Origin of the sequence: Desulfobotulus mexicanus (assembly GCF_006175995.1) — a bacterium.
GTDB lineage: Bacteria > Desulfobacterota > Desulfobacteria > Desulfobacterales > ASO4-4 > Desulfobotulus > Desulfobotulus mexicanus.
The window spans coordinates 1-57,671 of the sequence record NZ_VDMB01000009.1 but is presented as its reverse complement, the minus strand read 5'-3'; the positions used below and the strand labels follow the sequence as shown (position 1 = coordinate 57,671).

General features: G+C 51.0%; 51 protein-coding genes. 17 read left to right on the top strand and 34 right to left on the bottom strand.

Annotation, left to right across the window (positions count from 1 at the left end; translation table 11 throughout):
- Positions 1 to 212: 212 nt before the first annotated feature.
- From guaA to guaB, 20 genes are all read right to left on the bottom strand, one after another.
- Positions 213 to 1,481, bottom strand: coding sequence for a glutamine-hydrolyzing GMP synthase (gene guaA / locus FIM25_RS08670; protein WP_139448314.1), 1,269 nt, complete (start codon positions 1,479 to 1,481; stop codon positions 213 to 215).
- 113 nt (positions 1,482 to 1,594) lie between these two features.
- A complete protein-coding gene (gene rlmB, locus FIM25_RS08665) occupies positions 1,595 to 2,374 on the bottom strand; it encodes a 23S rRNA (guanosine(2251)-2'-O)-methyltransferase RlmB (RefSeq protein WP_246052096.1) in 780 nt (259 codons plus the stop codon).
- The gene (gene gmk / locus FIM25_RS08660) at positions 2,371 to 2,997 is read right to left on the bottom strand and encodes a guanylate kinase (protein WP_246052094.1); all 627 of its coding nucleotides are present in this window, start codon (positions 2,995 to 2,997) and stop codon (positions 2,371 to 2,373) included. The genes rlmB and gmk overlap by 4 nt, the downstream gene beginning before the upstream one ends.
- Positions 2,984 to 3,283 (bottom strand): DUF370 domain-containing protein, encoded by a 300-nt coding sequence (locus tag FIM25_RS08655; protein WP_139448312.1) that lies wholly within the window; start codon positions 3,281 to 3,283, stop codon positions 2,984 to 2,986. Before FIM25_RS08655 ends, gmk begins: the two co-directional genes overlap by 14 nt.
- 20 nt (positions 3,284 to 3,303) lie before the next feature.
- Positions 3,304 to 4,191 carry a YicC/YloC family endoribonuclease gene (locus tag FIM25_RS08650; protein ID WP_139448310.1) on the bottom strand — a complete coding sequence of 296 codons (888 nt, stop codon included), beginning with the start codon at positions 4,189 to 4,191 and terminating at the stop codon, positions 3,304 to 3,306.
- Complete coding sequence (locus FIM25_RS08645) at positions 4,192 to 4,377, bottom strand: Trm112 family protein (protein ID WP_179953263.1); 186 nt, start codon at positions 4,375 to 4,377, stop codon at positions 4,192 to 4,194. It lies immediately after the preceding gene.
- A gap of 32 nt (positions 4,378 to 4,409) precedes the next feature.
- Positions 4,410 to 5,141, bottom strand: a complete 732-nt coding sequence (gene fabG, locus FIM25_RS08640) for a 3-oxoacyl-[acyl-carrier-protein] reductase (RefSeq protein WP_139448308.1) — start codon at positions 5,139 to 5,141, stop codon at positions 4,410 to 4,412.
- 218 nt (positions 5,142 to 5,359) lie between these two features.
- The gene (locus FIM25_RS08635) at positions 5,360 to 6,946 is read right to left on the bottom strand and encodes an AAA family ATPase (protein WP_139448306.1); all 1,587 of its coding nucleotides are present in this window, start codon (positions 6,944 to 6,946) and stop codon (positions 5,360 to 5,362) included.
- A gap of 149 nt (positions 6,947 to 7,095) precedes the next feature.
- Entirely contained in the window at positions 7,096 to 8,394 is a 1,299-nt protein-coding gene (gene bioA, locus FIM25_RS08630) for an adenosylmethionine--8-amino-7-oxononanoate transaminase (protein WP_139448304.1), read from the bottom strand.
- A 261-nt stretch (positions 8,395 to 8,655) separates the two neighbouring features.
- A complete protein-coding gene (locus tag FIM25_RS08625; protein ID WP_139448302.1) occupies positions 8,656 to 9,522 on the bottom strand; it encodes an SWIM zinc finger family protein in 867 nt (288 codons plus the stop codon).
- Between the two features lies 1 nt (position 9,523).
- Positions 9,524 to 12,616, bottom strand: coding sequence for a DEAD/DEAH box helicase (locus FIM25_RS08620; RefSeq protein ID WP_139448301.1), 3,093 nt, complete (start codon positions 12,614 to 12,616; stop codon positions 9,524 to 9,526).
- A 196-nt stretch (positions 12,617 to 12,812) separates the two neighbouring features.
- Complete coding sequence (locus FIM25_RS08615; RefSeq protein ID WP_139448299.1) at positions 12,813 to 13,787, bottom strand: hypothetical protein; 975 nt, start codon at positions 13,785 to 13,787, stop codon at positions 12,813 to 12,815.
- Positions 13,784 to 14,887: an AAA family ATPase gene (locus FIM25_RS08610; protein ID WP_139448297.1), complete on the bottom strand. Its 1,104-nt coding sequence runs from the start codon at positions 14,885 to 14,887 to the stop codon at positions 13,784 to 13,786. The genes FIM25_RS08615 and FIM25_RS08610 overlap by 4 nt, the downstream gene beginning before the upstream one ends.
- Positions 14,880 to 16,022, bottom strand: coding sequence for a DUF262 domain-containing protein (locus FIM25_RS08605; RefSeq protein ID WP_218961358.1), 1,143 nt, complete (start codon positions 16,020 to 16,022; stop codon positions 14,880 to 14,882). Before FIM25_RS08605 ends, FIM25_RS08610 begins: the two co-directional genes overlap by 8 nt.
- Before the next feature lie 108 nt (positions 16,023 to 16,130).
- A complete protein-coding gene (bioD, locus tag FIM25_RS08600; RefSeq protein ID WP_139448295.1) occupies positions 16,131 to 16,808 on the bottom strand; it encodes a dethiobiotin synthase in 678 nt (225 codons plus the stop codon).
- On the bottom strand, positions 16,778 to 17,932 hold the full coding sequence (locus tag FIM25_RS08595; RefSeq protein ID WP_139448293.1) for a methyltransferase domain-containing protein: 1,155 nt from the start codon (positions 17,930 to 17,932) through the stop codon (positions 16,778 to 16,780). The genes bioD and FIM25_RS08595 overlap by 31 nt, the downstream gene beginning before the upstream one ends.
- A complete protein-coding gene (locus FIM25_RS08590) occupies positions 17,929 to 18,606 on the bottom strand; it encodes an alpha/beta fold hydrolase (RefSeq protein ID WP_139448292.1) in 678 nt (225 codons plus the stop codon). Before FIM25_RS08590 ends, FIM25_RS08595 begins: the two co-directional genes overlap by 4 nt.
- A 14-nt stretch (positions 18,607 to 18,620) precedes the next feature.
- Positions 18,621 to 19,796: an aminotransferase class I/II-fold pyridoxal phosphate-dependent enzyme gene (locus FIM25_RS08585; protein WP_246052091.1), complete on the bottom strand. Its 1,176-nt coding sequence runs from the start codon at positions 19,794 to 19,796 to the stop codon at positions 18,621 to 18,623.
- Positions 19,774 to 23,328 carry a DNA polymerase III subunit alpha gene (gene dnaE / locus FIM25_RS08580; protein WP_139448290.1) on the bottom strand — a complete coding sequence of 1,185 codons (3,555 nt, stop codon included), beginning with the start codon at positions 23,326 to 23,328 and terminating at the stop codon, positions 19,774 to 19,776. Before dnaE ends, FIM25_RS08585 begins: the two co-directional genes overlap by 23 nt.
- 234 nt (positions 23,329 to 23,562) lie before the next feature.
- Positions 23,563 to 25,026 carry an IMP dehydrogenase gene (gene guaB / locus FIM25_RS08575; RefSeq protein WP_139448288.1) on the bottom strand — a complete coding sequence of 488 codons (1,464 nt, stop codon included), beginning with the start codon at positions 25,024 to 25,026 and terminating at the stop codon, positions 23,563 to 23,565.
- A 580-nt stretch (positions 25,027 to 25,606) separates the two neighbouring features.
- Between guaB and FIM25_RS08570 the strand changes: the two genes are divergently transcribed.
- Complete coding sequence (locus tag FIM25_RS08570; protein WP_139448287.1) at positions 25,607 to 26,215, top strand: L-threonylcarbamoyladenylate synthase; 609 nt, start codon at positions 25,607 to 25,609, stop codon at positions 26,213 to 26,215.
- Here FIM25_RS08570 and sppA read toward each other — a convergent pair.
- The 13 genes from sppA to FIM25_RS08515 form a co-directional block, all read right to left on the bottom strand.
- Positions 26,210 to 27,106: a signal peptide peptidase SppA gene (sppA, locus tag FIM25_RS08565; RefSeq protein WP_139448285.1), complete on the bottom strand. Its 897-nt coding sequence runs from the start codon at positions 27,104 to 27,106 to the stop codon at positions 26,210 to 26,212. The two genes, FIM25_RS08570 and sppA, sit on opposite strands and share 6 nt — an antisense overlap.
- Before the next feature lie 23 nt (positions 27,107 to 27,129).
- Entirely contained in the window at positions 27,130 to 27,255 is a 126-nt protein-coding gene (locus FIM25_RS17675) for a hypothetical protein (protein WP_281279315.1), read from the bottom strand.
- A gap of 5 nt (positions 27,256 to 27,260) precedes the next feature.
- On the bottom strand, positions 27,261 to 29,024 hold the full coding sequence (locus tag FIM25_RS08560) for a 30S ribosomal protein S1 (protein WP_139448283.1): 1,764 nt from the start codon (positions 29,022 to 29,024) through the stop codon (positions 27,261 to 27,263).
- A 105-nt stretch (positions 29,025 to 29,129) separates the two neighbouring features.
- A complete protein-coding gene (gene cmk, locus FIM25_RS08555; protein WP_139448281.1) occupies positions 29,130 to 29,813 on the bottom strand; it encodes a (d)CMP kinase in 684 nt (227 codons plus the stop codon).
- A gap of 113 nt (positions 29,814 to 29,926) precedes the next feature.
- Entirely contained in the window at positions 29,927 to 30,097 is a 171-nt protein-coding gene (locus tag FIM25_RS17070; protein ID WP_179953262.1) for a hypothetical protein, read from the bottom strand.
- 152 nt (positions 30,098 to 30,249) lie between these two features.
- On the bottom strand, positions 30,250 to 31,359 hold the full coding sequence (gene hisC, locus FIM25_RS08550) for a histidinol-phosphate transaminase (protein ID WP_139448279.1): 1,110 nt from the start codon (positions 31,357 to 31,359) through the stop codon (positions 30,250 to 30,252).
- A gap of 102 nt (positions 31,360 to 31,461) precedes the next feature.
- A complete protein-coding gene (locus FIM25_RS08545; RefSeq protein WP_179953261.1) occupies positions 31,462 to 31,932 on the bottom strand; it encodes a response regulator in 471 nt (156 codons plus the stop codon).
- Positions 31,925 to 32,431, bottom strand: a complete 507-nt coding sequence (locus tag FIM25_RS08540; RefSeq protein ID WP_179953260.1) for a chemotaxis protein CheW — start codon at positions 32,429 to 32,431, stop codon at positions 31,925 to 31,927. Before FIM25_RS08540 ends, FIM25_RS08545 begins: the two co-directional genes overlap by 8 nt.
- Positions 32,424 to 35,096 carry a methyl-accepting chemotaxis protein gene (locus FIM25_RS08535; protein ID WP_179953259.1) on the bottom strand — a complete coding sequence of 891 codons (2,673 nt, stop codon included), beginning with the start codon at positions 35,094 to 35,096 and terminating at the stop codon, positions 32,424 to 32,426. Before FIM25_RS08535 ends, FIM25_RS08540 begins: the two co-directional genes overlap by 8 nt.
- A gap of 4 nt (positions 35,097 to 35,100) precedes the next feature.
- Positions 35,101 to 37,197 carry a chemotaxis protein CheA gene (locus tag FIM25_RS08530; protein ID WP_139448272.1) on the bottom strand — a complete coding sequence of 699 codons (2,097 nt, stop codon included), beginning with the start codon at positions 37,195 to 37,197 and terminating at the stop codon, positions 35,101 to 35,103.
- A gap of 1 nt (position 37,198) precedes the next feature.
- Positions 37,199 to 37,579, bottom strand: a complete 381-nt coding sequence (locus FIM25_RS08525; protein WP_139448270.1) for a response regulator — start codon at positions 37,577 to 37,579, stop codon at positions 37,199 to 37,201.
- Positions 37,580 to 37,591: 12 nt separating this feature from the next.
- Positions 37,592 to 37,873, bottom strand: coding sequence for an STAS domain-containing protein (locus FIM25_RS08520; protein ID WP_139448268.1), 282 nt, complete (start codon positions 37,871 to 37,873; stop codon positions 37,592 to 37,594).
- 8 nt (positions 37,874 to 37,881) lie between these two features.
- The gene (locus tag FIM25_RS08515) at positions 37,882 to 38,292 is read right to left on the bottom strand and encodes a response regulator (RefSeq protein ID WP_139448266.1); all 411 of its coding nucleotides are present in this window, start codon (positions 38,290 to 38,292) and stop codon (positions 37,882 to 37,884) included.
- A gap of 138 nt (positions 38,293 to 38,430) precedes the next feature.
- Here FIM25_RS08515 and FIM25_RS08510 point away from each other — a divergent pair, with 138 nt between their 5' ends.
- The 9 genes from FIM25_RS08510 (at position 38,431) to nifE (ending at position 50,113) form a co-directional block, all read left to right on the top strand.
- A complete protein-coding gene (locus FIM25_RS08510) occupies positions 38,431 to 39,621 on the top strand; it encodes an exo-beta-N-acetylmuramidase NamZ family protein (protein WP_139448264.1) in 1,191 nt (396 codons plus the stop codon).
- Between the two features lie 30 nt (positions 39,622 to 39,651).
- Positions 39,652 to 40,602, top strand: a complete 951-nt coding sequence (locus FIM25_RS08505; RefSeq protein ID WP_139448262.1) for a YbgA family protein — start codon at positions 39,652 to 39,654, stop codon at positions 40,600 to 40,602.
- A 589-nt stretch (positions 40,603 to 41,191) separates the two neighbouring features.
- The gene (locus FIM25_RS08500; RefSeq protein ID WP_139448260.1) at positions 41,192 to 42,589 is read left to right on the top strand and encodes an ammonium transporter; all 1,398 of its coding nucleotides are present in this window, start codon (positions 41,192 to 41,194) and stop codon (positions 42,587 to 42,589) included.
- Positions 42,590 to 42,771: 182 nt separating this feature from the next.
- Complete coding sequence (gene nifH / locus FIM25_RS08495) at positions 42,772 to 43,596, top strand: nitrogenase iron protein (protein ID WP_139448258.1); 825 nt, start codon at positions 42,772 to 42,774, stop codon at positions 43,594 to 43,596.
- A gap of 393 nt (positions 43,597 to 43,989) precedes the next feature.
- Positions 43,990 to 44,346 carry a P-II family nitrogen regulator gene (locus FIM25_RS08490; RefSeq protein WP_139448256.1) on the top strand — a complete coding sequence of 119 codons (357 nt, stop codon included), beginning with the start codon at positions 43,990 to 43,992 and terminating at the stop codon, positions 44,344 to 44,346.
- Positions 44,343 to 44,723: a P-II family nitrogen regulator gene (locus tag FIM25_RS08485; protein WP_139448254.1), complete on the top strand. Its 381-nt coding sequence runs from the start codon at positions 44,343 to 44,345 to the stop codon at positions 44,721 to 44,723. Before FIM25_RS08490 ends, FIM25_RS08485 begins: the two co-directional genes overlap by 4 nt.
- A 181-nt stretch (positions 44,724 to 44,904) precedes the next feature.
- Complete coding sequence (gene nifD, locus FIM25_RS08480; protein WP_139448252.1) at positions 44,905 to 46,542, top strand: nitrogenase molybdenum-iron protein alpha chain; 1,638 nt, start codon at positions 44,905 to 44,907, stop codon at positions 46,540 to 46,542.
- Between the two features lie 166 nt (positions 46,543 to 46,708).
- The gene (nifK, locus tag FIM25_RS08475; protein WP_139448250.1) at positions 46,709 to 48,085 is read left to right on the top strand and encodes a nitrogenase molybdenum-iron protein subunit beta; all 1,377 of its coding nucleotides are present in this window, start codon (positions 46,709 to 46,711) and stop codon (positions 48,083 to 48,085) included.
- A 684-nt stretch (positions 48,086 to 48,769) separates the two neighbouring features.
- Positions 48,770 to 50,113 (top strand): nitrogenase iron-molybdenum cofactor biosynthesis protein NifE, encoded by a 1,344-nt coding sequence (gene nifE / locus FIM25_RS08465; protein ID WP_139448246.1) that lies wholly within the window; start codon positions 48,770 to 48,772, stop codon positions 50,111 to 50,113.
- Between the two features lie 67 nt (positions 50,114 to 50,180).
- Here nifE and FIM25_RS08460 read toward each other — a convergent pair whose 3' ends face one another.
- On the bottom strand, positions 50,181 to 50,372 hold the full coding sequence (locus tag FIM25_RS08460; RefSeq protein WP_139448244.1) for a bacterioferritin-associated ferredoxin: 192 nt from the start codon (positions 50,370 to 50,372) through the stop codon (positions 50,181 to 50,183).
- 101 nt (positions 50,373 to 50,473) lie between these two features.
- Here FIM25_RS08460 and FIM25_RS08455 point away from each other — a divergent pair, with 101 nt between their 5' ends.
- From FIM25_RS08455 to FIM25_RS08425, 7 genes are all read left to right on the top strand, one after another.
- Positions 50,474 to 51,850, top strand: coding sequence for a nitrogenase component 1 (locus FIM25_RS08455; protein WP_139448242.1), 1,377 nt, complete (start codon positions 50,474 to 50,476; stop codon positions 51,848 to 51,850).
- Between the two features lie 43 nt (positions 51,851 to 51,893).
- Positions 51,894 to 53,195 carry a nitrogenase cofactor biosynthesis protein NifB gene (gene nifB, locus FIM25_RS08450; RefSeq protein ID WP_139448240.1) on the top strand — a complete coding sequence of 434 codons (1,302 nt, stop codon included), beginning with the start codon at positions 51,894 to 51,896 and terminating at the stop codon, positions 53,193 to 53,195.
- Between the two features lie 241 nt (positions 53,196 to 53,436).
- Positions 53,437 to 53,751 carry a (2Fe-2S) ferredoxin domain-containing protein gene (locus tag FIM25_RS08445; protein WP_139448238.1) on the top strand — a complete coding sequence of 105 codons (315 nt, stop codon included), beginning with the start codon at positions 53,437 to 53,439 and terminating at the stop codon, positions 53,749 to 53,751.
- Positions 53,748 to 54,224: a GNAT family N-acetyltransferase gene (locus tag FIM25_RS08440; RefSeq protein ID WP_139448236.1), complete on the top strand. Its 477-nt coding sequence runs from the start codon at positions 53,748 to 53,750 to the stop codon at positions 54,222 to 54,224. Before FIM25_RS08445 ends, FIM25_RS08440 begins: the two co-directional genes overlap by 4 nt.
- Positions 54,225 to 54,281: 57 nt before the next feature.
- On the top strand, positions 54,282 to 55,325 hold the full coding sequence (locus FIM25_RS08435) for a homocitrate synthase/isopropylmalate synthase family protein (protein WP_139448234.1): 1,044 nt from the start codon (positions 54,282 to 54,284) through the stop codon (positions 55,323 to 55,325).
- Between the two features lie 184 nt (positions 55,326 to 55,509).
- On the top strand, positions 55,510 to 56,169 hold the full coding sequence (locus FIM25_RS08430) for a restriction endonuclease (RefSeq protein WP_139448232.1): 660 nt from the start codon (positions 55,510 to 55,512) through the stop codon (positions 56,167 to 56,169).
- A gap of 200 nt (positions 56,170 to 56,369) precedes the next feature.
- On the top strand, positions 56,370 to 57,413 hold the full coding sequence (locus FIM25_RS08425) for a transposase (RefSeq protein WP_139448230.1): 1,044 nt from the start codon (positions 56,370 to 56,372) through the stop codon (positions 57,411 to 57,413).
- Positions 57,414 to 57,671 lie beyond the last annotated feature (258 nt).

The window sequence follows — 57,671 nt, the reverse complement described above, 5'->3', positions numbered from 1 at the left end:
CCGTGGCAGGTCCGGGAACTGTTTAAGGGCACCCGTAAAGGGTGCCCCTGTAGCACAAGATCGTGAAAAGGTTTCGTAGGGGCGGCTTCGAGAGCCTCAGCCACCAGCCTTCGAGAGCCTCAGAAACCGACCTTCGAGAAGCTCAGTCACCAGCCTTCGAGAAGCTCAGACACCGACCGGAGGAAAGGTCGGTTATACTGAATAATCTGATTTTATTCCCACTCAATGGTTGCCGGTGGCTTGCTGGTGATATCGTAAACCACTCGGTTGACACCCTGAACCTGTACAGCGATTTTCGCAGCCACTTCCGTAAGGAAGGAAATGGGCAGATCCACAACCCCTGCCGTCATAAAATCTGTGGTCAGAACCGCGCGCAGGGCAATCACATAGCCGTAGGTCCGCTCATCATCGGTTACACCCACGGACTGCACATTGGTGAGTACGGCAAAGAACTGACTGGCCTGATCCCCATAGCCTTTTTCATCCATGGCAGCCCGGAAAATGGCATCTGCTTCCCTCAGAATTTGCAGTTTCTCACGGGTCAGTTCACCAAGGCAGCGCACGGCAAGGCCTGGACCGGGAAAGGGCTGACGCCTTGTAATCACAGGCGGAATGCCCATGGCCTCCCCTACCTTGCGGACTTCATCTTTGAAAAGGTATTTAACCGGCTCAAGGATTCCTTTAAAATCAATGCGCTCAGGAAGTCCACCAACATTATGATGGGCTTTGACGGACTTGCCGCCATCCCAGCCGCTTTCAATGATGTCCGGATAGATGGTGCCCTGAACAAAGTAGTCCAGCTCACCCAGCTTGCGGGCCTCCTCCTCAAAAACGCGGATGAATTCCTCGCCTATGATTTTTCTCTTTATCTCAGGATCTGTAATGCCCTTAAGCTTTTCAAGAAAGCGATCTTCCGCATTCACGGAAACAAGATTCATGCCGAACTGCCCGCTGAAGACTTCTTCGATCTGCCGGGGTTCATCCTTTCGCATGCATCCATGATCCACAAATACACAGGTCAGCTGACTGCCCACGGCACGGTGAAGCAGGGCTGCGCATACTGAAGAATCCACACCGCCGGACATGGCCAGAAGAACCTTTTTATCCTGAATAAGGTCTTTTAAATCTGCTACGGTTTCTTCAATAAAGGCTTCCGTGGTCCAGTCCTGACCCATTTTGCACTCTTTTACGAGAAATGCCTTCAGGTCTGCCTCTTCCCAGGGAGAGGTTTTCATATCCAGCACCGGAAGATTCAGTGCTGCGGTTTCAGGGGGAAGCTCCCGTCCAAGGGTGCGCTCTCCACAGGCCTCTCCCCGCTGGAGAATCAGGGCTTTAGGCTGAAGTGCCAGAATGCGGTCTGCCGTTGCGGTATAGGGCAGCACCTCGCAATAAATGTTGAGCTGACGCACAGCCTTGGCAAGCATCTGGGCATTGATGGCCCCGAAATCCAGTATCACAACGCAATCATGTTTATCTGCCATTTTAAAAAAAATCCTCCGGGATCTTATCCTTTTCGTCTCCTGTGCCTGCCCTGTCTTTTCATTTATGGCGTTGGAGCTGGTCGTGGGTGTTGTCGTTAAGGTCGTTAAAAACTTTAAAAATGATTCCGCCTGATTTCGTATATGGCCAGGGCAGCCGCAACAGATGCGTTGAGGGAACTCACCGGCCCGCTCTGGGGAATGGCCACCATGATATCACAATGTCTGCGGACCAGAGGACGCACGCCCCGGTCTTCACCACCCACCACTAAAACCATAGGTCCGTCAAGCCTTGCCTGATGCAAAGGAGTGCCATCGGCATCAAGACCCGCTACCCAAAAGCCCTTCTCCTTTGACTCTTCCAGAAATCTTGAAATATTAACCACCTGTAGCAGTGGAAGATGTTCTAAAGCTCCAGCCGAAGCCTTGATGGCAGCAGGAGTCGGCCCTGCGGAGCGATCCTTTGGAATCACAAGACCACTGGCCCCAAGACAAAGAGCCGTTCTAGCAATGGCTCCGAGATTGCCCGGATCCTCCACACCGTCCGCCACCACCACCAGTGGGGGATGGATGGTATCCGAAAAGCTGGCCATATCCCTGAACACAAAAGGAGAAGCCTTAAGCACAACACCCTGATGCACGCCACCGGGAACCATGGCTGTAAGCTGTGCCGGTGTGCAGCCCGTGGGGCTCAGGCCACAAAGCGCAGCAAGGCTTATGATTTCACTGAATCTTGTATTTTCAGGATCCGAAAGATACAGGGTATGAAAGGAGCGCCTGTTGGCCCTTAGGGCCTCTGTCACGGGATGAATGCCAAAAAGATCTTCATGGGTTGCTTTTTTGACTGGATTCTGGCCCCGTTTGCCTGCTTTACTGGTATTTATTTTATTATTCACTTATAATCCGTTTGTTCCGGGTCTTCACCCTTCATGCAGGCTTCCACAATAAAAATCAGGGCTTTTTTTGCCCTTTCGAGATCATCATTCACAATGCGGTAACGATAATCACCTCTGCAGGCCATTTCTCTGGTAGCATCAGCCATACGCCGTTCCATGGCCTCGGGCTTATCGGTCCCCCGGCTTACAAGCCTCTCCCTGAGGGCATCCATGGAAGGCGGCAGGATGAATATGGTCACGGTTTCAGGAAAACGCTCTACGATCTGCCGCATTCCCTGCACATCTATTTCCAGAAGAAGATCCCGGCCCGAAGCCAGTATCTCTTCCATGGTAAAGGCAGATGTACCGTAATAATTTCCGTAAACCTCAGCCCATTCCACCCAGCGGTTCTCTTCTATGCCTTTCCTGAACTCATCCACGGAAATGAAATGATAATCCTTACCTTCCACTTCTCCGGCCCTGGGAGCACGGGTGGTGTAGGATACGGAATAGCAGAGTTCTGGAAAACGATTTTTCAAGGCTTCACAGAGGGTGGTTTTGCCGGTTCCTGAAGGCGCAGAAATCTCAAAAAGCCGTCCCCTTCTGCCGGTTTCACCGGATTTTTTTTCTTCAGTTTGCATCATCCTCATTCTCTTTCAGCGCAGAATAGCGCTGGGAGATGGTTTCCGACTGAATGGCGGAAAGCACCACATGGTTGGAGTCCATAATTATAATGGACCGGGTTCTTCTGCCATGGGTGGCATCCACCAGCTTTTTGTCTTCCCTGGCTTCGTCCTTCAATCGTTTCATGGGTGCAGAATTGGGAGAAACAATGGCCACAACCCGGTCCGCCACCACACTGCTGCCAAAACCAATACTCAGAAGGCTTTGTTCCGACTTATGCCTGCCGACCTTTGGGGAATTTGCCATGACCTGCCTTTCCTCAAGAACTATTCTATATTTTGTACCTGCTCCCGAAGTTTCTCCAGCTCCGCCTTCACAGCCACAACCCTGTGTGCCACACGGCTGTCTCCTGCCTTGGAACCCATGGTATTGAATTCTCTGTTGAATTCCTGCAGCAGAAAATTCAGTTTGCGGCCACCCGGCTCAGGACTATCCATGATTTCCCGGAAATGGGCAATATGGCTTCTGGCACGCACGACTTCTTCGGAAATATCACTGCGATCTGCTAATATGGCAACTTCCTGAAGCAAACGACCGGAATCAACTTCAAGCCCCGCATCCTGCAGCAGCAGGCTTACCCTTTCCATCAGACGGTTACGGTACAAGGGCACCAGATCTTCGGAAGCCTTTTCAATGGCATTCACTTCTTCCTCAATCCAGTCCAGCCGACGCCGGAAATCTTCTGCCAGATAACGACCTTCCGTAGAACGCATGGTATCAATGGAAACCAGTGCTTCTTTTACAGCAGCTTCCACCACGGGGAAAATACTTTCCAGATCCGTTGTTTTTTCAGCAGCCTTCAGAATACCTGAACCGGACTGCATTAAAAGATCCAGTGTTACTTCTCCGGGAATATTCAGGGTACGCCCCAGGCTTTCAAGGGCGGTTTTGCAGGATGCGGCCCTTGCCATATCAACTTCAAAGGCATCCATATCCTGCTGCAGGTTTGTTATCTGAAGTCTCAGCTCCACACGACCCCTTGCAAGGGATGTGGCAAGGATGCTTTTGATGCGTTCTTCCAGACCGTTCATACCGGAAGGAACCCGCACAAGGGGATCCAGATGCCTGCTGTTGTATGTACGGATTTCCACATCCGCCGTCACTTCCCCTTCGCTGCGGGAAGCTCTGGCATAGGCTGTCATGCTTTTAATCATTCAGGCCCCGCTTTCAGTAGCAAGGCTGCGGGCAGCATCGGGAAGCATCACGGGAATACCGTCACGGATTTCATAGGCTACGGCACAGGCCCCACACACAAGCTCCTGAGCCTGTTCATTTTCCAGCACTTCACCCCGGCAACGGGGACAGGCCAGCACTTCCAGCAATTCAGGGTTCAATCCCATTTTTTTCACCTTTCAGATAAAACACATATTCTTCAGTACAGCCCACCATTCACACCAATCACCTGACCCGTTATATAGGAAGCCTCCGGAGATGCAAGAAATGTCACCAGAGAAGCCACTTCCTCTACCCTGCCGGGACGGCCTGCGGGAATTTCCTTTGCAAGGGCTTCCATATCCAGATCTTCGGTCATATCCGTAGAAATGAAACCCGGAGCCACCACATTCACCGTGATATTCCGGCTGGCAAGCTCCCGGGCGAGGGCCTTGCTGGCTCCCATCAGTCCGGCCTTGGAAGCCGAATAATTCACCTGACCTGCAACTCCGGCCTGACCTGAAGTTGAGCCTATGGAAATTATCCGGCCATAACGCTGGCGAAGCATCTGCCTTGAAACGGGGCGTGTAAGATAAAAAAAGCTGTCCAGATTGGTACGCATCACCTCTTCCCAGGCCTCGTTTTTCATGCGCACCATCAGACCGTCCTTACGCATACCCGCATTGTTAACCAGCACATCCAGACGTCCCTTTTCCTTGATCAGGGCATCCATGGTATTCTCACAGGCAGCAGAATCTGTGACATCAAGCTGCACCAGCTCACCGTCTCCCCCCTGACTGCGTATGTCTTCAAGGGCCTCTTCTGCACCGGTGCGGCTTGATCTGTAAGCAAGACAGACAAAAAAACCCTTTTCCCCCAGCATCCGGGCAACGGCCTTCCCTATACCCTTTCCTGCACCTGTAACCAAAGCAACTGCTTTATCTTTTTCCATATCACGCCTCCTCCTGCGTTAAAAAACCCTTTTACCCCAAAGACCCGAAACCCGCAAGGCACTCTCATCCTGCTTTTTTTAAAAGAGATTGATATCCGGCTTTTTCCAAGGGCCTTATAAAAAATCCTCCGTGCTGCCGTAAAGGGCAAAGACACGGAGGAAAGGATTGTGAAAAAAGAAAAAAATGGACCCCGGCACCATTGGTTCAATGGAAATATTCACTGCCTGTCTTCCACCTTCCACTCCCCAATCTCGCCCGTATCAGAGTTAAAAGCCACGCCAACAAGGGTAAGGGCCTTGGAAGTTCTCAGATATTTTTGGAAATATTCCCTGTCTTTTATCTGCTTCATGGCGGCTTCGGCATCCATGTTCAGCTTGAACTCAAAAATGTAGATGCGGTCTTTGGTTTCCACCACTGCATCCATGCGGCCCTTGTTGCTGTTTTCCTCCACACGGATGCGATAGCCAAGTAAGGTGAAAAGAATGTAAAAAATGGTCTGATAATATTTTTCATGTTTCAGCCGGATGCTGTAATCCACCTGCGCATAGAAGACATTCAGGATCTCAAAAACCTCTTCAAGGTCATGGGCCTTCAATGCCTGAATCAGTTGATCCAGAAGGCTCGGCACCTGGGCTTCCGGTACGGGCGTGAAATACCCGGAGAGTTTTTTGACAAAGGCAAAACGCACCTCATCATTGGGATAGCCAAGGGTAAAAAGCTCACTTTCCGGATCATAATCCAGAATGGTGAGGTACCCGGTCTGAAACAGAAGAGGCTCCACCTTCAGACATTCTATTTCATAGCTTGAAAAGGAATCGGCCATGAGCCTCATACCGTCCAGATCCTTCACACCAGGGGCAGGCTTTTTTGCGCCTTCTGTCTTTTCTTCTTCTTCTTTGAGAAGTTTCAAAAGAAAGGTGGGAGTTCCGGTCTCAAACCAATGATGCCTGAAATTACCCTGATCCATGGCCTTGATAAAGGAAACTGGATTATAGACGGACACGGGCTTTTCACTGAAACGCAGGCCGTTATAGGTTTTTCTCAGTTTTTCCAGATAATCTTTTCTGCCCATGCCGTTTTTTACGGCATTTTCATCAATCCATTCTGCAAAATACCCTTCGCACTCTTCCTGGGTAAAACCGCAGAGGGTAGCATACTCCGGCATCATGGTGATGTCATCGAGGTGGTTCAGATCCGAAAAAATAGAGACATGGGTGAACTTGCTCACGCCAGTGATGAAGGAAAATCGGATGTGATCCTCCATAGCCTTGATCATGCCGTAAAACTGTTTCAGGAGGGTACGAATCTTCAGCACTTCAGCCTTATCCAGAATATTGTCGAGGATGGGCTTGTCGTACTCGTCAATGAGGATAACCACTTTATCAGAGCCAGCACTTAAAATCTGAATGAGTTCCCTGAATTTTGCAGCAGGGCGTTCAGCCCTGAGACGGAGTCCTTCTTTTTCTGCCAGCCAGTCCAGCTCCATGGCCAGATTTTCCTCAAACTCCGCACAGGAAGAAGCACTCACCTTGTTCATGACCAGCCGGATAACGGGATAGACTTTCCAGTCATAGGGCTGATCAAAAATGTACAGTCCTTTGAACAGCTCCTTTTTCCCCAGGAACACGGATTCCAGCGTGGAGAGGGTCAGGGATTTGCCGAATCTTCTCGGCCGGGACAGAAAAAACTGACCATCCATCTTGCTGACCATGCGGAAAATATCAGCTGTCTTATCAACATACATCCCGTTTTCTTTAATAATTGTATGAAAAGTATAAACGGAAGTACTGAGTTTTTTACGCATAAGGTTATTTCCATTTTTTTCAGGATTATTTATCTGGAGTCGCCACAAAACTCCCGGCTTCGGCCATGGTTAGGCTAAGGCAAAAGCCCGTCTCCCAGAGAATAAAGATACGAAAAAAATCCAGAACTCCCTGCCCCATGAAACCGAAACTACAAACCATCCACAACGGCTGCAATGGTTTCATAAATCAGGGCAAGTTCTTCCCTTGTCGTGCAATAGGGCGGCAGAATATAAATCACATTACCAAGGGGTCTCAGCAATACCCCCGCATCCAGAAAAGCTTTACGCAGCAAAGGCCCGGAAGCATCAAAATACCCACCACTGCCATCGGAAATCAGTTCCATGGCTGCAATGGTGCCCATGACCCGGAACCGGCTGATACGGGGATGATTTTTCACAGCTTCTCCCAGCTCCCGGTGCCAGTTTTCAAATTTTCGGAAAGGTTCTTCCTCCATTAGCTTCAGGGAGGCAAGACCGGCTGCACATGCCAGAGGATTGGCCGTATAGGAATGGCCATGCCAGAAGGTTCGTGAAGGATCGTCTCCCAGAAATGCGTCCTGAACCTTTTGGGTTGTCACCGTTGCTCCAAGCGGCAGAAATCCACCCGTAATTCCCTTGGAAAGGCATACTATATCCGGAAAAGTTTTTGCCTTCACACAGGCAAACCATTCACCCGTCCGGCCAAAACCTGTCATCACCTCATCATAGATTACAAGAAGCCCCGCTGCCTTCATGCGATTCTGAACACCCTGAAGAAACTCCGGCCTGCAAAACCGCATGCCCCCTGCGCCCTGAATCAAAGGCTCCATAATAAGCCCGGCAAAGGTATCCCCATGGTTTTCCAAGGCCTCATCCAGTGCCTTCAGAGCTGTGGCTTCTTTAAATTCCACATCTTCATCATCATCCCAGGTTGAAGGCCATGGAAGATAAGTAACATCAAACATCAGGGGCCTGAAGGGATCGGAAAATCCGCTGGATCTGTCGCCCACACTCATGGCACCCAGGGTATCCCCGTGATAAGCCCCTTCAAAGGCAAGAAAACGGGTGCGCCCTGTTTCTCCCTGATTCCACCAGTACTGCACCGCCATTTTCAAAGCCACCTCCACGGCGGTGGAGCCGTCATCGGAATAGAACATCTGGCAGAGGTATTCGGGCAGATGGGACAATACCCCTTGGGCCAGGGCTTCGGCAGGGCCATGGGTGAGTCCTGCTGGAATCACCTGCTCAAGGGTTAAAGCCTGATGATAAATGGCTTCGGCAATTTCCCTTTTTCCATGGCCGTGCAGATTCACCCACCAGCTGGAAATACCGTCAAGAAGCCTGCTGCCATCTTCAAGGACAAGCCAGCTTCCCTGACCTGAGGCCACACGCAAAGGATTTTTTGCAGCTTCAATGGGGGTGAAGGGCATCCAGAAGGCGGAAGCCCTGTCTTTTTGATCCGTTTTCATGTTTCCCGTACTCCTTTAAAATCCATGGCTTATACAAGCTTATACTCTGCACGGTCATTTTTGAAACAAAGTGATGAACATCGTGGTTGTTTATACTCCAAGCGGTCAACCGTGAAACATTAATGGGTTTTCTGTAGGGGCAACCCCCTGTGGTTGCCCAAAACCAGGGCAGGCACGGGGGCCTGCCCCTACAATATCGTTTCAAGATTGCCCCATGTATCAAGAATGACCATGCGGAGTATAGTACTTTCTGCCCTTTTTTTACCTTTCCCCATCCTCCCCCATCCCCCCTGCACACAGATCAAGGCCCGCAGCTGCAGCCTTTCCATATACAGACTGCATAAGGGGAAAAAAGGCCCGGCTGGATCGCCAGAAGGGTGGTCTGCCCAGTCTTCGGATAAAGGCCTCCGGCATGCTGGCATCTGCCACAGGCACAAGGCCCGTATATTGCCTGTCTTCACCCCAGAAGATCGGGGCCTCCGACTTCAGGGGCTGGGCTTCCGCCTTTTCCGACTCTGGGGCTTCCCCCCTCTCCGGAGATAATCCCAGCAGGCCAACAAAGGCTTCCCGTTCCATCCCTCGGAGTTGAAACAGAAGAAAGGGATTCTGATCTAGGGCCTCTGCCACAAGGTAATACACAGCAGCAATGTGCTTGCAGGGATCTGACCAGTCCGGGCAGGAGCAGTTTGTTTCAAGGTCTTTGTTTTTCTCGGGAAAAAAAGGTACAGAAACCCTTTGGGCGATGGCCTCCATTTCTTCGGGCATCTCTCCTGCAATGAGCCTGGCCGCCACAAGGGGGGCTTCCATCAGTGCATGGGCCACCTTCTTCCATTCAGTTTTTTGTAGGGTTCTCAGTTTGATACTGACCATATAGGGAGTGCGGGCTGATCCCTGCACCCTGGCCCGAATTTCACCGGGAAGAATCTCCAGACTGGAAACCTGCCCCTTACGGGCATAGCTCCTTCCCCTTGCCATGCGGGTACTGCCGCCAATGGCCTCCAGCACAGCGATCCAGCGCCTTCCCCACCATTTCGATGCCATGGCACCTTTCTGGGAACCCGCACGGATACCGTCTTTCACTTCCCTTGGCCTTGTGGCCGAAAAACCGGAATTCCAGTACCTGCTCATGTCACTCTCCTACGGCTTCTTTAGAAAGGGCCAACACCTTCTTCAGGGCACTGGCGGACAATTCCGTAACCCAACCCTCGCCACTACCTACAATGCTTTCCGAAAGGGCACTTTTCTTTTCAATCATGGCATCAATGCGCTCTTCCAGGGTTCCAGCGCAGAGGAATTTATGCACCTGCACATTCATTTTCTGACCGATGCGAAAGGCCCTGTCCGTGGCCTGGTTTTCCACGGCCGGGTTCCACCAGCGATCATAATGAAACACATGGCTGGCTTCGGTGAGATTCAAGCCCGTGCCTCCGGCCTTGAGGGAGAGAACAAAAATCTTCGGCCCGGATTTTCCAGCCTGAAATCGGCTGACCATGGTATCCCTGTCCTTTACCGGTGTCCCTCCATGGAGAAAAAGAACTTCCTGACCAAAACTCTGCTGCAGATGTTTTTTCAATATATAACCCATCTCTTTGAACTGGGAAAAAATGAGGGCCTTTTCCCCGGCTGCCAGTACCTCTTCCATCATTTCCGTCAACCGTTCCAGCTTGCCCGAACGGCCTTCCACCGCAGAGCCGTCCCCCAGAAAATGGGCCGGATGGTTGCAGATCTGCTTCAGTTTGGAAAGGGCTGCCAGCACCATGCCCTTGCGCTGGATACCTTCGCTGGATTCCAGGGCAGCCTCCATATCCTTCAGGGTGGCGCGGTAGAGGCTGGCCTGTTCCTTTGTGAGGGTGCAGAATACCTTCATTTCCTGTTTATCCGGCAGATCCGTAATGACCTTTTTATCCGTTTTGACCCTGCGCAGCACAAAGGGGCCGGTGATGCGTTTGAGCATCTGTGCAGCCCCTGCATCGCCCCGGATCTGGATGGGGGTGAAAAAATTCTTTTTAAAGGCCGCCTGGGAACCGAGAAGCCCCGGATTGAGAAAAGCCATCATGGCCCAGAGATCACCCACATGGTTTTCCACCGGTGTTCCCGTAAGGGCGATGCGGTAGTCTGCCTTGAGCATCCGGGCAGCTTTGGACTGTCCGGTCTGACCATTTTTAATGTTCTGGGCCTCATCGAGAATGGCACCGGCCCAGTGCATTTCGGAAAGAAAATCCCCATCCCGCTGCAAAAGCCCATAGCTTGAAATCACAAGACCTGCTTCCATGGCCTCTTTTCTGAAGGCATCTTCCTTTTTTCTATCGTTTCCATGGTGGGTCATCACCTTGAGATCCGGCGTGAAACGGGCCGCTTCCCTGCGCCAGTTGCCCACAAGGGAGGTGGGACAAACGAGAAGCACGGGCCTTTTCTCTCCTTCTTCACGGGCCTTGGCCACCAGGCTTAAGGTCTGCACGGTTTTCCCAAGCCCCATGTCATCGGCAAGGCAGGCCCCAAGGCCCCACTGTTTCAAAAAATACAGCCAGGAAAAGCCCTGCTGCTGGTAGGGCCGCAGGGTACCACAGAAACTTTCAGGCAGTGCCACAGGCTTAAGCCTGCCCCCATCCTTCAAACCCTTGAGCAGATCCTTCATCCAGCCTTCGGCCTTCACCTCTTCCACCTCAAGGGGAAGGTGTTCGGAGGCCACGCCAAGGGCCATGTGCATGATCTCCGAAGCCTTCATCTCCTGATTCATCTTTTTTTTCAAAAAGGCGAGGGTCTGACGGATTTTCTCCCCGTCCACCTCCATCCAGACCCCCTTCATACGTACAAGGGAGCCTTTGATGCCCGCAAGGGCTTCCAGCTCCTTTAAAGAAAGAAGACTGTCCCCGAGGGCCACCTCCCAGTCCACCTTCATCAGGGTTTCAAGCCCCAGACCGGCCGCAGCTTTCATGGAAGGACTTTTCACCAGAGCTTTCAGCCGGATACGGTTTTTATCGCTTTTCCCCAGCCACCAGCCGGGCAGAATCACCCCGAAACCCGTACTTTCCAGAACCGGAGCCTCTTGGGCAAGGAATCTCCAGGCACCCTCATTGTCCAGGGTATGTCCTTTGGGTTTTTTACCGGAAAGACTTTCCTTTGCAGCACCGCAGATGGTGCTGGCATGGGCTATGGCGGAAAGCAGATATTCTCCCACATCCCCCGCCACCGCATGGAAGGCTTTGGTCTTTACACTTTGCTTTTTCCAGAACACCTCCAGAGGCAGCATGAGGCTCGGATCTTCATAGGGCTGAAGGAGATAACGCACCTGCCAGGTCTCTTCATCCCCGGATTCCGGCTCCTCCAGACGAAAACAGAGCCTTGCCCGTGCTGAGGCGCTGACCTCCAAGGGCCTTCGCCATTCCAGAAGCTGGGTTTCAAGCCCTTCCAAAGCGGATGTCTCCTTCCACACAAACCTTGCATCCCCGGAACCGAGGGCGGCCAGCCAGGCATCATGGATGCTGGATGCACTGCGACTTTCGATTCTTGTACCCATGCTTTCCCGCACCAGAGCATCCAGGGCAAAGGCTGTGAAGGCATAGAGAATCTCCCTGCGGTTGATGGCAGGGGCTTCAAGGATGTTCTCCGGCCCAAGGCAGCGGCAGGATTCGGGCATGGCGGCTTCAAGACGGGCCAGGGTATCGTAATCCTCCCCATGGGGCAGAGGCTGCCAGCGGGCATAAAAGTCGCCTCGCTCCCCCCGCTGCACAGCAGGCAGGTAGGCTCCTTTTACGGCAAGGGAAGCCACAAAGCGCAGCATCTGGGCCCACCACAGAAGATCCGATCCCGCAAAAACCCCCTTTTCCAGAAGGGGTCCATCCATGCAGCGACCCAAAAGCGTCCGGCATCCCTGCCAGTCCAGGACAAGGGTTGAGGTCAGCCAGGGGTGAAGGCTTAAGGGTTCCCCATTGCCTTCCGGCAATTGGGCAATGAGGGGGCTTGAAGGCAGAGGGCAGCCCTTCAGGGTAGGCAGAAAAAGGGATGCTGTCCGAAAATCTTTTTTCAAAGCCCGGATTTCCGGGAAGGTCTTCTTTAAAACACTTCCCAGAACAAGATTGCTGGGATCATAGGGAAAGATTTTGGCCTTGGGCTGAAGGGGCTTACGGCCCCGGGGGCTTTTCGGAACAAAGGGAGATTCCGGCTGGGTTTCAGCCCAGAGGTGAAGCCTGCCGTCCAGCCATGAGGCGTGAAGAAAAATCATAAGGAAAAAATCCCCTTTTATTGCTATGGATTGCAATTATATCTTGCAAATTATACCGCAAAATCAAATCATTAAACACCAAAAACAAACAGAACCAGAAATAATAAAACCACCAGCCACATAAAAATTTGCCGCAGCATCATGCTTCCTTCTTTCTAAAAAAAAGGGGGAGGGATACCCCCCTTTCTGCATGGCCTCATCCAAGCTTAAGATGAGGCCCGATATGGCCCACATAAATTGTCTTTGTGGTACTCTCCTGAAAAAAATGAATGCGAAACCCCTGGGACAGTTTGATGTGATTCTGAAAAAATTCCTTGCGGCCTTCCGGCAACCAGAATTCCCTCTCCTTCCTCAAGTCCTGCCGCTTCATCACAGTTTCCGATTCCCCGCTCATTCTGTGATTTAGCCCGGCCTTTCTCAGACTCTCCGCAGAACACTCCCTGTGCATGTTTTCCTGCCACTGCTCACAAAAGGTATTCAGGGCCGTGAGGGTTTCCTTCACCTGCTGAAGAAGGGTAGGACTTTGGGACCAGGAACGCAGCTGGTTGATGGCGTTCCCGCAAAAAACAAGGTGAGGAAAAAACTCTTTCCGTTTTTCATAAAGCCTCCTGCCCGAATCCATGCCCTGATTTCTTTTTTCAAGCAGGGCCTGAATTTCTTTTTCCAGAATCTCCAGTGAACAGAAATTCACCACGTCCTTTTGAACCACAAAAAGTCCTTCGTCCGCTCCCATGCTTGTCACCTCAAGCGTCAGCGGTGAAGTCTTCCATGGATGACGGGTGGGAAAACCTGTAAGCGGGACCTCTTTCCAGGCGGCTGCCCGAAGGGCGGAATAAGAAGCCTCTCCCTGAAAACGAACCTCAAAAAAATCCAGACCCAGATCAAAATCTTCCTGCCTGAAAAGGGGCTGACTTGTGGCAAGACTTCTGAAAGCCCGAATCAGATCCCTGTTTTTCTCAAGGTTTTTTTCATACCAGTCCTGCCAGTAATATCCCTTTGCCAGACAGAGACGAAACCATGAAGCATCCACACTCTCATCCACAAGAATTGTCCTGATACCCACATTCTGCAAGCGTATGCAGATTTTCAGAAACTCCGGAATACAATCGTCCGCATCTTCGATGGCATCAAAGGGAAGGCAGTGATGGTTAAAAACAAGGCAGGAAATCATAACAGCTTCTCCAGCTGCCTGTCGCTCTCATCAAAAAAACCTCTGGGCCAGAAACTGATCCTGCCTTCGGAATCCACCTCAGGGCTGCTTACAAAAACCTCATGGCCTGAGGCCCTGTCCCGTTCAAGGTAAAAAAGCCTTACCTCTTCATGGGAAATAACCCTCTCCCGCACAGCCACACGGACACCATTGAGAAAATGATCCGAATGGGACTCAATGAAAAGCTGCACCCCGCCCATGGCAGCAATGGAACAAAGCCGCCCCAGAACAGATTGGGCACCGGGATGAAGGTGGGCTTCGGGGTTTTCCATGATCAGCATATCCCCCGGCCTTGACCTCAGGAGGGCCACAAGAACGGGAAGCACAAAGGTGAGCCCGAACCCCACATTCTGCGGCTTGAAGTCCGCTGTAATATCTCCCCCCTGTTCAAAGGCATAATTCAGGGAAACCGTATTCATGGACTGATGTAGCTGGGCATGGATGCGTATTCCGGGGGAAATCTCAGACATCCACTTATCAAGGTTGTCGAGGAGGGAAAAGGAAGGCGCAGCCGGGTGCTGCATGGACTTCAATGCTATGGGCATCAACCCGTACTCAGCAATATAATGGGCCGTGTATTCCCCATGGTTGCCAAGGGAATTGAGATCCTTGATATGGTAATCCGATGCCTCATAAGCAGCCTTCGGGCTGATGCGGTCTGCGGAAAGATACTGAAAATTTTTTGTAAAAAGGCTGAAGCTTCTGTCCACGGGCAAATGAACTTTTGCTCCTGAAGGCTGGAGGTCGGAGCGGGCGGCATAGTTAAAATTGAAGTTAACGGGTGGGGTATTCTGCCAGACCAGTGTGAAATCAATGGTTTCCTCTTCGGCATTTTCGGAAAGGATGTCTTGACCCGTTCCCAGAGACACATAGTCCCCTTTCAGCAAAAGCCCCTTATCCGGCAGGGTATTTTTTTCCATGGACTGACGAAGCAAAAGCAGTACCTGAATCAGAGAAGATTTACCCATGCCGTTCAGACCGCTAAAAATATTAAGGGATACAAGGGGAAAAGAAATATCCTTTAAAGATTTGAATCTCTGAATACGCATGAACTCAAGCACAAAGCACCTCCTTAATCATAGCTGCAACCCGTTGATTTCGGATATGGAAATGTTCCTTTTTCTGGGTTGAATAGGAAATGGATCGAAAATAATCATGATCATTTGTCATGCATTCAAGGTGTTTCTGTATAAGCATTTCTTTTCTGCTCTGTAGCATCCCCATTGCCTCATCTGATAGTCTTACAAGGGCCGTTGTCCATACCTCAAAAAGGGTAGCATTCTTTCGCCGCCTGCCCGTTTTCTGGCTCAGGGTTCTTTTTTCAAAAGCTTCTCCACCAAAGATATCCCAGCACCGTTTTATGGCGCAGTGGAAATCCCGCTCCAAAGAAAAAAGCTCTTCCGAAGAGGCCTTAGAGAGCTTGTCCATCATCTCATCCAGAAAGGTAGCAATGTTCTTTCTGCTTTCTCCGTAATCCATTGTGTGGAAAGCCAGAAATCGCAAGACCAGCTCCTGATCTACCATCCTCCGGCTCTGATCTCCCACAAGTCTTTTCAGGCAGTCTTCCTGCGCCAGCTTTTCAAGGTAGCCCCGGATAGGCGGTGCTGCCATGGCATTACGGATTTCCTGATCCGTCAGCACAAGACCGCCGGTGTTGATTCTTCTGAAAAGCGAATATTTCACAGCATCCGGTGTTCCTGGCTGGATCAGAAAAAGGGTGACAGGACACTCGTTCATGCGCCGCTGATGGGTTCGCGGCAAGTCATCCCATGTCAGCTCCTCAAACTCCTTGAGGTATTCAAGCCCCCGCAGCTTCAGCTTTTTTTCCACAACAAACCTGCGGATGGAAGAAAGTCGTTGCAAGCCATCCACAATCAGCCATTTTTCCTCGTTGGAAGCATCAAAATAAAAGGCAGGAAGGGGAAACCGGATCAGAATGGATTCAATGAGGCGGGACATTTTCTGGGTATCCCAAAGATCGGCATGACGCTGAAAATCCGTGTTCATGTCAATCTCACCATGCTTAAGTCGTTCAATGATATTATGGAGTGTATCCGGTTTGGAAATAATGCTGATCTCCGCAGGATTGAAAGGCTCCTGCATCACAGAATCCAGATTTTTCTCATCATCGGGATTTTCAGGAGTCTCATCATTATTTTCAACTTCAATTTTTTCTTCACAATCCATAAGTATCATCTCAGGCACAGGCTCCTTTCTGATATAAAGCCATTTCCGGGTTTGAATTCGCCCCGAAACTCTTTCCTTACCCCGGCACTCAGATCAAGATTCAGCATATTTAACAGATCAGGTTTGAGACCTGCGTACCGGGCAGACTCCAACTCTCTTTCTGTCGGAGAAGGAAGAAAAACAGGATTCAAAGAGAGCTTTCAGATCCTGTCTTTGTATGTCATCACAAAAAGGTACATGGGCAATCAGGGGAACACCCGTCATACGTGTAAGATCTTCAAGATTATCCATGTGGAGAGGCCCATTGGCCACAATTCCCGCAATGGGGATACCACGATTTTTAAGGGCTTCAACGGATAAAAAAGTATGGTTCAGGGTGCCAAGACCCGTGCGGCATACAAGGAGAACGGGAAGATCCAGATGCCGAATCAGGTCCGTCATATATAAATTGTCTGCCAGAGGAACCAGCAGCCCCCCTGCCCCCTCCACCACCAGATAACGATCTCCGGAATCCGGCAACATAAAATCCGAAAGCCGGATCACACATCCTTCCTTTTCGGCAGCCCTGTGCGGTGAAACAGGCTCTTTAAAACAAAAACTCTCCGGGAAAAAATGGCCATCATCCAGACCCGTAAGGCGCTGTACCGTATCCCGGTCCCGGTCCGGGGGGAATCCCGTCTGCACAGGCTTCCAGTACATGGCAGAAAGCCCTGCCACACAGAGGGCGGAAACAAAGGTTTTGCCGATGTCCGTATCCGTTCCGCTTACAAAAAAACGTCGGGGAAGGTTTGCCATTCAATATATCCTTTGCTTTCTTCAGACTGCTCTTCGGATTGGTTGTTCCCGGAAAAAGTCCCCTCACCCCGGCCCCCGGCTTCGAGAGCCTCAGCCACCGCCAGAGGGAGAGGGAGATCTGTTGAACCCTCACCCCGGCCCCCGGCTTCGAGAGCCTCAGCCACCGCTAGAGGGAGAGGGAGATCTGTTGAACCCTCACCCCGGCCTCTGGCTTCGAGAGCCTCAGCCACCGCCACAGGGAAAGGGCGATCCGCTGACTCCTCACCCAAGCCCCTGGCTTCGGGAGTTTCAGCCAGCGGGAAAGGTGGATAAAGGATAGACTTATTTCTGGTAGCAAGCTCATCTTCCGGCTTCACCGCAAAAACAAAATGCACCCTGTAACTGACCTCCACCGGCCTGCCCCCACACGCTCTGGTCCAGGATTTCATAATACGGGAAAGGAGCATGGGGTCTCTTTGTTCTTTCAAAAGGGATGTCCCTGCACCAATGGCCCCCAGTGAACGGAAAAAATGTTTCGGCGAAGGATAGGATTCCACCATGCGGCCACTAAATATTTTCACATGACATCCGGCCCTTTGAAGGATCTGCGCAACGGTAGCTCCATCCGGCAGGGGATTGGCGGAAAAGGGCAGATTTTCTTTATCACAGATATTTTTCCACTCCGCAAAGGAGCCATCCCCCTGAAAGGAAAGGGCCAGAAGACCACCGGGCAGAAGGGCTTCCACAAGAGCTTCAAGGCTTGACGCAAGGTTTGTGAACCACTGTATGGTAAAGCCTGAAACCACAAGCCCGAAAGAGCTTTTTTTCTGCAAAACTTCTCCGTCCATCACCGAAAAATCCATGGATGCCTCAGGAAAATCCCTTCTGAGATCCGCCCCACAAAGCTCTACCATGGCAGGAGCAATATCCGTTATCAGATGATGCCTTTCCCCTGAAAGGGTCAGCAGGCCCCTTGTGACAAAACCCGTTCCGCATCCGATTTCAAGGACAGGAGCCTCGGGCATATTTCCTGAAAAATCTTTAAGATAATCCAGAAAAATCTCCGATGCCCTGCGCTGCACCCTTGCATGTTCATTATAGGTGTGAGCTTTGGCAGAAAAGGCAGCAGCCACTTTTTCCTTCATGACCGATACTCCCAGATAGCACAAGCTAACAGCTCCGCCAGAATTCCAGCATGGGTCAGGGGAATACCATGATCCCCGTCATCAACAATATGAAGGCGGGCATGGGGAAGTGCTGCCTGCAGCTCCTCTGCCCTGCTTACATCAACCACCTTATCCTTTCTGCCATGGATAATATGAATCACAGGGATTTTCATGAAAAGATCCAGATCCAGACGGGAATGCGCCAGATTTTGCAGGTCTTCAGCCATAAGTGCCGTATTGACAGACCCAGAACGAATATTTTCCTTCTGCCCGCAGAGACTGCGGAAAAGGGCCACAAGGGCTTCGGGATTTTCTTTAAGTTTTTTCTGCATCAGATAAAGAATCCGTTCCGATCTGCGCCGTCTGCTTCGCTCTTCGGGCAAAAAACTGTTAAAGCCAGAAACAATAATAATGAAATCGGCCTGCTTCAGCCAGATCTCAGGCACAAGGTGCAGGCCGAAAGAATGGGTGATAATGCCCTTTACACCTGCATGCTGGGGCAGAGAAGGCAGATGCTGGCTGCCAAAATACCCTCGGTCCAGAAGACAGAGGGCTTCCGGTTTTTCTATAAAAGCCCGAAGGGGAGCCCAGAAATCAGGACTTTGGGCCCAGCCGTGTACGCAGAGAATGGAATGGGGAAAAAAAGACATCATAAATATCCGTCATTTTATGTCTGTATATGCACAAAAGTAGAAAACGCCCTGATCAACCCTTCCACATCTTCTTTACTGTGCAGGGCGCAGAGGGAGATACGGATACGGCTTTCCCCTTCCGGCACCGTGGGCGGACGGATGGCAACGCCTAAAAAACCCTCTTTTTCCAGATGGGCCGAAAGGGCCAGAGCTTTTTTCGTATCCCCCACCATTACAGGCACAATCTGGGTGCATGAGGCTCCGGTATAAAAATCAAGATATTGTAATCCATGACGAAGCTGATCACCAAGGGCTGCAAGGTGCTTTCTTTCCGCATCCATTTCCGCCATGCGGTCCAGACTGGCATCCACCATACCCATAACCGATGGGGGGAGTGCCGTGGAAAAGACAAAACCGCCCATTTCATTGACAAGATAATCTTTAAGAAGGGCCGGGCCTGCCACATAGGCTCCGAACACCCCTGCACCCTTGCCAAAAGTTCCCACCACGGCGTGGGCCATACCGGGTTTCACAAGTCCCATGCCCTGATCACCGAAAACCCCTGTGGCATGGGCCTCATCCACCAGTAAAAGAGCTTTATGGATTTCAGCAAGACGAGTCAGCCCCTCCAGATCCGGCACATCACCGTCCATGGAAAAAACCGATTCAGTGACAATGCACTTTCTTGTTTCTTCTGGCGCATCGCAAAGGAGTTTTTCAAGGTGGCTGAGGTCATTGTGTCGAAAACGGATAATCTTACCGCCGGAAAGCCTTGCGCCCTGTATCAAGCTGTTATGGTTGAGACGATCGGAGAAAATAAGGGTTTTTCTGTCACAGAGGGCAGCCAGCAGACTGAGGTTGGCCTGATAACCCGATGCCATTATAAGAGCCGACTCAAAGCCCTTCATCCCTGCTATTTTTTTTTCCACTGCCTCCGTGCAGGAAAGGTTTCCGCAAACCAGTCGGGATGCCGTGGCACCGGCTCCAAAATGCCTTGCAAACTCTTCTCCCCGCTTCAAAATATGGGGATCTCTGGAAAGCCCCAGATAATCGTTGCCGGAAAAATTCACAAGAACCCTGTCCCCCATACGCACCCTGCCCCCATCCATAAGCTCCATAGGTCGAAGGCTGCGCAGGGTTCCGGCCTCCCTTCTTTTTTCAAGGACCTTTTCCATGAAAGAAAAGACTTCAGGCAGAGGCGGCATCTCCATTGTTTCCCCTTTTCCTGTACCCGTTTTTCCCGTTCTTTCCCCTGTCCTCCAGCTTTGCAGGGGCACAGGAGATGACAACACCCTCAGCACCAAGAATATCCTGCAACTCAGCCATAAGTTCCGCTCCGGCACTGACTTTGAGAAGATCCGGAAATTCAATGTGGGTTTCAGTTTTATCAGGAATTCTGACATGGAGCTGTACAGCACAATTGCCGGGATAACGACGCAGGGCTTCCTGCACCCTCACAAGGTCTTCTCTCCTATGGGTATCCGTGCTGACTTTTAGATGCAGCATACCGGTCCAGACCTCTCCGGCCTTATCCAGATGTACAATCTTTTCAGCCTTGATTTTGGCAGCAGATCCTTCCACCTGAGCCTCACCTTCCACAATCACGGGCGTATCGATTTCCAGAAGATCCGTAAGCAGGGCAAAAAGAACCGGGAAAACAACCACCTCCACCAGCGTACCATTTATGTCTTCTACATTCATGAAGGCCATTTTATCACCTTTTTTGGTAATAATTACCTTCATGTCATGGATACTGCCGCCAAGGCGCACGGCGGATCCATTGGCGACTTCCTTTAAGCCTTCGGCATCCGTTGTGGCATAGCGGGCTATGGCTTCTTCATATTTTTTTAAAGGGTGGCCGGAAAGATACAGCCCCAGATGCTCCTTTTCCAGAAAGAGAAGATCCCTGTCCTCCCACTCTGGAATATCGGGAAATACAGGCCTTAGTCCTTCGGCAACGGGATCTTCGATCATGTCAAAAAGCCCCATCTGCGGATCATTTTTTTCCTTCTGCGTCCTTGCTCCGTGGTCCACGGCCTCATCCAGCACCGCCATCATGCGGCTGCGCTCCACGCCCGTACCGTCAAAGGCACCACACTTGATCAGTGCTTCCAGTACCCGCTTGTTAACCTTTCTCAGGTCAATGCGTTCACAGAAATCAAAGATATCCCCAAAGGGTCCGTTGGCTTCCCTTTCCGCAAGGATGGCAGCGACAGGACCTTCTCCCACATTTTTAACGGCCACAAGACCAAAACGGATGGCATCATCCACCACCGTAAAGGCAAGACCCGACTCATTCACATCCGGTGGCAAGACCTCTATATTGTGACTGCGGCATTCTTCAATGAACTTCACCACTCCGTCCAGTGAGTTCATTTCAGAAGTAAGAAGGGCTGCCATAAAGGCAAGGGGATAATGGGCCTTCAGATAGGCCGTCTGGTAAGCAATCAGAGCATAGGCTGCGGAATGGGATTTATTAAAACCATAGCCCCCGAATTTTTCCATAAGATCAAAAATGTACCCGGCTTTTTCAAGATCAATATTACTTTCAGCGGCCCCTTTCATGAAACGTTCCCGCTGGGCCACCATCATTTCAGCAATCTTTTTACCCATGGCCTTACGCAGACCATCGGCTTCGGCCATGGAGTAATTGGCGAGCACACCTGCAATTTTCATGACCTGTTCCTGATAAAGAATAACCCCGTAGGTATCCTTCAGGATGGGTTCCAGCTGGGGAAGCGCATAGGAAACTTCCGCCCTGCCATGCTTTCGCTCCACAAAGTCATCCACCATGCCACTTTCCAGAGGACCGGGACGGTAAAGGGCCACAAGGGCTGTAATGTCACCGAAGGTGGAAGGTCTGAGGCGTACCAGAAGATCCTTCATGCCGGAGCTTTCCAGCTGAAAAACACCTGTGGTATCCCCTCGGGAAAGAAGCTCATAGCTTTCCCGGTCATCTAAGGGAATGGTATCGAGATCCGGCACCTCAAGCCCCTGAAGGGCAATGAGATTAAGGGCTTCTTTGATGACCGTGAGGTTACGAAGTCCCAGAAAGTCAAACTTCACCAACCCTATTTTTTCCACATAATGCATATCGAACTGGGTTACAACTTCGCCCTTTTTACCGCTGTAAAGGGGAAGATAATCATCCAGTCTGCGATCCCCGATGACCACACCCGCCGCATGGGTGGATGCATGACGGGGCAAACCCTCTAGCTTTTTGGCAATATCCAGCAACTCCTTGATGTCGGAGCGTTCCGCAGCCCTTTTCAGAATTTCCGGCTCCTGCTGCAAAGCCTTTTCAAGGCTGATATTCAGAACCTCCGGAACAAGCTTGGCTATTTCATCCACATCTTTCAGGGGGATGCCAAGGGCGCGGCCCACATCCCGCAGCACAGCACGAGTTTTCATTTTTCCGTAGGTGATGATCTGGGCCACATAGTCCCCACCCCCGTATTTTTTTACAACATACTCGTAAACCTTTTCCCTGCCGTTAATGCAGAAATCCACGTCTATATCCGGCATGGAAATACGGCTGGGATTGAGAAATCTCTCAAAAATCAGTCCATGCTCAATGGGATCAAGATCCGTAATCCCCATGGCATAGGCCACCATGGAACCTGCTGCAGAACCCCTGCCGGGACCTACGGGAATGCCATTTTCCTTGGAATAGCGGATAAAATCCGCAACGATGAGAAAGTAACCGGGAAAGCCCATGGTATTGATGGTCTCAATCTCATAATTGAGGCGGTCAAGGTATAGTTTTTCATCCACATCCGGATTGTTTTTGCGGATCAGCACCATACGCTTTTCAAAACCTCTGCGGGCCGTGGCATCAAAAAGCTCTTCCGCAGTTCCCGTTTCTTCCGTAGGGAAATTAGGGAAATGATAGGTATTGAAATCAAAGCTCACATCACAACGGCTGGCAATTTCAACGGTATTGGCAAGGGCACCCTTGAAGTGGCCCAGCTCACGGGCCATGATCTCCCGGCTTTTAAAATAAAGGGCATCGGTGCCGAACTGGAACCGGTTGGGATCATGAATGGTCTTGCCAGTCTGTATGCACAAAAGCAGCTCATGGGCCCTTGTGTCTTCCGAATCCAGATAATGGCAGTCGTTGGTGGCCACAAGGGGCAGGGAAAGCCGTTCTGCCATATCCACAAGCAGGGTATTTGCCTCCCGCTGGGGCATGAGTCCGTTTTCCTGAATTTCGAGAAAAAAATTACCTTCTCCAAATATTTTTTCATAATAACGGGCTTTTTCTTCCGCAGCCGCTGTCTGGCCTTTGAGCAGAAGCTTGGGGATAGAACCCTGCAGGCAGGCTGAAAGGGCAATAATGCCTTCGCTATGGGCCGCCAGCAGCTCATCATCCACCCTTGGTTTATAATAAAAACCCTTCATCTGGGCTATGGTGGCAAGCTTGCAGAGATTTTTATAACCCTCATTGTTCCGGGCCAGCAGCACCAGATGGGAAAGGCCTTTGGCATCTTCGCTGCTTTTATCCGTAAGGGACCTCGGTGCCACATAGCACTCACAGCCAATGATGGGTTTAATTCCGGCTTTGAGGGCTTTTTCATAGAACTCCATTGCTCCAAACATGGTCCCGTGGTCCGTAATGGCCACGGAATGCATGCCATACTCCTTTGCACGGGCAAAGAGAGGATCAAGGCGAATGGCACCATCCAGAAGGCTGTACTGGCTGTGAAGGTGAAGATGAACAAAGTCCGGAACCGGGGTTTCCATGAAAAAAACCTTTCTTCTTTCAAGCATATAAAAAACAAACAGGTATTATAAAATCTGATTACGATCCTGACTCAGCCATGGTTTGCTGGTCCAGTTATTGCCAGCCCTTCATAGCACAGCGAGTCTCCGCTGTCACTTTCCTCTGACGCTCTAAAAAAAAGGACCCGCCGCATACCCTTGAAAGGTACAGCGACGGGTGCCTTTATTGTTTTTTTAAAAAAAAACTAATATTTATCAGTTAACACGATAATTAGGTGCTTCCTTGGTAATGATAACATCATGTACATGGCTTTCACGCAGACCCGCAGCTGACATACGTATAAACCTTGCCTTTTCCCTGAGTTCTTCAATATTATGGGAGCCAACATAGCCCATACCCGCTTTAAGACCACCCACCAGCTGATAAATATTTTCTGCAATGGTACCTCTGTAAGGAACCTTGCCCACAATACCTTCGGGGACCAGCTTATCGTCTTCTTCTTCATCGCCAAGGTAATAGCGATCCTTGCTGCCCTTTTTCATGGCTTCCATGGAACCCATACCCCTGTAAACCTTGTAGGTACGGCCCTGATAGAGAATGGTTTCTCCGGGACTTTCCTCGGTTCCTGCCAAAAGCCCACCTAACATTACACAATGGGCTCCGGCTCCAATGGCCTTGATGAGATCACCGGAAAACTTGATGCCACCATCGGCAATCAATGGAACTCCATGCTTATTTGCAGCAGCACAGCAGTTCATGATGGCAGAAAGCTGGGGAACGCCCACACCGGCAACAATGCGTGTGGTACAGATGGAGCCGGGACCTATGCCCACTTTCACCGCATCCACACCCGCTTCAATGAGGGCTTCAGCCCCGCTATCCGTTGCCACATTTCCTGCGATCAGCTGACACTTGGGAAAGGCTGCCTTGATGGTCCGGACTGCATCCATGACATTTTTTGAATGCCCATGGGATGTATCAATACAAAGAACATCCACACCGGCCTTAATCAGGGCTTCGGTACGCTCCATCATATCGGCACCCACACCCACAGCTGCCCCTACACGAAGTCTGCCCATGGCATCTTTGCAGGCATGGGGATATTTTTTTATTTTTTCAATATCCTTGATGGTAATCATACCCGTAAGACGACCATCCTTATCCACCACAAGGAGCTTTTCTATGCGGTGCTGATGCAGCTTTTCTTTGGATTCCTCAAGGGTGATGCCTTCATGAACAGTCACAAGCTTTTCAGAGGTCATTACCGAATTCACAGGGCGGGTCATATCTGTTTCAAAGCGAAGATCCCGGTTGGTCACAATCCCTGCAAGCTTATTGCCATCCACTACGGGAACACCGGAAATCCGGTAACGGCTCATAAGTTTCAGTACATCCCCTATCTGGGCACCCGATGAAATGGTAACTGGATCTACAATCATACCGCTTTCGGATTTTTTAACCTGATCCACTTCCCGAACCTGCTCCTCAATGGTCAGGTTTCTGTGGATAATACCCAGGCCCCCTGTCCGGGCCATGCTGATAGCGGTAAGGGATTCTGTCACCGTATCCATGGCTGCGGAAATAATTGGGACATTCAGGGAAATTTCCCGGGTCAGCCGAGTGGACACATCACATTCACTGGGTACCACGTCGGAATAATTAGGTAAAAGAAGTACATCATCAAAGGAAAAAGCTTCTTCGGGTAGCGCAATTATCATGGGTTCCTCCGGAGTCGGTGTGTCAAAACGCTTGTGGCGCAGGGAACACGTCCGTGCACGGGTAATGTCGGACGTGATTTCGGATATAGGGGCGGCCGGTGGGTAGAACCCTAACCGGCCGTCAAAACAGAGAAACCGACCACATACTGCAGGGCCGGTCCAAAAGTGGGCGTATAACTAACAAACTCAGGGGCATTGTGCAAGGTGTAAAAAGTTTTCCTGATTGCAGAAAAGCTGTCTTGCATACAAAACCCATCAGTATTGTTCCTTTCTTCAGATACTGCATGTTCGCATGTGCATCATATTAAAGAAAAAAAAGATTATATAAAAGTATAAAGTTGTGTTGTATGATTTTATTATGTAGGTTTCATCCCATACTGGAATCGGGTATGAGATGAAATTCATCTTACAGGTCATATGTACTGTAAAAAAAACAGTTAAGGCCAATTCCTGAAATAAGGATACCTTTTGTCCTCCCTCTCCCTCCGGGTGTTGGCTGAGGCCCTCGAAGAGAGTGGCAGGATGAGGGTTCAATTGACGGGTATATTTAATCTCGGAAGTAGCCGAAGGAGAATTTTCCATGCTGATCACCATGCACCCGGAAACACCCCACACACGCCAGATTAATCAGGTTGTGGAATGCCTGAAAAATGGTGGGGTCATCATCTACCCCACGGATACCCATTATGGCATGGGATGTGACATCCAGAACAAAAAAGCCATTGAACGTATTTATCAGATCCGTCAGAAAGATAAAAAACAGCCTTTCAGTTTCATATGCCCCGACTTAACGGATATCAGTCGCTATGCCAAGGTACACAATGCGGCTTACCGTGTATTAAAACGCCTTCTGCCAGGACCCTATACCTTTATTCTGGAAGGAACAAAGGAAGTTCCGAAAATGATGCTTACAAAGAGAAAAACCGCAGGTATAAGGGTTCCGGACCATATCATTGCCCAGACCCTTGTGCGGGAGTTGGGTAATCCCATTATTTCCACTACCGCCGTAAGAACCGGAGAAGAAATGGAAACCGATGCAAGCCTGCTCCATGAAATATTCGGTTCCATGGTGGATATGGTCATTGACGGCGGACCCGTGCCAGGCATTCCATCAAGCATCATTGATCTTTCCGGAGAGATACCGGAAGTGCTGAGGGAAGGCCTCGGAGATGTCAGCGAATTTCTATAAGCCCTGTGGATTTGGTGTCCACATGTATCCTCCGCTGAACCCCATTCTTCTGTCCATGGCATTAACCAGAGACTGTGCACTTCCGTCAATAAGATTCATAAGCCATGAGCGTTCCCGTTCGGGATAAACGGCCACCCATTTACCCGGATCAATGCCCGCCCTTTCCGCTGCCCAGGAAAGGGCATCTTCAAAGTTACCCATCCGATCCACCAGACCCAGCTCCATGGCCTCTTCACCGGCATAAATCCTGCCATCCGCCAGTGCAGCAACAACATCTTCTTCCATTCCCCTGCCAGTGGCAACATCCCTGACAAATTGCCTGTGCATACGGTCTACCAGTGCCTGAAGGATATCCCTGTCTTCGGAACTGAGATCCTTAACCGGAGAAGCCATATCCTTATGCTCACCGCTTTTAATCACAACTGATTTCAGCCCGATCTTCTCCACAAGCTCACGAAAATTGGTATAGCCCAGGATCACTCCGATACTGCCCGTTACTGTTCCGGCATTAGCCATGATACCATCACAGGCCGAAGCCACATAGTATCCTCCGGATGCCGCAACGGAGCCAAAACTTGCAATCACAGGTTTTTCTTTTCTGGCCAATTGCAAGGCTCTAAAAATTTCCTGGGAAGGTCCCACACCACCACCGGGAGAATCCACCCGCAAAACAATGGCACGGATTTTTTCATCATCACGAAATTTCCGGATATCCTCAAGAATCTGGCCACTGTCCATGATGGGACCGTAGAGTTCCACCACGCCGATACTTTCTCCTTTAACCTCGGGTTTTGATATTGCCGTACCCAGACGCATGAGCATACTGCTGCCCGTAACCATGGCCGTCATGACAAGGATAAAAAACAGGTAGGGATGTCTGCGGGAGAACATAAAAATACCTTCCTCCGATAATGTCAGAAACAGTATAAAAAAGGAGCGTCTGTTTCCGGCATGGCAATTCCATGGCCGTTCATACGCTCCTTTGACTGCAACAAAAAAAGCCCGGAATCATCTGAAAATGATGATTCCGGACTTTTCATTTTATTTACTGATCCTTGTATTTCGCCTCAAGGCTTTCCTTCAGGCTTTCCCCAAGGGAGGAAGTCGGCTTACTGCCGCCATCCATATTTTTCAGGTACTCACTCATGATGGCTTCATCGTCTTCCATATCCAGTCTTTTGATGGAAAGTCCGATACGTCGCTCATCAGAGTTGATATTCATAACCTTTGCCGTAATGGGATCACCCACGTTAAAGGCTTCAGAAGGCGTTTTTACCTTTTCCGTACTGATCTCGGAAATGTGAACCAGCCCTTCAATGCCCTCTTCCAGTTCCACAAAGATACCAAAATCGGTGATATTGGTAATGTTACCACTGATCTCAGTACCTACGGCGTAGCGTTCTTCCACGCTTTTCCATGGATCATCATGGGTCTGCTTGATACCTAAGGAGAAACGCTCATTTTCCTTGTCAATATCCAGAACCACGGCCTGCACAGTATCACCCTTCTTGTATACTTCGGAAGGATGCTTAATGCGCTTGGTCCAGGAGATATCGGAAATATGTACAAGACCGTCGATGTCATCATCAATTCCGATGAAAAGACCGAAGTCCGTAATATTCTTGATCTTGCCTTCAATGATGGTACCCACGGGATATTTTTCGCTGATCACTTCCCAGGGGTTGGTCATCACCTGTTTCATACCTAAAGAAATACGACGGCTGTCCGGCTTGATGTCAAGAACCATGGCATCCACCACTTCTCCCACGGTGAGAACCTTGGAAGGATGACGGATTTTACGGGTCCATGACATTTCAGAAACATGGATCAGGCCTTCGATGCCCTCTTCCAGCTCCACAAAAGCGCCATAATCTGTAAGGCTGACAACCTTGCCCTGTACCCTTGTACTTACAGGATACTTTTCAGAAGCAATGGTCCAGGGATCCGGCGTAAGCTGCTTCATGCCCAGAGACACACGCTCGCGCTCCAGATCAAAGGAAAGCACTTTTACATTGATCTGATCGCCCACGGAAAACAACTCCGATGGATGCTTGACACGACCCCAGGAAATGTCTGTGATGTGAAGAAGTCCGTCCACACCGCCCAGATCCACGAACACACCGTATTCGGTAATGTTCTTGACCACACCATCCATGACCTTACCCTCTTCCAGGGCAGACAGGGTCTTGGAACGGGCTTTTTCCCGAACATCCTCAAGAATAACCCGGCGGGAAAGGACGATATTGCTCCGTTTCCTATTGAACTTGAGAACCTTGAATTCAAAGGTTTTACCCACAAGCTCATCCAGGTTGCGTACAGGCCGCAGATCCGCCTGAGAACCGGGGAGAAAGGCCTGAAGACCGATATCGACGGAGAAACCACCTTTAACACGGTTGGTGATGATACCTTCCACCACGCCGTCTTCGTCGTAGATCTTCTTGATTTCTTCCCACACCTTGATTTTTTCGGCTTTTTCCTTGGAAAGCACAACCCGCTCTTCTTCTTCATCCCAGAGCTCGATCATGACTTCCACTTCATCGCCTACGGCAGCCTCTACTTCGCCCGCTTCGTTCTTAAACTCATGGGCAGGAATCATCCCTTCGGATTTATATCCTACATCCACCAGAACATACTCGCGGTCTACGGAGATGATTTTGCCCTTCACCACCTCGCCTTCGGCGAACCTGCCGAAACTTTCCTCATATTCGTTAAGAAGTTCTTCCATACTGGGAAGTTCTTCCCCATCGAATTCAAGGTCATCCATTTCTTCGTAGTCTTCGAAAGCGTCCATGTTGTTACGGTTTCCCATTAAAAGTTATCCCCCTAAGCGTTATTCATGCGCATCCCTGTTTTTCAAGGTTGGCATATCCTGCTACAAATACCAGAAAGTCCCAGAGGATACAAGATAAAATATTCACTCAGATCCAGAGCCCGATTTTGCACGCACAAAGACCATCATCTGTCCAAGAACCTCATCAATGGTGAATTTCGATGCGTCAATATATATGGCATCGTGTGCCGCCACCAGAGGGGCCAGATCCCGACCCGCATCCTGTTCATCCCTTTTTTTCATATCCGCAAAAACATCATCCAGACTTTGCCCTGATTCTTCGGGAAGTTCAGCATATCTTCTCCGGGCACGGACTGAAAGATCCGCTGTCAGAAAAAATTTGACATCTGCTTCAGGAAAAACCACGGTTCCCATGTCCCTGCCTTCAAAAACTACAGCCTTTTCCCTGCCCAGTTTACGCTGCACTTCCAGAAGCCAGGACCTGACAAGGGGCAGAGCTGCAACCTTTGAAGCAGCCATGGACATGGCCGGTGTACGGATCAAGGCTGTGATATCCTCTCCGTCGGCAACAAGTTTTAATCCGCCAGCAGCATCCCGCACAAGGGAGAGTTTAAGGTTCTGCAAAAAAGAAGAGAGCTGCTTTTCATCTGTCAGATTTACACAGGCTTTTTCTGCGCAATAGGCAACTCCCCGGTACAAAGCCCCAGTATCCACATAGCGGTAAGAAAGAAGATCCGCAAGGTTGCGGCTGATGGTAGTTTTCCCTGCACCGGCAGGTCCGTCAATGGTAATGACAATGGGTTCCATAATATTCTTTTTTCGCCTCTTTACGTCTAAAAAAAGTAATTATTCAGCATGGTTTATTCTGAAATTCCAATCTTGAAATTGCTGCAGATTCGTACTATTGCAAGGCACCTTGGCTATTTGTAAGTGACATTGCAATCGTTTCGGATCAGAGCTTTGCAGGCCTGTGCGAAAGAAGCGGCAAACTGTCTGAGCCGCCACAAAGGCAGCGTACCAAGGCCTGCCATGGTAATAAAAAGCTTATCCTGCCTGTGGCGGGGAGTTTTTGCCGCTTCCGCACAGGGCAAGAAGCTCCCGAATAAGATTGCGTCACGGGCAAACAGCCTGGGTGCCTGTGCATCTGTCTGGCAGGTATGGCCCCTGAAAAACTGTGCTGAACAATTACAAAAAAAATCAAAAAAAGCATCTGAGGGACAGCCCGGAAGGAAAAACCTGATGTTTACACAGATATTTCCGGAATATCAGCAAGCACTTCTTTCAGGGCAGAAAGAAAAATCTCATTTTCTTCAGGAAGTCCCACCGTGATGCGGATACAGCGGGGAAATCCGTATCCATGCATGGAGCGTACAATCACACCCTTACGGAGCATAGCCTCAAAAACAGCTTTTCCTTCCCTTTTCACATCAATCAGAAAAAAATTGGCCTCTGTTTCATGTGCCTTAAGGCCCATTTCTTCCAGACGCGCAAAAAGCCATTTTTTTCCATCCTGTACAAGGGCCTTGGTTTTATTTAAAAAATCAACATCCTCAAGGGCCGCACATGCCGCAGCCTGAGCCAGAAGATTCACGTTAAAGGGCTGGCGTACCCTGTGCAGCCACTGAGCCACTTCCTTTGCCATAACACCATACCCTACCCGTATACCTGCCAGACCATAGGCTTTGGAAAAGGTTCTTAAAATCAAAAGATTAGGATACTCATTGAGAAGGGAAATACCTGAATAAAATTTTTCTTCCGCAACAAACTCCACATAGGCTTCATCCAGCAGCACCAGAACGGAAGAAGGAATAGCATCCAGAAATGCCCGCATCTTATCCTGCGGAATAAAACGGCCCGTGGGATTGTTGGGATTGGTAACAAATACCATGCGGGTATCCTTATCCACCGCTGCAGCCATGGCATCCAGAGCAATATCCATTCCATCAAGGTTCACAGGTACGGCAACACCCCCTGCGGTTTTCACCAGAATATCATACATAAGAAAGGCAGGGTGCGGCATGACGGCTTTGTCACCTGTACGCATGAAAGCACGGACAGCCATGGCAATAATATCATCGGAACCATTACCCGTCACCACAGACTCTTCTGCAACACCCAGATGCCGGGCCAGGGCTGCTGTCAGGTAATAGGCAGACCCGTCAGGATACCGGTGCAACCTGCCCATGGCCTGCTGCATGGCCTCAAGGGCCAAGGGTGAAGCACCAAGGGCATTTTCATTGGAAGCAAGCTTGACAATCCCTGAAAGTCCGTATTCCCGTTCCAGCTCTTCTATGGGTTTTCCGGGAACATAGGGAGCAATGGCACGGATAAAATCCGGTACAACAGGTTCCATGATACCATCCTTCACGATCAAAATTTGTATCCCTGTCAAAAAAAACAGCCGCCTGCATCTTTAAGAGATACAGCGACCATCCCACTGTCCATGCTGGCTTTATTAAAATGAAGTCGTACTTTTGTCAATGTACGGCACAGAATCCAAATCCCCACCCTGACCAACCGCTGCATGGATGGCATTGAGAATACGCATGCTCACCTCATTCATAGTAACAGCGTCCTCCACACCCGGCTTGGCAATGATGTCAACAGCTCCAAGGGCAAGGGCTTCCCTCGCTACAGCACCGCTGCGACCTTCGATGTGGGAGGAACAGACAATGACGGGCAAAGGATGCTGGGCCATAATACGTTTAAGAAACTTCAACCCGTTCATACGTGGCATTTCCACATCCAGTAAGATCACATCCGGTGTCTCTCTGCGGATTTTTTCCACTGCACTGTAGGCATCCGTGGCTGTTTCAACTTTGATGATGGCAGGATCCTTTTCCAGAATACTCTGCAGCATTCTTCTGGAGAGGGCAGAGTCATCCACCACCAGCACCCGAAGTCCGCTGGTCTTTTTTTCATGCATCATCATCTCCGTCTCTCATATTCTTATTGTTCTGAACCCTGTGTACATCACCAAGCTCCGAACGGCTGAAAACCTTCTCAATATTTAAAAACAGAAGAACATTTTCCTCAACCAGAGTCATGGCTTCAAGAAAATCCAGGGGTATAAGAGTTCCTATTTCCGGTGGCGGGGTCAGCGCAGACTCTTCAAAGCCACTGACACTGTCTACCCCGTCCACACGGATACCTGCCAGCAGAGTCTTCCCCTCAAAGGGTATAGACACTACAATCACAGCATTTTCAGGTTTTGGCGGAGTTTCTTTCAAACCAAATTTTTTTTTGAGATCCACCACAGGCACAATCCGGCCCCTTAAGTTCATGACCCCTTCCAGAAAATCCGGGGTTCTGGGAATTGGTGTAATACGAACATCCTGCAGAACCTCCTGAACCACTTCAATGGGCAGAGCAAAAACAACATCCAGAAGGTGAAAGGTAAGGCACTGACGCTTATCTTCATTCATGGCGGGGCTCCTTTTTTTTCTCCCTAAACTCTTCTTCCCCCATGCCCCAGTCCCCGTCAAAATCCGTAACTTTCTCAGAAGAAGGCTGCCATGGCAAACCATGGGAACCCGGCGACCTTACTTTCCCATGGAACCCGGAGTATCCGGATTCATTACGCTCAAAAGACCTGCTTTCATCCTTGGTTTCAATGGTCTTGTCTATATTTGCTGAGTTATCCATGAAAAAAGCCATGGCTTCCTGCAGATGAAGGGACTGGTCTTCCATCTGCCCTGCGGAAGCAGCCATTTCTTCTGCAACATGGGCATTCTGCTGAATAATTTCATCCAGCTGCAGAATTGCCTGATTCACCTGGCTAACGCCTTCACTCTGTTCCTGACTTGCGGAAGCAATCTGCCTGACAAGGTCTGCTGTACGTTCAATGCCAGGTACCAGACGCTCCAGCATGGTCCCAGCCTCATCCGCCTGAGCCACACTGGCTTCAGCCAGACTGCCTATTTCCCCTGCCGCCTTCTGGCTGCGTTCTGCAAGTTTTCTAACCTCGGAAGCCACAACAGCAAAGCCCCTGCCATGCTCCCCTGCCCTTGCCGCCTCTATAGCCGCATTCAGGGCAAGCAGATTGGTCTGCCTTGCAATTTCTTCTATCACACCGACACGACTGGCAATTTCCCGCATATCCATAACCGTTTTAGCCACAGAATCACCGGATTTTCTCGCATCTTCCGCTGCTATGCTGGCAATCCCCCTTGTTTCCCTTGCATTGTCCGCATTCTGCCGGATGATGGAACTCATTTCCTCCATGGATGCGGAACTCTGCTCTGCCGAAGCCGCCTGCTCCGAAGCACCCTGAGCCACCAGCATGGCAGTTTCTTTAAGTTCACGACTGGCTGTACCTACCTGATCTGCAGCATGGCGGACCTTGCCCACCACATCGTTTAAATTACCCACCATTTCCCTGAGGGCAACACCAATGGTATCCCCATCGGACATACCTTCAAAGGAAGGATTCAGGTCTCCCGCTGAAACGCATCTGGCCAGCTCAGATGTCCTGCGAAGACCTGCAAGCATCTGGTCCATGGCCTGGGATAAACAACCCAGCTCATCCTTTTGATTCAAGCCACAGTAGAGATTATACTGTCCGCCTTCTATATTTCTTGCAACCTTTACAAGGGACATAAGGGGCCTGCGGATTACCCGTATCATTATTGCTGCCATCACCAGACCAGCAGCCAGTGCAAACAGACCCAGAACACCGAAAAGCCAGCGGGTTTGCTGTGCTGCCTCTGCCATGGCCTCCACATCTTCTGTATGGACATTCACAACGGCCCTGAGCTGATGAAGGGAATCCAGCATATTCTCAAAAACCGGCATTACTTTAATATCAAATCGTTCTCTGGCTTCCGCAGCGGCACGGTTGTGCCTTGCAATATGATGTATCATTGCTCCCATATGGAAATCCAGATCTGCCATGGCTCCCATAGTTTCAATTTCATAAATGGCCATGGCCCTTTCCACATCGCCCAGGTTAATGGCTTCTTCTATATGCCCTGCCGAGGCATAAAGTCTTTCCAACGGGCTGATGCATGCCCTTAAAGCATCTTCAAGCCCCAGTCCCGCAGGCCAGAGATTTTCCCTTGTAAGAAAACGGCCAAGGGCAGAATCATCCATGCTCTGCTGCACATTAAAGGAGAATGGAGTACCATCGGAAAACTCCCTGGCTCTTTGTAAAAGGGCCCTGTTTTCTTCAAATAAATAAACTCCCGTACCCAGATACCATCCCCAGGGTTCAAAGTAGCGTACATAACCCAGTTTAGGCACATGCTCTTCACGATCATAATGGGGCCATTCATACAATAGAAACCCATCTCCACGGGTATCCACCTTACGATTGATGGTTAAAAATAGTTTTTTCAAAAATACATAATCATCCCCAAGCTCCATACCACCCAGCTCAGGAAAGTAAGGATGGGCCACCATGCGGGGATGACTGTCATGCACCCAGAAATAATCCCTCATCTCTTCCCCGTAGCGCATGGACATCAGCAATTTCAATGCCTTTTCCCTGCGTTCCTCATCGCTGAGCCCAGGCTCTTCATGGCAGGCCCTGGCAATGGATTCCGCCTGAAGCACTACATTTTTCAACATATCCTGATACCGAAAAAGGGAACCGGCTCCCAAGGCCAGCTGCTCTGCCACCTGCTGCCCCCAGACCTGATTCTGTTGCTGGAAAGCCTGCAGCTCCTGCAAAAATTCCCCATGATCAATTCTATAGGAATCCAGAGTTTTGAGAAGCTCTTTGTGAAGATCTGCATACTGCTTATCCAGCCTGCTGAAATACATGGACATTTCAGGAATGCGTATCTCCATCCACTCCCGTTCTTCACTTTTGAGCCACCGACCAAAGGAAGTCTTTTCGCTCTGCCGCTCAACATACACAGTATCCCCGCCAATGAGATGGGTCCCCACCTTCCTTGAACTCTGCAGCAGCTCCACTTCCTTCAGGGCAAGGATACTGTCCATGCGATTGCCGTCAATGAGGATGTTTCCCCGCTGAACCATGCGATCAATTCCCAAAAAACCCACAAGAATAACCGCCGCAAGAAAACAGAGAACAAGGCCGAATGCCAGCCCCAGCTTGGTAGCTATGCTCAGATCTTTCCAGTGCATGGACCTATCCTTTCCCCTCTGCATGTTTCAGGGATGTGCCACCTGTTTTCGCCGTATTTTTCCGGGATGTTTCTTCACAGGCATTTCGCCAGATACCCTGAACATCCAGAATGAATGCAATGTCACCATCTCCCATAACAGTGGCACCGGCAATTCCATCCTGCCTGTCATACCAGGCTCCCATGGATTTAATGACAACCTGCTGAGTACCCGCAAGGGCATCCACCACAAGTCCGAAAAAACCCGACTCCGACCGAACCACCACCACGTGACTCTCCTGATTCTGCAAAGAGCGTATACGGAAAAAATCCCGAAGGAAAACATAGGATAATGGGCGGTTACGAAAAAGAAGCCAGGAATGTTCCCCTTCTTTTTTCAGATTGTGATCCATAAAATCCATACAGGTTTCCACCTGGGTAATGGGCAGAGCAAAAAGCCCGTCTCCCACATGAACCATGAGACATTCCACAATGGCAAGGGTTAAGGGCAAAGACAAGACGATTTTTGTCCCTTTTCCAGCCTGACTGTCTATGGTAATCCGTCCTGCAAGGGATTCAATCTGACGCCGTACCACATCCATCCCCACGCCACGGCCGGAAACCTTGCCCACGGCAGTTGATGTGGAAAGTCCCGGATGAAAAATAAGGGCATCAATCTCAGAGGGGGAAAGCTGCTCGTCTTCCCGCACAAGCTTTCTTTTTATGGCCCTTTCCAGAACGGCATCCCGGTCAATTCCCCGACCATCATCAAAAATACAGATCTCAACCCTCCCCTCTGCGGCAGCAGCAGCAAGACGCAGAGTTCCTGTTGCAGATTTTCCTTTTTTCAAACGTTCTTCGGGCAGTTCAATACCATGGTCCAGTGCATTGCGAACCAGATGCACAAGGGGTTCTCCCAGTCCGTCAATCAGAGCCTTATCCAGCTCCGTCTCACCGCCAGCCACCTCAAAGGATACTTCCTTGCCAAGCTCCTGACAAAGATCCCGAACCAGCCTTCTGAAGCGGTTGAAGGTGGCGGCAATGGGTGTCATCCTTAGATTCAGCACACAGTCTTTCAGGTTCAGGGTAATGAGGTCCAGCCCCTCCAGGGATTCCTCCAGTTCCGGAATTTTCAGCATACCTCCCAGCTCTTTCAAACGGGCCTGCTGCATGACCAGCTCTCCCACAAGGTTCATGAGAGTATCCAGCCTGGGTGCTGCAATGCGGATATCTTCACTTTCAGGCTGTTGATGCTCTGCGGATTTCCCGGAAGATACCGCCCCATTGACTGCAGGAGATGAAGGGCTTTTTTCCTTTTCATCAGCGTTATTCTCCTGAATTATAACCGCCTGTAAAGAATCCTCCTGATAATTTATTTTTTCCGGTACAGGCTCTTCAGTTAAGGGATCTTTCTCACCGGTGCATTCAAAATCCTCACTTCCAAAAAGCCTGATACGGATATCGCTGTCTTCGGATACAAAAAGAAATACTTCTTCTATATCTTCATCCTTTGCAGAAGTCTCCAGCACCATATCAAAGGCAAGACAGCATTTTTCCGGATTCAGGGACTTCAGATCCGGCACATCCTCCCCTTTGATTCTGACCTCAAGCCTCCCCAGCTCCCGCAGCTCTTCCAGCACCATGGCAGGATCCATGCCCGACTTGAATATGTCCGTAAAAGGCCTGAAAAAAACAGAAACCTTACGAAGACCGGAAGCATCTGCGCCTTTTTCCAGACCCGCAAGGGCCCCGGCCATATCCTTCAGCAAGGGGGTATCATCCCCTTCATCTTTCCCTTGGGATTCAGCAAGGACCCGCAAACGGTCCGTCACCCTTAAAACCAGAGAAATCAGCCTGCGATCCGGCTGGATTTCCAGCTCCCGGACCCTTTCAATCAGATTTTCCAGCTCATGGGCCAGCTCCGCAAGGGGAATAAGACCAAACATGGCACCGGAGCCCTTCAGGGTATGTACGGCACGAAAGAGGCGGTGTACGGCATCGCCTCCCCCTGTGCCGGATTCCAGATCCAGCACAGCCGCCTCTATCTGCAGAAAGAGATCGGCAGCCTCACTGCGGAAAACCGCATCCAGTTCCTTTCTAAGGTCTGCATCCACATCCATCATATCAGACTCCCGGAACACCGATAAAACGACGGATTATCTTTTGAAGAGCTTCCGGCTTGAAAGGTTTTTCTATCCAGGCAGAGGCTCCTGCATGACGGGCCTCCCTCCGTTTTTCCGGCTCCTGGGGATTTGTGAATATAATAATAGGTATAAACCGGCATTTCCCATGGGAACGAACCCGTTTAATGAGTTCAAGACCGTTCATTACGGGCATATGAAGATCCGTTACCACCAGATCAGGAAAGGGCTGCTCTTCCAGCCGGATAAAGGCTTCCCTGCCATCACAGGCCTCATCCACAAGATATCCGGCCTTTGTCAGGGAAAAACGTACCAGCATCCTTATGCTGGGGGCATCATCCACAACGAGTATCCTTTTTTCCATATGGGATTCCCGTCATTTCCGGATCATGGGGGAAAGATCCATACCAATTCGAAAAGCTGCATCCAGCAGATATTCTCCTGGAATCAGAGAAAGCTGAATCCCCTTATCCACACAGGTCCGGTAAAATGAAAAAAGCAGCTGAAGAAATGCCGTATCACAACGGGTGGCAGCACTACAGTCCAATACCAGGCAGGGAGCTTTTTCCATCACTGCCAGCATGCGTTGTTTCAGATCCTCAACCTCATAGATGGTTAAGGGACCATCCAGAACAAAGGTTTCCGGTGCTTTTTCCATAGATCTCCCTACACGCCCTGTCCGGGTTCAGATCCACCTCCCACAAGATGTTTGTGGTATTTAATGGCATTGCGTATTTCCATCAGCAGTTCCGCATCATCCCATGGTTTTTTTAGAAAAACATTTACGGTCCATGAGTTCAGGCCACCCAAAGCCACATCCACATCGGCATAGGCCGTCAACATGATACGAACGGTCTCAGGGGCCAGATCCCTTACTTTTCCCAACAATTCAAGGCCGGTCATCTGGGGCATGCGCTGATCCGACACCACAACCGAGGGCTTAATATTCATAACAGCTTCAAGGGCTTCCAGAGGATTTTCAAAGGTATGGATCTCATAGGCCTCATTTCGGAAAAGACGGCGGAGACTCTGAAGAATGCGGGGTTCATCATCTACAAAAAATATACAAGGATTCATGGAGGGCACCTGAACAGTGTCTTATGGGAGGAAATATCTTGCCAAAGAAGGCCTCATTTGCAACTTATTCTGATTTGTAGCACAATCAAAGTCCAAGGCAAAGGTATAATCCGGCAGACATCAATTTTCGGAGAGATCATGACACAGACAGGACTCGAAAATCTTCTGAACCATCCCCCTGCTTTTCTTAAAAATAAAAGACTAGGCCTTCTTGCAAACCCGGCTTCCATCGGGCCGGATTATACCCATGCAAAGGATATGATCCACCGGCGTTTTCCCGGCCAGCTCGCCGCCCTTTTTTCCCCGCAGCATGGTTTTTTTGCGGAAAAACAGGATAATATGGTTGAGTCGGATCACATCCATGACAAGGCACTGGGCATTCCTGTTTTCAGTCTTTACGGAGAAACCCGCATACCCACAAAGGAAATGCTGGCACTTATTGACGTGCTGATTGTGGATATTCAGGACGTGGGTACAAGGGTATATACTTTCATCCACACCCTTGCCCTGTGCATGGAAGCCGCACGGGATGCGGATGTTTCCATACTGGTTCTGGACCGGCCCAATCCCGTATCCGGCATAAAGGTGGAAGGCAATGTCCTTGAGCCGGAATACGCCTCCTTTGTGGGGCTTTATCCCATTCCCATGCGTCATGGACTTACCATCGGTGAATATGCCCTGATGATCAATAAAAGATTTGATATTGGTGCCAGCCTGGCTGTGGTTCCCATGAAAGGATGGCAGCGGGAGATGTTTTTTAAAGACACCGGACTCCCCTGGGTACTGCCCTCACCCAATATGCCCACACCGGAAACTGCCCTCTTATATCCCGGACAGGTTATCTGGGAAGGAACTAATCTCTCCGAAGGCCGTGGCACAACAAAGCCCTTTGAATTTTTCGGTGCGCCCTGGCTGGATACGGATGCCATTATAAGAAAAATTCCCGAAGATGCCCTTGGGGGAAGTGTTCTGAGGCCTGTCATCTTTGAGCCTACATCGGGTAAGCAGACAGGAAAACCCTGCATGGGATTTCAGATCCATGTGACCTCGCCCGAAAAACACAACTCCTACTACCAAAGCCTATGCCTTCTGAAGGCAGTTATGGAGAGGCATCCGAGTCATTTTTCCTTTAAAAACCCTCCCTATGAATACGAAGACAAGATGCTTCCCATGGATATGATACTTGGAAGCAGACGGCTCAGGGAGGCCATCAGTGTCGGTGAAAGTATCGCAGAACTCCGAAATAACTGGCTGGAAGGGAAAAGAGATTATTGCAGGCAGGCAGAAGAGTTTCTGCTGTATGGACCCAAAACATCCTTTGGCTCCTGATATCATCTTCATTTTATAAAGGAGTACACCATGCCCCAGACCATCACCCTTGGTATCAGCTCCTGTCTTCTGGGAAATAATGTCCGGTATGACGGTGGGCACCAGAGAGATCTCTATCTCATCAATACTCTTGGCCAGTATGTGGAATATGTGCCTGTCTGCCCGGAAGTGGAATGCGGCATGCCCATTCCAAGGGAATCCCTGCGCCTTGTGGGCAGTCCGGAAAATCCCCGTCTCATCACCCGTAAAAGCGGAGAAGATCATACACAAAAGATGCAGGACTGGGCAGCAGATCGGCTGGATGCACTGGAAAAAGAAAATCTCAGCGGCTTTATCTTTAAATCAAAATCCCCTAGCTCCGGTATGGAACGGGTCAAGGTTTACAGTGAAACGGGCAATACGGCCACAAAAAACGGAGTGGGGGTTTTTGCAAAGGCTTTCATGGAACGATTCCCCCTGATTCCTGTAGAAGAAGATGGAAGGATGCATGATCCTGTTCTTCGTGAAAATTTCATTATACGGATTTTTGCCCTGACCCGCTGGCGCAAAGCAAGGCAGAGCATGAAGCTTGCTGATCTTGTTTCTTTTCATACGGACAACAAACTGCTGATTCTCGGCCACAGTACAGAACATTACAGAGAAATGGGAAGGCTTGTGGCAAAGGGAAAAGAAATGGGAAGGGAGAGCCTGTTTCAGGAATATGAAAAACTGCTGCTGACAGCTTTGTCACGAAAAAGTACACGTAAAAAAAACACCAATGTGCTGCAGCACATGCTGGGGTACTTCAAGCGATTGCTTCCGGATGCGGAACGCCATGAACTCCTTGACATCATCACCCGCTATCACGACGGTCAGCTCCCGCTGATTGTGCCCATAACTCTTTTCAGCCACCATGTCCGCAAATACGATGTGGAATACCTGGCCCGGCAGACCTATCTCACCCCCCATCCTGCGGAACTGGCTTTGCGTAACCATGTGTAAAGCCTGCTGTCATGCGCAAGTCTCATCCTCTCCCAGGGTAATCCCATGCGGGAATCCGATTGCCCTGGGAGCAGCATTGTAATAATCAAACCTGATTGAGCTTGAGCAACAGATGAAACCCTAAAAACAAGGTCGTTTTTCAGCTAAATTTTCTAAATTTCATGTCTGTCAGACAGATGAACAGGCACCAGGCTGTTGAAATTACAGTGTTGGTATTTCTGAATAAAATGTGTGGAACTGTTACCGAAAGTCGCCATAAAGCCCCTAGCTTTAGCCATGGGGAGTTTCAGAAGATAAGATTTGATCATAAGCAAATTATCATGGTGACTCTCCACGCAAACCAGCCTGATTAAAAAAATACAAATTTGAATACACCTGTCCAAGATAATACAAATATGTCTAACTCAATTTTTAAAATTAAAATTCACCAAAACAAAGCATGAAATAAAAACTAAAAAAACAAACAGCTTAAGAATACAATCACTAAAAACATAGCATTGGCACGGCGTATGCAATAACTCCAAGGGCAAGAGTAAAAGGGAAAAGCAAGGCACTTTTCCCAAACCCCAAATCCCAGGAGGAAAGCATCATGCGCTGGTTTATTCCCACATCCCTGATCCTTACACTGGCAGCCCCGGCCCTTGCCGGAGATTCCGCTCCCCATCCCATCACCAATGCCGAGGCCATTGCCCTTGTGCAGGAACACGCAAATTTTCTCTGGACCCTCATTGCCGCCTGCCTCGTCTTTTTTATGCAGGCCGGTTTTTCACTGGTGGAAGCCGGCTTCACCCGGGCGAAAAACGCAATCAATATTATCATGAAAAACCTCATGGATTTTTCCATCGGTTCCCTTGCCTTCTGGGCCATAGGATTCGGACTCATGTTCGGCCACAGTCTGGGCGGTTTTGTGGGTACATCGGGATTTTTCCTCTCGGATTTTACCGGTGAGGGAGAAGAGTGGACCCTGGCCTTCTGGATGTTCCAGGTGGTCTTTGCCGCCACAGCAGCCACCATTGTTTCAGGCGCCATGGCTGAAAGAACTAAATTCACAGGTTATATCTGCTATTCAATAGCCATAACCGCCTTTATTTACCCTGTTTTCGGGTCCTGGGCCTGGGGTTCCCTGCACAATGGGAGCGGATGGCTGGAAAATCTCGGTTTCATAGACTTTGCAGGCTCAACCGTAGTGCATTCCGTCGGCGGATGGGCAGCCCTGGCAGGAGCCATCGTCCTTGGACCAAGGCTTGGTAAATATGCCGCCAATGGCAGCATCCGTCCCATACTCGGCCACAACATCCCCCTTGCAGGCCTTGGTGTTTTCATCCTCTGGCTGGGATGGTTCGGATTCAACGCAGGGTCAACCACCACGGCGGACAAAAGCATTGCCCTCATCTTTGTCAACACCAACCTTGCTGCCGCAGCAGGTGCCGTAACCGCCATGATTGTATCCTGGATACGCTTTGGGAAACCTGAGGTCAGCATGAGTCTTAACGGTGTGCTGGCAGGACTTGTGGGTATCACCGCAGGCTGCGCCAATGTAGGCCCTGCTTCGGCCATCATAATCGGCGCTGTGTCCGGTGGCATAGTGGTATCATCTGTTCTCTTCTTTGAAAAAATCCGCATTGATGATCCAGTTGGTGCCATCTCCGTCCATGGGGTATGCGGCGCCTGGGGAACCCTTGCCGCAGGACTCTTCAACACCGGCGGCACCACCCTGACCATTATCGGGGTACAGCTTCTCGGAATCATCGCCTGCTTTTTATGGGTTTTCCCCATGGCATGGCTCATGTTCAAGCTTGTGGATCATTTCGTAGGCCTGAGAGTAAGCCCGGAAGAAGAGATGGAAGGCCTCGATTTCAGCGAACATGGAGGCAATGCCTACCCGGATTTCAGGGCCAGCGGATCAGGCATGTCCTTTGATGGTGGCAAGGATTCCGGAGAAAAAACCCCTGCAACAGCTTCCGCAACAGCCTTGGCACAAAGCTGAATGACCCGAAAAGTATAAAGGTCGAACAACAGACCCGGTTTCAGAAAAAACAGAGACAAAAAAACACGCAAAAACGGTCCAGAACAAAAAGCTTTCAGCCAAGATTTCATGGAAACACCATGGCCGGAAAAGCATCTTCATCCGGCCATGTCCTTCTCATCTTTCATAAAGGAGCAAAGACCATGCGTAAGATCGCTATCTATGGCAAAGGCGGCATCGGAAAATCCACCACCACCCAGAACACCGTGGCCGGACTTGCGGAAATGGGCAACAAGGTCATGGTGGTGGGCTGCGATCCCAAGGCAGACTCCACCCGCCTTCTCCTCGGAGGGCTGGTACAGCGCACCGTGCTGGACACCCTGAGGGAAGAAGGGGAAGACGTGACCCTGGATGATGTTCAGAAAGACGGATTCTGCAACACGGTCTGCACGGAATCCGGCGGGCCGGAACCCGGCGTGGGCTGTGCGGGCCGGGGCATCATCACCTCCATCAACCTTCTCGAACAGCTGGGAGCCTATGCGGACAGCCGGAACCTTGATTATGTCTTTTACGATGTTCTAGGTGACGTGGTTTGCGGTGGTTTTGCCATGCCCATCCGGGAAGGAAAAGCCGAGGAAATCTACATCGTGGTTTCCGGAGAAATGATGGCCATGTATGCGGCCAACAACATCTGTAAAGGTATTGTGAAGTTTGCGGAAGCCGGTACGGTTCGTCTTGGGGGACTGATCTGCAACAGCCGGAACGTGGACAATGAAAAGGAAATGATTGAGGAGCTGGCCAAGCGTCTCGGAACCAAAATGATCCACTTTGTTCCCCGTGACAATGTGGTGCAACGGGCGGAAATCAACCGCAAAACCGTGATCGAGTTTGAGCCTGCCAATGACCAGGCCGAAGAATATCGTAGCCTTGCCAAAAAAATTGCAGGGAACGAAATGCGCATCGTTCCAACCCCTCTGGCCATTGAAGAGCTGGAGCAGCTCCTCATGGACTACGGACTTGCCGGTTAAAAAAAAACTGAATCGTCGCAATAAAAGCCTTTGCAGGAACAGTTAAAAGCTATCTCTCTGGATCTTTATTTTTTCTGATTACCACTGTCTTTCAGCCATACAAACCTTGATCATGGAAATTGTATGACCAGATTTTACGCATGTTCGCGGGCACCCGTAAAGGGTGCCCCTACACAAAACAGGGCCGTAAAAAATATTTGTAGGGGCAGGCCTTGCGCCTGCCCGTATTAAAGCCCGCACCATGGGCCTGAAAACAACCTGACCAGCAAGCTCTGGCTGAGTCAGGGTAGTAATCAGATTATTTTTTCACCCGGAAACCCGGCCCCTGGCAGGCCTTAAATCTTACAAAATCGTAACCAGAATCTGCGAGACCTTAAAAAAAGGAGACCCCCCATGCACCTCATTAAAGCCATTGTCCGGCCTGAACGCAGCGACCGTATTCTCTCCGACCTCATGGAAGCGGGCTTTCCCGCAGTAACCAAGTTCTCCGTGGTGGGACGCGGCAAGCAGCGGGGCATCAAGATCGGCGACATCACCTACGATGAACTTCAAAAAGACCTGCTCTTTACGGTGGTGAAGGATGCGGACTGTGAATACGTGATCCGCACCATCATGAAGGCGGCCCGCAGCGGCGACAAAGGGGCCTTTGGAGACGGCAAGATCTTTGTCACCCCCGTTGTCGAAGCCTATACCATCAGCTCCGGCATCAAGGAAAGCCCCGACGGCGGGCTGGAGGAGGTGCAGGTATGAAAGAAATCATTGCCATCGTTCGCATGAACCGCATGAACCAGACCAAAAGGGCGTTGGTGGAGGCGGGCATCACCTCCATGACCGCTAAGGAAGTGCTGGGCCGGGGCAAAGGGATTGTGGATCTCTCCCTGCTCAAAGGAGCGGAAAAGGGTTACGAGGAAGCCATTACCCAGCTGGGAGATTCCAGCCGCCTCATCCCCAAACGCATGATCTCCATTGTGGTGCCGGACGGCCTTGTGGAAAAGGTGGTTTCCACCCTGATGGGTGTCAACCGCACGGGAAAATCCGGAGATGGCAAAATCTTTGTCCTTCAGGCCAGAGAATCCATCCGTATCCGCACAGGTGAACGGGGAGAAGCCGTACTGGATGAGGTGTAAGGTTATTTCCTGAAACAGGAAGATTTTAGCCCTCTCGGCTGAGGCTTTTCAAGCCGGTAGCTAAGGCCCTCAAAGCCGGTGGCTGAGGCTCTCAAAACCGGTGGCTGAGGCTCTCGAAGCCAGGGCCGGGGTAAGGAATCAATTTCAGGGTACCCAAACGACCATGATGAAGGAAACGACCATGAGCGACGAAAAAAATACGGCTGCAAAGCTGGAAAAGATAAAAGCCGAGATCCTCGCCAAGTATCCCACCAAGGTGGCCCGGAAACGGGCAAAACAGATTCTGGTGAACCGCAGTGACACAAACGGCAAAATGCCGGAAGTGGGCGCCAATGTGCGCACCGTTCCGGGCATCATCACCCAGAGGGGATGCTCCTATGCCGGATGCAAGGGCGTTGTGCTGGGGCCCACACGGGACATCGTGAACATCACCCATGGGCCTGTGGGCTGCGCCTACTATTCCTGGCTCACCCGCCGCAACCAGACCCGACCCGAATCCGATACCGATGAAAACTTCATGAATTATTGCTTCACCACGGACATGCAGGATGAACACATTGTTTTCGGGGGAGAAAAAAAGCTGAAACAGGCCATTCAGGAGGCCTTTGATCTCTTTCATCCAAAAGCCATCTCCGTTTTTTCCACCTGTCCCGTGGGTCTCATCGGAGACGATGTTCACGCCGTGGCCCGTGAAATGAAAGAAAAGCTCGGCATCAATGTCTTTGCCTTCAGCTGCGAGGGCTACAAGGGCGTCAGCCAGTCCGCAGGGCATCATATCGCCAACAACGGCATTTTCACCCATGTGGTGGGGCTGAACGACACCATAGGCAAAGGAAAGTTCCGCATCAATCTTCTGGGGGAATACAACATCGGCGGCGATTCTTTTGAGATCGAACGGATTCTCGATGCCTGCGGCATCAGCCTTGTCTCCACCTATTCGGGGAACTCGTCCATTGATCACTTCGCCAACTCCCACACGGCGGACCTCAATGCCATCATGTGCCACCGCTCCATCAACTACATGGCGGAGATGATGGAAACCAAGTTCGGGATTCCCTGGATCAAGGTGAATTTCATCGGTGCGGAATCCACGGCCAAGTCATTGCGTAAAATCGCCCAGTATTTTGAGGATGAGGAGCTGAAGGCAAAGGTGGAAGAAGTAATTGCTGCGGAAATGCCAGCGGTGATGGCATCTTTAGAAAAAGCAAAGCCCCGGTGTGAGGGCAAGCGGGCCATGCTCTTTGTGGGCGGTTCCCGTGCCCATCATTATCAGGATCTTTTCGGTGAGCTGGGCATGGAAACCCTTGCAGCGGGCTATGAGTTCGGCCACAGGGACGACTACGAAGGCCGCAAGGTTCTGCCCAGCATCAAAATCGATGCGGATTCCCGTAATATTGAAGAACTGCACATCACGCCGGATGCAAAGCGCTACGACCCCCGAAAGGATGAGGAAAGCCTCAAAAAACTGGAAAACGAGGGGATAGATTTTCGTGAATACGGGGGCATGATGCCGGATATGAAAGAAAACACCCTGGTCATTGATGACATCAGCCAGTTTGAGACGGAAAAGCTCATCGAAATCTTCAAGCCGGACATCTTCTGCGCGGGCATCAAGGAAAAATACGCCATCCAGAAGAGCGGCATTCCCATGAAACAGCTCCATTCCTACGACTCCGGCGGACCCTATGCAGGCTTTAAGGGAGCCATCAATTTCTATGGGGAAATCGAGCGCATGGTGAACGCCAAGGTCTGGTCCTTTATCACGCCTCCATGGGCCGCTGAACCTGAACTCTCCGCCAACTACGCCTGGGTTGCCTGAGAGGCCCGTGGCCCCTGTGGGAGTCGGAAACCTCCCCGCTCCCACGGGGGTTCAATTTTTAACGGTCATCAATCTCTCTTTCATTTGCTCCATGAAAAACAGAGAGGCACAAAGGGCCATTTGTGAGCCTTGCTCAGCATCCAACATTCAAGGAAAGGACATCCCCATGCTCCTCCGTCATACATCCGCAGAACCCGTGGAACGCACGGGACTCATGATCAACCCGGCCAAGACCTGTCAGCCCATCGGGGCCATGTATGCGGCACTGGGCCTCCACGGCTGCCTGCCCCACAGCCACGGTTCCCAGGGCTGCTGCGCCTATCACCGCTCCGCCCTCACCCGCCACTACAGAGAGCCCGTGATGGCGGCCACCAGTTCCTTCACCGAAGGCGCTTCCGTCTTCGGCGGACAGGCCAACCTGCTCCAGGCCATCGACAACATCTTCACGGTCTATGAGCCCGATATCATTGCCGTACACACCACCTGCCTTTCAGAGACCATTGGCGATGACCTCAATCAGATCGCCATCAAGGCCAGAGACGAAGGCAAAATCCCTGAGGGGAAATTCGTGATCCATGCCTCCACCCCCAGCTATGTGGGTTCTCATGTCACGGGTTTTGCCAACATGGTGCAGGGCATGGTAAAGGCCTTTTCCGAATCCACGGGCAAAAAAAATGAAACCCTCAATATCATTCCCGGATACGTGGAACCTTCGGACATGGAAGAAGTCAAGCGCATGGCAGGTCTCATGGGCCTGAAAACCATCGTCTTTCCCGATACCTCCAATGTGCTGAATGCACCCCAGACGGGAAAATTCCGCATGTATCCCAAGGGCGGCGTGACGATTGCAGAAATGAAGGCTACGGGAGACAGCAAGGCCACCATCGCCCTCGGACCTCTGGCCTCGGATCTGGCGGCCCGCAAGCTGGATGCCCAGTGCAAGGTACCCTGCCATACGCAGGAATTGCCCATCGGTCTTCAGGCCACGGACCGCTTTGTGGACACCCTGAGGAAAGTGGGCGGTGTCAGTGTTCCGGAAAGCATTGCCGTGGAAAGGGGAAAACTCCTTGATGTGATGACGGACATGCAGGCCTGGTTCTACCAGAAACGGGTGGCCCTTTTCGGCGATCCGGACTCCCTCGTCTCTCTGGTGGAGTTTCTGGTGGCCTTGGACATGCACCCCGTCCATGTGGTGACGGGTACACCGGGCAAGGCCTTTGAACAGAAAATCCGGGATCTGACCGCCCATCTTCCCGTGCCCGTAAACGTCAAGGCCCATGGTGATCTCTTCCTTCTCCACCAATGGATTAAGAAGGAGCCGGTGGATCTGCTCATGGGCAACACCTACGGCAAATACATGGCAAGGGATGAGGATCTGCCCTTTGTGCGCTTCGGCTTTCCCATCTTTGACCGGGTAGGCCACAGCTATTTTCCAACGGTGGGCTACATGGGCGGCATCCGGCTCATGGAAAAGATTCTGGATGCCCTTCTGGATCGCAAGGACCGGGACAGCCCGGAAGAATCCTTTGAGCTGGTGATCTGAGCGGGTGGTCTGAAAGGCGCACAGTCTCTATTTCTCCCCTCTCCCACTGGGCTTATCTTTACCCATAAGTCCGGAATTATGAAATCAGGGGTACTAACATAGAGAAAATGGTGGGCAGCAGGCCTGTTTCCCCCCCTTGGGTGAGAATATTCTTTATGGAACTCTCACCCAAGGAGCAGGCACAGGGGCCTTTCTTTACAAAACAGGGGCTGCGCAATTCATTCACAGGTGCAGATTGTGTCTGCCCCACCTGCTCCTTTATGGCCTTGAGGCCGGTCGTTAGTATTGTCGTTAAGGACCTTAATGACCTTAAGGACTTTAAGGTCATTAAGGAAAGAGAGGGAAAAAGAGCATTTAGACACCCTCAAAGCTACATTTTTGCAACTCAACAGGCTTGATAAAAATTGTGGGTAAAGCCCAGCCCACTGGGAGAGGGGCCGGGGCCTTGCCCGGCACACAGGCTACAAACCGGATCTGTTCTATTTGCTGAAGCTTGTTGGTCTGAGTGCCGGGGTGAGGGCAAAAGGGGCCGCTAAAACGCTCTGAAATATGTCACTCACCAACAGGCTATCTTATGATGAAACCATACTGCTGAAATTAAAACCATGCTGAACAGTTGCACAAAAACTCTGTATGCCTGAACACAGACTTCCCATCCGCAGCCCGTACAGCAAAGGGGGACTTATGCCGAACCAAGGTTTTTCCATACTGGGACAGAGAAAAAACGCCATCCATAAAACGGGTGAGGCTCCCTGCACCATGAGCTGCGACACCAAAAGCCTTGCAGGTTCCGTCAGCCAGCGGGCCTGCGTCTTCTGCGGCTCCAGGGTGGTGCTCTACCCCATTGCCGATGCCCTGCATCTCGTCCACGGCCCCATAGGCTGCGCCGCCTACACCTGGGACATCCGGGGTGCCCTCTCTTCCGGGCCTGAGCTGCACCGCTTAAGCTTTTCCACTGACCTTAAGGAAAAGGACGTCATCTTCGGAGGCGAAAAAAAACTGGAGGCTGCCCTCATCCATCTCATTGAAAAATACGCACCCAAAGCCGCCTTTGTGTACAGCACCTGCATCATCGGCATCATTGGCGACGACGTGGAGGCCGTCTGCCGGAAGGTGGAGGCAAAAAAGGGCATTCCCGTCCGGCCCGTGCATTCCGAAGGCTTCAAGGGCACCAAAAAGGACGGGTACAAGGCCGCCTGCACCGCCCTCTTCTCCCTCTTCGATCAAAAGGCTCTGCCCGCATCCCGCCCCCTTTCCATCAATATTCTTGGGGAATTCAACATTGGCGGCGAAGCCTGGATCATCAAGGAATATTACCGCCGCATAGGCATAGATGTGATTTCCGTCATGACTGGAGACAGCCGGGTGGAGGAAATCATGAAGGCACCGGAGGCAAAGCTCAATGTGGTGCAGTGCTCCGGCTCCATGACCGGCCTTGCCAAAGACATGGAAAAGGCCTTTGGCATTCCCTTCATCCGGGTATCCTATTTCGGCATCGAGGATGTGGCCAAAGCCCTTTACGATGTGGCTTCCTTTTTTGAGGACAAGGACCTCATGGAGCGCACAAAGGATCTGGTACGGGAGGAAATCCGGGCCATCCTGCCGGAGATCCAGCGCTATAAAATGGATCTTCAGGGCAAAAAGGCCGCCCTCTATGTGGGCGGGGCCTTTAAGGCCTTTTCCCTGATCCGGGCGCTGGATGCTTTGGGCATGGAGGTGGTCATGGCAGGCACCCAGACGGGGGCCGGGGACGAATACGAGGAGCTTGCCCGGATCTGCAAACCCGGCACCCTCATTGTGGACGATGCCAACCCTCTGGAGCTTTCCGCCTGCGTCATGGAAAAGGGAGCGGATCTTTTCATCGGTGGTGTGAAGGAAAGACCCATTGCCTTCAAGCTTGGTCTTGGCTTCTGCGACCACAACCACGAACGGAAAATCCCGCTGGCGGGCTTTGAGGGCATGGTCAACTTCGCAAGGGAGGTACACGCCACCGTGACCAGTCCCGTGTTCCGGTTTTTTGACCGCTGACAAAGGGGCATCAGGATTTCTTTTTTTCTGAAAAATTCTCCACCACCTGGCGGATGTCCGGCAGGCATCACCGGCCTAAGGGATTTTTACTGGCGCAGTCGCACCCGCCGGATTGTTTTTCCCGGAGAATTTTTTCGTAAATGAGGGATCGTCCATGGAGGGCATAATCCTCTTCAATCTGTCTTCGGGTATAGGCAAAACAGTGGCAGACCAGATCTTCATCACTAAACGCGGGCTTAGAAAAAAACCGGAAATTCATTTCTGTACTCTCCTTACAAAGCAGTCATTGTCGCCTTAGGCACAAAGGAAAGATACAGCAAAAAATATCACAGGTACACAAAGGGATTTTAAGGAGGCACCATGTTCAATTCCGAAGAAATCATGAAACCCGTCACGGAAAACGCATGCAGCCTCTGCGCCCCCCTTGGGGCGGCCCTGGCCTTCAAGGGTGTGGAAGGCTGCGTTCCCCTGCTCCACGGTTCCCAGGGCTGCGCCACCTACATCCGGCGCTACATGATCAGCCATTTCAAAGAACCCGTGGACATCGCCTCCTCCAATTTTCATGAAGACACGGCCATCTTCGGCGGCGGGGCCAACCTGCGCATGGCCATCGACAATATCCTGCGCCAGTACAAACCCAAAATCATTGGCATTGCCTCCACCTGCCTTTCGGAAACCATTGGCGACGATGTGCCCATGATGCTGAAGGAAATCCGGAAAGCCAACCCGGATTATCCGCCCCTCATCTTTGCCTCCACCCCCAGTTACAGCGGCAGTCATGAGGAAGGCTACTGGAAAAGCCTTTCCGCCCTCGTGGATCAGCTTCTTCCGGAAGGCCCTTCGGACATGGCCGGAAAAAGAAATGATCTTCTGCCCCTTTTCACCGCAGCACTCTCCCCTGCGGATCAGCGCCATATCAAGGATCTTGTGGGTCTCATGGGCCTTTTTCCCTGCCTTGTGCCGGACAGTTCAGAGACCCTGGATGGCGGCAAGTGGGAGGAATACGAGACCCTGCCCCGTGGCGGTGTATCGCTAGAGAGTTTGCAGAACATGATCGAGGCGAAAGCGGGCCTGCATCTGGGGGCCGCATCCGCCTTGCGGGAGATCTCGCCCTTAAAAATCCTTGGCAGAAAATCCGGCCTTACGCCGCATTTTCAGGGGCTTCCCGTGGGCATCCGGGCCACGGACCGCTTCCTTGCCCTTCTTCAGGATCTCAGCGGGCAGGCCATTCCCAAAATGCTGCTGGAAGAACGCTCCCGGCTCATTGATGCCTATGTGGACAGCCATAAAATTCTCTCCGGTCTCAAGGCCATGGTCTTTGGGGATGAGGATCTGGTGGCAGCCCTTGTGCCCTTTCTTGCGGAAATCGGCGTGAAAACCCTTGTGGCCGCATCCGGAAGCCGCTCCGGTCATCTGAAAAAAGCGCTGGAAAGCCTTCTTTCCAAAGAGGAACAGGAAGGAATGCAGGTGGTGGAAGGTGCCGATTACGCCACCCTGGAAAAGCTTGCCGAAGAAAATCCGCCGGACTTTTTCATGGGTTCCAGCAAGGGCTACGCCATGGCGAGAAAAACAAAAACGCCGCTTATCCGAGTGGGTTTTCCCATTCACGACCGTGTGGGCGGCCCCTCCATCCGCATACTGGGTTATGGCGGCGCACGGGAACTTTTTGAGCGCATCTGCAACGGCATTCTCGAAGTGCGACAGGAGGCAACGGGGGTGGGGTTTTCCTATCTCTAAAACCTGACCCTATATTTTACTCAAAATTTTCAAGGAGGCTCCCATGTCATCCATCTTTGATAACCATCCCTGCTTCAACAAGGCCGCACGTAAAACCCATGGACGGGTGCATCTGCCCGTGGCTCCCCGGTGCAACATCCAGTGCCGTTTCTGCGACCGCAAATTCGACTGCGTCAACGAAAGCCGTCCCGGAGTGGCAAGCGGCATCCTCTCACCCTATCAGGCGCTGGTCTATCTCGACCATGTGTTCGCGGAAAAAAAGAACATCTCCGTGGTGGGCATCGCAGGCCCCGGCGATCCCTTTGCCAATGCCGATGAAACCATGGAAACCCTGCGCCTTGTACGCCAGCAGTATCCGGACATCCTGCTCTGCCTTGCCACCAACGGCCTTGGCATCGGGCCTTACATCAAAGAGCTGGCAAATCTCAAGGTCAGCCATGTGACCCTGACCATGAACGCCGTAGATCCTGAGATCGCAAGCCGCATCTATGCCTGGGTACGCCACGGTAAACGGGTACGTCAGGCCATGGAAGGCTCCGAGATTCTCCTTGAAAAACAAAGCGAAGCCCTGATTCAACTCAAAGCCCATGGCATTGCCGTAAAAGTGAACAGCATCCTCATTCCCGGCATAAACGAAGACCACATTCCCGAAGTGGCCCGCACCGCAGCTTCCCTTGGCGCGGACATTTTCAACTGCATTCCCTACTACCCCAACCCCGGCTCGGCCTTTGGCCATATGGAGGAGCCGGGAAAAGATCTTGTGCAAAGAGTCCGGGCAGCATCGGCCATTCATCTCCCCCAGATGACCCACTGCACCCGCTGCCGGGCCGATGCCGTGGGCTGCCTTGGGGAACAGGAAAGTCCCAGCCTCATGGCCAAGCTTAAAGCCTGCGAGGCCATGCCCAAAATGCCGGACAATTACAGGCCAGCAGATGAAGATTCCTGCCGCATCCTCAGCCCCAAGCGGCCTTTCATCGCCGTGGGGAGCAGAGAAGGGATTCTCGTGAATCAGCACCTTGGCGAGGCGGATACCCTTCTGATCTTCCGGGAAAAGGACGGAGACTTTGAACTGGTGGATACCCGCTCCACACCGCCCAAAGGCGGAGGCGAATCCCGGTGGGAAGATATGGCCGCCCTTCTTTCCGACTGCCGTATGCTCCTTGTGAATGGCATTGGGGAGCGCCCAAAAACCGTGCTGCTCCAGTCCGGCGTGGATGTGGCCGAAGTGGAGGGACTCATTGAAACCGCCCTGACCCCCGCCTTTTCCGGAGCATCTCTGATGCATCTGAAAACCCGCAGCATCAAGGCCTGTTCCGGCGCTGGCGCTGGGGTATGCGGGGCATGAATGGATTTGCAGGGGCAGGCCCCTGTGCCTGCTCTTCTCCCCTCTCTCTGCTCGGTCGCTGAGGCTCTCGAAGCCGGTCGCTGAGGCTCTCGAAGCGAGGGGGTGAGGGCAAAAGGACTCTGGATCACCCCATACCATGATTCAATGCAGAAGCATTTAAGCGATAAAGACTTGAAGTCAAACATGCGTAACAGTTGCTAAAAATCCACTTTTTTCAAACAAACTTCAAAGGAGAACTCCCATGGCCCTTCCCCAGCACACCATCCTTGTATGCGCCAGCTTCCGCGTTTCCGGCGACCCCCAGGGTGTCTGCCACAAAAAGGGCGCTGCCAGCCTCTTACCTTATATAGAAGAAGAAATCCTCGACCGGGGTCTGGATGCCCAGGTGGTCAGCACTGGCTGCCTCAAGCAATGCGAAAAAGGCCCGGTATTGGTGGTCTATCCCCAGAATGTCTGGTACGGCGGCGTGGAGTCAGAATCTTCAGTGGACGCCATTCTCGATGCCATGGAGGAAGGGGCCATCTGTCAGGAACTTGCACTTGGACAGGCCCCATGACATCCAAAAGGCCCGCCTTCTGCATTGAAAAAGCCCTTGATGCGGACATCCCCGCCATGGTGGAGCTGCTGGCGGGTCTCTTTACCCTGGAAGCGGATTTTACTCCCGATGCCGCAAAGCAGGCCGCAGGCCTTTCCGCCCTGATCCGTGAAAAAAAAGCTCTTGTGCTCACGGCCAGACAGGAAAACCGGGTCATCGGCATGGTAACGGTACAATGTCTCATCTCCACCGCAGAAGGCGGAGAGGTGGGGCTTCTGGAGGATCTGGTGGTAAAGAAGGGGCTCCGGGGCCGGGGCATCGGCACGGCGCTGATTCAGGAGGCCGTCCGCTGGTGCCGGGATCAGGGCATGACCCGCATCCAGCTCCTTGCCGATCGCAGCAACACCCAGGCCCTTGTTTTTTATCACCATACGGGATGGCAGGCCACCCAGCTTGTGGCCCTGCGCCATCCCATTCCGATGAAGCAGAGCTGACCCGACAGGCACTGCCTTAAGGCCTGAAACGGGAGTTCTTTTTGAAAGGATGAGCCCATGGAACAAGACCGCCCTGCCCTTTTCCGCCCCCTCATCATCGACACCACCTTAAGGGACGGCGAGCAGACACCGGGGCTGGCCTTTTCCATGGCGGAAAAGATCCACCTTGCATCCATGCTGCTGGATGCGGGGGTGGATGAGATCGAGGCGGGCATTCCCGTCATGGGAGACGAAGAAGCCCGGTATCTCCGCCACATCGCAAAACATCTTCCAAAGGAACGCATCTTTGGCTGGTGCCGACTCCATGAAAAGGATCTGGAAGCCGCCGAAGCCTGCGGCATGAAGCGGATTCACATGGCCTTTCCCGTCTCCACCCGTCAGCTCCGGGTGCTGGGCTGGGATAGGGCCATCCTTAAAACCCGCCTTGAAACCCTTCTGCCCCTTGCCCTCAGCCGCTTTGACGGGGTGAGCCTCGGCTTTCAGGATGCCACCCGCACCCCTGTAGAAGACATGCTGGATCTTCTTAAAATGTTGAAAGGTTTTCCCATCCGCCGCATCCGCATTTCCGACACCGTGGGCGTGGCAAGCCCCCTCGAAATATCCCGACTTATCGAAAAACTAATGAAAAAATCGCCCTTTGATCTGGAATTCCACGGCCACAACGATCTCGGCATGGCCACAGCCAACGCCCTGACCGCCCTTGAAAGCGGAGCCAAAGCCGTGTCCCTCACGGTGAACGGCCTTGGCGAGCGGGCAGGAAACGCAAGGCTTGAGGAGCTGGTCATGGCCCTGACCCTCAAAAAAATCCCCCATGGCGTGAACACGAAAGCCCTGCGGCCCCTCTCCCGTCATGTGGCAGGGCTTACGGGCTGCCCGCTTCCGCCGGACAAGCCCGTGACGGGTAACCGGGTCTTTACCCACGAATCCGGCATCCACTGCCACGGCCAGCTCCGTGATCCCTTAAGCTTTCAACCCATGGAACCGGAGATTCACGGGCTGGCCCCTGTGCGGTTTATGACGGGGAAGCATGGGGGGAGAGCGTCTTTGATGGGAGAAGATGAGGGGATAAGAAATAAAAGCTTGTCATGGGTGGAGGGGTAGGATAAAGGGGAAAGATCGTTTTGGCTGTGGGGATGGGAAGAGAAAGTCTGACCATGGAAACTTGCAGCTTGAAAATGATAGGGACGGTATTTTGGCCTTTAATATCAGAATAAGTGGAAAATTTTACGGTATTGGACGGTTAGAACTTAATCACTATACCCGCTTTCTTTACATTTGAGGTCCGATGTTAGACTTTAGTGAAATCAAAGATAAAGATGGTCAATCGTTCGAGAATTTGATTTGCTCTCTATTGTCCCTGTTAGGTTATAAAATTTTAAAGGGGCCAGGTATTGGTCAAGATAGAGGTGCTGATATCATAGTAGAAGAGTCTGTAGGCAATTTCGATAACGGTTATAGATGGCTGGTCAGCTGTAAACATTACACTGGATCTGTTGGCCAAGGAAAAGATGGGGCCGATGCGAGAAAACTAACTGAGTTTAGGTGCCATGGTTTTATGTTTTTCTATTCATCATCGATCACAGAATCCTTGCAACAATCCCTTTCTGAAGTTGCAAAAAATAGTGGTGCAGGCTTAGAAATATATAATGGTTTTCAGATATCTAATTTGCTTCTCACTAATGTGAAATGTTATCCATTGCTCCATCAATTTTTTCCTGTTTCTTCAATGCCTTTTTTTAATACTCTTTTTAGACCTGGTGAAGATTACTGCGATCATTGCGGGCCTTATCGGTCGCATCCTGCATTCTTTGTCTTTAGCCAAGGAGCCAATGGTAAAATAGACACAATGCTTGTGTGTTGTGATTGTATTGCATTATTTATGCCTAACTATCCTTATATAGAAAAGGAATACTCTTATTACCAAATAAGAGACTGTTACTATTGATGAACCACAGGACACCCAAGCAACCACAGGAAGCAACCACAGCAACCACAGGAAGCAACCACAGCAACCACAGGAAGCAACCACAGGACACCCACTTCGTTCTCACAACCACAGGACACCCACTTCGTCCTTGACCCACATTCCAAAACCCTCTATCTTTACCTTTAAAAACAAGTTCCTATTCCCACAGGAGGGCCACCATGACCTACCCCCGATCCACCCTCATCAGCCTTGAAAGCACCCCTTGGTATCATTGCGTCTGCCGCTGTGTCCGCAGGGCTTTTCTCTGTGGCAAGGACAAACAGTCCAGCATGGACTTTGACCACCGCCGGGGCTGGATTGCAGAGCGCATCATGGAGCTTTCCGCCATCTTTTCCATTGATGTGGCGGCCTATGCGGTCATGAGCAACCACTACCACATCGTGCTGCGTGTGGATGAGGATCGTGCCCTTGCCTGGTCGGATCGTGAAGTTTTCACCCGCTGGACACAGCTTTTCAAGGGGCCGGATGTGGTGAGACGTTACCTCTCAGAAACCGAAGACCTGAGCGCATCGGATCAGCTCAGGCTCAATGAGCTGGCAGGCCTCTACCGAAACCGCCTTTATGATATTTCATGGTTCATGCGGATGCTCAATGAATCCATTGCAAGAAAAGCCAATCAGGAAGAAGGGATTTCCGGCAGATTCTGGGAGGGACGTTTCAAAAGTCAGGCCCTTCTCGATGAAAAGGCCATTCTGGCAGCCATGGCCTATGTGGATCTCAACCCTGTTCGTGCGGGTATGGCCGAAACCCCTGAGACCTCAGATTTTACGTCCATCAAAGAAAGGCTGGATGCCCTTAAGGCAAAGGATGCGGATACCTTTTCTTCTCAGCCTTCCGTCACGCCACCGGATGCATCCCCGGATACTCAGCTGGAAAAACCGAGAGCTTCCCTTGCCCCCTTTGATGATCTTACGGATATGGCCTTTGCCATTCCCTTCGGTTTCCATGAATATGCAGAGCTTGTGGACTGGACAGGAAGACAGCTTAAGCGCAAAAAGCGGGGAAGTATTAGCCGGAAGGTCCCTCCCCTTCTCAAACGCTTAGGCCTGGATGCTGCCGTTTTTGTATCTTCCATGAATACTCTTTTAGAGCAGTTCGGCACCGCCGTTGGAGATCCGGAAGTTTTAAGAATGCACTGCAAACTCAGAGGCCTGCGTTGTATGCGTGGTGCCGGTTCTGAAGTGTTTTTTGATGCGGCCTGATGGTGGTATCATTCTTTTTGCTACCTTTCACATCTTCACTCAGCCACAAAAAACCACTCTGTAATGCTGCTCTTGACCATAAAATATTTGACAGATATAATGCCTCCCATTATCTTAATTATGTTAGTTAATCAACATCATGAAATAATGTATTAAATCACTTCAAAAGAAAAAAATATTTGTCGAACGGTTACGACATTCCATGATCAAAACTTTCAAATCAGCTGGCACAGAAGATATTTTTGACGGCATAACCTC

What these genes read in the sequence shown, in the direction of transcription:
- guaA (WP_139448314.1), bottom strand. Translation starts at nt 1,481, where the DNA reads ATGGCAGATAAACATGATTGCGTTGTGATACTGGATTTCGGGGCCATC.
- gmk (WP_246052094.1), bottom strand. Translation starts at nt 2,997, where the DNA reads ATGATGCAAACTGAAGAAAAAAAATCCGGTGAAACCGGCAGAAGGGGA.
- FIM25_RS08655 (WP_139448312.1), bottom strand. Translation starts at nt 3,283, where the DNA reads ATGGCAAATTCCCCAAAGGTCGGCAGGCATAAGTCGGAACAAAGCCTT.
- FIM25_RS08650 (WP_139448310.1), bottom strand. Translation starts at nt 4,191, where the DNA reads ATGATTAAAAGCATGACAGCCTATGCCAGAGCTTCCCGCAGCGAAGGG.
- FIM25_RS08645 (WP_179953263.1), bottom strand. Translation starts at nt 4,377, where the DNA reads ATGGGATTGAACCCTGAATTGCTGGAAGTGCTGGCCTGTCCCCGTTGC.
- fabG (WP_139448308.1), bottom strand. Translation starts at nt 5,141, where the DNA reads ATGGAAAAAGATAAAGCAGTTGCTTTGGTTACAGGTGCAGGAAAGGGT.
- FIM25_RS08635 (WP_139448306.1), bottom strand. Translation starts at nt 6,946, where the DNA reads ATGCGTAAAAAACTCAGTACTTCCGTTTATACTTTTCATACAATTATT.
- bioA (WP_139448304.1), bottom strand. Translation starts at nt 8,394, where the DNA reads ATGAAAACGGATCAAAAAGACAGGGCTTCCGCCTTCTGGATGCCCTTC.
- FIM25_RS08625 (WP_139448302.1), bottom strand. Translation starts at nt 9,522, where the DNA reads ATGAGCAGGTACTGGAATTCCGGTTTTTCGGCCACAAGGCCAAGGGAA.
- FIM25_RS08620 (WP_139448301.1), bottom strand. Translation starts at nt 12,616, where the DNA reads ATGATTTTTCTTCACGCCTCATGGCTGGACGGCAGGCTTCACCTCTGG.
- FIM25_RS08615 (WP_139448299.1), bottom strand. Translation starts at nt 13,787, where the DNA reads ATGATTTCCTGCCTTGTTTTTAACCATCACTGCCTTCCCTTTGATGCC.
- FIM25_RS08605 (WP_218961358.1), bottom strand. Translation starts at nt 16,022, where the DNA reads ATGATACTTATGGATTGTGAAGAAAAAATTGAAGTTGAAAATAATGAT.
- bioD (WP_139448295.1), bottom strand. Translation starts at nt 16,808, where the DNA reads ATGGCAAACCTTCCCCGACGTTTTTTTGTAAGCGGAACGGATACGGAC.
- FIM25_RS08595 (WP_139448293.1), bottom strand. Translation starts at nt 17,932, where the DNA reads ATGAAGGAAAAAGTGGCTGCTGCCTTTTCTGCCAAAGCTCACACCTAT.
- FIM25_RS08590 (WP_139448292.1), bottom strand. Translation starts at nt 18,606, where the DNA reads ATGATGTCTTTTTTTCCCCATTCCATTCTCTGCGTACACGGCTGGGCC.
- FIM25_RS08585 (WP_246052091.1), bottom strand. Translation starts at nt 19,796, where the DNA reads ATGGAGATGCCGCCTCTGCCTGAAGTCTTTTCTTTCATGGAAAAGGTC.
- dnaE (WP_139448290.1), bottom strand. Translation starts at nt 23,328, where the DNA reads ATGGAAACCCCGGTTCCGGACTTTGTTCATCTTCACCTTCACAGCCAG.
- guaB (WP_139448288.1), bottom strand. Translation starts at nt 25,026, where the DNA reads ATGATAATTGCGCTACCCGAAGAAGCTTTTTCCTTTGATGATGTACTT.
- FIM25_RS08570 (WP_139448287.1), top strand. Translation starts at nt 25,607, where the DNA reads ATGCTGATCACCATGCACCCGGAAACACCCCACACACGCCAGATTAAT.
- sppA (WP_139448285.1), bottom strand. Translation starts at nt 27,106, where the DNA reads ATGTTCTCCCGCAGACATCCCTACCTGTTTTTTATCCTTGTCATGACG.
- FIM25_RS17675 (WP_281279315.1), bottom strand. Translation starts at nt 27,255, where the DNA reads ATGAAAAGTCCGGAATCATCATTTTCAGATGATTCCGGGCTTTTTTTG.
- FIM25_RS08560 (WP_139448283.1), bottom strand. Translation starts at nt 29,024, where the DNA reads ATGGGAAACCGTAACAACATGGACGCTTTCGAAGACTACGAAGAAATG.
- cmk (WP_139448281.1), bottom strand. Translation starts at nt 29,813, where the DNA reads ATGGAACCCATTGTCATTACCATTGACGGACCTGCCGGTGCAGGGAAA.
- hisC (WP_139448279.1), bottom strand. Translation starts at nt 31,359, where the DNA reads ATGGAACCTGTTGTACCGGATTTTATCCGTGCCATTGCTCCCTATGTT.
- FIM25_RS08545 (WP_179953261.1), bottom strand. Translation starts at nt 31,932, where the DNA reads ATGCATGAAAAAAAGACCAGCGGACTTCGGGTGCTGGTGGTGGATGAC.
- FIM25_RS08540 (WP_179953260.1), bottom strand. Translation starts at nt 32,431, where the DNA reads ATGAATGAAGATAAGCGTCAGTGCCTTACCTTTCACCTTCTGGATGTT.
- FIM25_RS08535 (WP_179953259.1), bottom strand. Translation starts at nt 35,096, where the DNA reads ATGCACTGGAAAGATCTGAGCATAGCTACCAAGCTGGGGCTGGCATTC.
- FIM25_RS08530 (WP_139448272.1), bottom strand. Translation starts at nt 37,197, where the DNA reads ATGATGGATGTGGATGCAGACCTTAGAAAGGAACTGGATGCGGTTTTC.
- FIM25_RS08525 (WP_139448270.1), bottom strand. Translation starts at nt 37,579, where the DNA reads ATGGAAAAAAGGATACTCGTTGTGGATGATGCCCCCAGCATAAGGATG.
- FIM25_RS08520 (WP_139448268.1), bottom strand. Translation starts at nt 37,873, where the DNA reads ATGGAAAAAGCACCGGAAACCTTTGTTCTGGATGGTCCCTTAACCATC.
- FIM25_RS08515 (WP_139448266.1), bottom strand. Translation starts at nt 38,292, where the DNA reads ATGAATCCTTGTATATTTTTTGTAGATGATGAACCCCGCATTCTTCAG.
- FIM25_RS08510 (WP_139448264.1), top strand. Translation starts at nt 38,431, where the DNA reads ATGACACAGACAGGACTCGAAAATCTTCTGAACCATCCCCCTGCTTTT.
- FIM25_RS08505 (WP_139448262.1), top strand. Translation starts at nt 39,652, where the DNA reads ATGCCCCAGACCATCACCCTTGGTATCAGCTCCTGTCTTCTGGGAAAT.
- FIM25_RS08500 (WP_139448260.1), top strand. Translation starts at nt 41,192, where the DNA reads ATGCGCTGGTTTATTCCCACATCCCTGATCCTTACACTGGCAGCCCCG.
- nifH (WP_139448258.1), top strand. Translation starts at nt 42,772, where the DNA reads ATGCGTAAGATCGCTATCTATGGCAAAGGCGGCATCGGAAAATCCACC.
- FIM25_RS08490 (WP_139448256.1), top strand. Translation starts at nt 43,990, where the DNA reads ATGCACCTCATTAAAGCCATTGTCCGGCCTGAACGCAGCGACCGTATT.
- FIM25_RS08485 (WP_139448254.1), top strand. Translation starts at nt 44,343, where the DNA reads ATGAAAGAAATCATTGCCATCGTTCGCATGAACCGCATGAACCAGACC.
- nifD (WP_139448252.1), top strand. Translation starts at nt 44,905, where the DNA reads ATGAGCGACGAAAAAAATACGGCTGCAAAGCTGGAAAAGATAAAAGCC.
- nifK (WP_139448250.1), top strand. Translation starts at nt 46,709, where the DNA reads ATGCTCCTCCGTCATACATCCGCAGAACCCGTGGAACGCACGGGACTC.
- nifE (WP_139448246.1), top strand. Translation starts at nt 48,770, where the DNA reads ATGCCGAACCAAGGTTTTTCCATACTGGGACAGAGAAAAAACGCCATC.
- FIM25_RS08460 (WP_139448244.1), bottom strand. Translation starts at nt 50,372, where the DNA reads ATGAATTTCCGGTTTTTTTCTAAGCCCGCGTTTAGTGATGAAGATCTG.
- FIM25_RS08455 (WP_139448242.1), top strand. Translation starts at nt 50,474, where the DNA reads ATGTTCAATTCCGAAGAAATCATGAAACCCGTCACGGAAAACGCATGC.
- nifB (WP_139448240.1), top strand. Translation starts at nt 51,894, where the DNA reads ATGTCATCCATCTTTGATAACCATCCCTGCTTCAACAAGGCCGCACGT.
- FIM25_RS08445 (WP_139448238.1), top strand. Translation starts at nt 53,437, where the DNA reads ATGGCCCTTCCCCAGCACACCATCCTTGTATGCGCCAGCTTCCGCGTT.
- FIM25_RS08440 (WP_139448236.1), top strand. Translation starts at nt 53,748, where the DNA reads ATGACATCCAAAAGGCCCGCCTTCTGCATTGAAAAAGCCCTTGATGCG.
- FIM25_RS08435 (WP_139448234.1), top strand. Translation starts at nt 54,282, where the DNA reads ATGGAACAAGACCGCCCTGCCCTTTTCCGCCCCCTCATCATCGACACC.
- FIM25_RS08430 (WP_139448232.1), top strand. Translation starts at nt 55,510, where the DNA reads ATGTTAGACTTTAGTGAAATCAAAGATAAAGATGGTCAATCGTTCGAG.
- FIM25_RS08425 (WP_139448230.1), top strand. Translation starts at nt 56,370, where the DNA reads ATGACCTACCCCCGATCCACCCTCATCAGCCTTGAAAGCACCCCTTGG.